This window comes from Flavobacterium artemisiae, from assembly GCF_042678225.1.
Classification (GTDB): Bacteria; Bacteroidota; Bacteroidia; order Flavobacteriales; family Flavobacteriaceae; genus Flavobacterium; species Flavobacterium artemisiae.
On record NZ_JBHUDZ010000002.1, the window covers coordinates 344029 to 401699 of the forward strand.

A 57671-nucleotide genomic window follows, 5' to 3' on the forward strand; every position below is an offset into this window, starting at 1 on the left:
TTCTTAACAGGAGCTATTTCTTTTTCTGTTATTGCACCAATTCAGATGCTTATGATTCGTACGGCGAAAGGAGCAGAGATGATTGCTTCTGCGTCGCTTCAAGGAAGTTTTAATATCGGTAATGCTTTAGGTGCCTTTTTGGGCGGATTACCATTGACGGCAGGTTTTAGTTATTCATCACCAAACTTAATTGGTGTAATAATGTCTGTTATCGGAATGATTATCACTTTTATACTAATGAAATCGCATCGCAAACAAGTTCAGTTGCAGCGTATTTAAATAAAAAACACTCTTTTTTTGAAAGTCCTTAACTTTTGTTGAGGACTTTTTTTTGTTTTTGATGTTTCTCTGATGGCTCTTACACAAGTATAAAAGTTTTGTGACGTCAGAAAATACAGTTTAAATTACTTGCCTTCTTCATCTCAAATTAATTTTTTTTCATTCGAATTCCAATTTATTAAGTGTAAAAATAACACCTAATAATTTCGTAATGTATGTTGATGTAATCGATTGTTTTTTTTGCAAAAATCAAATCAAATGATCGAATAATAAAAATATATTTAATATTTTAAGTAGAGATAAATTATATATGTCATATAAAAAAGGGATATATTTTTTGATATATAATTTTTTTTGTGAATTTTTTATGAATTTTTATTTTTCGTTTAAAAAAAATATCTATGTTTGTGTAATCGATTACAACTTTTTTTTAATCTTCGAAATCGATTAAGTATTAATCTTCTTCTTACAGTATTTTAAACGCTGGGCAAAGAATTAAAACTTTTAAAAAGTGTTAAATAAAAATTAATAACTAGAGCATATATATGATTAAAAAATTACTACAAAAAACCACTTAAACCAACTCAAAAATTCAATTAATAACTTAAACAATCAACCATGAACTTTAAAGAATTATTAAACAAAAGAGCAAATTTCTGCTCTGTACTTGTTTTCTTACTGTGCTTATTGATGACTAACCAAATTCATGCGCAGACCACAACTATAGAGGGAACCGTGAAAGATGCAGCTGGACTTTCTCTGCCTGGCGTAAATGTCTTGGAGAAAGGAACTAAAAACGGAACCTCTACTGATTTTGATGGTCATTATAAAATTAAACTGACCAATCCAAAAGCAGTATTAAGTTTTTCTTTCATAGGATTTAAAACTGTTGAAATCCCTGCTTCTGGAAAAACAAAGGTAGACGCTACTTTAGCTGAAGATTCGAACAGCTTAAATGAAGTTGTTGTAATCGGATACGGAACATCTAAGAAATCTGATTTAACTGGTGCAGTATCTACCATTTCAGGTACTGATTTGAAAAAGGTTCCAGTAGCAAATGTTGCTGAAGCTTTAACAGGTAGAATTGCTGGTGTACAGGTAACTTCATCAGAAGGTTCTCCAGATGCTGATATTAAAATTAGAGTTCGTGGAGGAGGTTCTCTTACTCAGGATGCTTCACCTCTTATTATTGTTGACGGATTTCCGATTAACAGTATGAATGATATTTCTTCATCTGATATCGAAACTATGACCGTTTTAAAAGATGCAGCTTCAACTGCAATATACGGATCACGTGGTGCAAATGGGGTAATTCTTATTACTACTAAAAGCGGAAAAGACGGAAAAATGGCGGTAAGTTTCAATATGTTTTATGGTATGAAAAAAATCGCAAATCAAATCGATGTTTTATCGCCAGAAGATTATACGAAATGGCAGTACGAATATGCTTTGCTTTCACAGACAGGAACAAAAGTAGCTTCTGATCCAGCTTCATATACAAGATATTTTGGAAATTGGCAGGATCACGATATGTACAATGGTTTAAAGGGAGATGATTGGCAGAAACAAATTTTCGGACGTACAGGTGAAGTTCAGAGCCGTGATTTAGGAATTAGAGGTGGAAGTGATAAGCTTAGTTATAACTTTAACTATGCTCATTATGATGAAAAAGCAATTATGATTGGTTCAGATTATAAAAGAAATAACCTTTCATTGGCTTTAAAAAGTAAAATAAGTGACAAGGTTGATGTTGGTTTTACAATGCGTTATTCTGATACACAGATTAATGGTGGAGGGGTAAACGAGCAAAATGAGAAATCTTCTGCAGATTCGCGTATGCGTACAATTGTGGGTTATGCACCGCTTCCGGTATCAGGTTTGACTTCAGAAGATATTGCAGGAGACGGTTCGGATCAATTGATAAATCCTTTTAAATCTGTTTCTGATAACGATCGTCAGCAGTTTCGTAAGAACTTTAATATGTTAGGAAGTTTTGGATGGGAGATTGTAGACAATTTAAAACTAAAAGTAGATTTAGGTCTGGATAATTTTAATACACAAGACTATCGTTTTTACGGTCTAACTACTTATTATGTTGCTAATGCTCCAGCAAGTGCATTACAAAATATGCCGGCAATGATTATGGCAGATACTAAAGACAGACGCTTTAGAAATGCTAACACGTTGAATTATGATTTCAAAAAAATAATGGGCGAAGATCATCATTTGACTGCTCTTGTTGGACAGGAAAGTATTGACTACAATTCAAATACTGTAACAACAACGATTCACGGATACCCTACTTTTTTTGATTTTAACAAAGCAAAAACATTAACAACACAAGGAACGCCGCAATTAGTAGATAATTATTACAGCCCTGATGATAGATTATTATCATTTTTCGGACGTGCTAATTATGACTACAAAAACCGTTATATCCTATCAGCAACATTCCGTGCAGATGGTTCAAGTAAATTCTTAGAACAAAATCGTTGGGGTTATTTCCCTGCATTTGCAGCTGGATGGAAAATCTCTGAAGAAAGTTTCTTAAAAGGCCAGTCTTGGTTAGATCTTTTAAAAGTTAGAGCTAGTTATGGTGAAGCAGGAAACAATAATATCCCGGTTGGACAGCAAGTTCAAATTTTTCAATCTACTGGAACAACATGGATTAATGGAGTTACAAGTGTTTGGGCACCTTCTAAAACAATGCCTAATCCTGATTTGAAATGGGAGACTACGGTAACTCAGAATTTTGGTTTGGATTTTGGTTTTTTCAAAAATCGTTTAAGCGGTAACTTTGATATCTACAAAAATATTACAAGTGATTTGTTGATTAATTTCCCAGTTCCTGGATCTGGATATGATTTTCAATATCGTAACATGGGAGAAACACAAAACACAGGTTTCGAAGCAACTTTAAATGTTGTGGCTATTGAAAAAGAAAAATACGGATTGAATTTTTCATTCAATATGTCGGTAAATAAAAACCGTATTAACTCATTAGGGGTTATGAACAATTTTGGAGCTGCTACTGGTTGGGCTTCTTCACAAATTGGAGATGATTATTTAATTGAAGTTGGTTCTTCTTTAGGAACAATGTATGGTTACAAAAATGACGGAAGATATGAAGTTGCAGACTTTGATTATGTTGGAGGTAAATATGTTTTAAAAAGCGGAGTAACTCCTACGGCTACAACTTTAGTTGGAGACGGAAGTTCTCTTAAACCAGGGGACATGAAATTGAAAGATGTTAATGGAGACGGTGTTGTAGATTTAAAAGACAAAACAATTATTGGAAATGTTAATCCTAAAAGTTCAGGAGGTTTTGTTATCAACGGAAATGCTTATGGATTTGATTTAATGGCAGCTTTTAACTGGAGTATTGGTAATGATGTTTATAACGCTGACAAAATTGAATTTTCGACAGCAACAGCTTCAGGAAAATACAAAAACTTAAATTCTACTATGGCTGATGGAGAAAGATGGACAAATCTTGATCCTGCTACAGGTCAATTAGTAACAGATCCTGCTGCATTAACAGCGCTAAATGCGAATACAACTATGTGGTCTCCTTACATGAGAAGCGCAATATTTACTGATTGGGCAGTTGAAGACGCATCATTTTTAAGATTAAATACTTTAACATTAGGGTACACTGCACCTCAGATGTTTACATCTAAACTAGGAGTTTCTAAATTGAGATTCTATCTAACGGCAACCAACGTTTTTGTTTGGACTAATTACTCAGGTTCTGATCCAGAGGTTTCAACAAGAAGAAAAAACCCGCTTACACCAGGGGTTGATTCAAGTCCTTATCCAAGAAGCAGACAAATGGTTTTTGGGATGAATCTTAATTTCTAATTTTAAATTATCACAAAATGAAACATAAAATAATAATAGCGGGATTGATTATTTCGGGTTTATTTAGTTCTTGCCAGCAATTTGAAGATGACTATTTAGATACAAAAGCAGAATCAACTTTAGATGCTGCTTTGATTTTCTCTACAGCTGGACTTGCAAAAGGAGCTGTTGATGGAATAAAAGTGCCATTTGCTGAAACAAACTCATATAGAGGAAGATTTTTACCATATTATGGATTAAATACAGATGTAGAATGGTATAACACTTCACAAACGGCAGGAGATAAAGCAGATTTGTGTGTTTATGATGCAAAGCCAAGTAATACTGAGATGAATACGACAAATAATGCCTATTCGATGATGTTTTCTGGTATTGAGCGTGCTAATATTTGTATAAAAGGCATACGTCAATACGGAAATCCTCTGCCGGGAACAGAAATGGGGCAGTTGTTAGGAGAAGCTTTAACATTGAGAGCAATTTACTATGCCGATTTACTTAAATCATGGGGTGATGTTCCAGCTCGTTTTGAACCTATTACTTCTGAAACTTTATATTTACCTAAGTCAAGTAGAGATGTTATTTACAAACAATTAATTGCAGATTTAGGAGAAGCATCAACCTTGGTAGCATGGCCTAATGAGACGGCATATACAAATACTGTAGAACATGTAAATAAAGCTTTTGTAAAAGGTTTTAGAGCACGTTTGGCTTTGGCAGCAAGTGGTTATCAGCAATATCCTGACGGAGTAAGAAGAAGTAATGATCCGGAACTTTCGGTTGCGGCAATGTACACATTGGCATTAAGAGAATCTCGTGAAGTAATTCAAAGTGGTTCTGCTCGTTTAGAATCTACTTTTGAAGGATTATGGAGAAAGTATAATGAAGAAAACACTACAGCTGGTGGAGAATCTCTTTGGGAGCTTCCTTTTGCTGATGGTCGTGGTAGAATGTTGTTTACGTTTGCCGTAAAACATACAGCTGCTCAAGATCAATTTCAAGCAAATGGCGCTAACCGTGGAGGAGTAGCTGGTCCGCTACCATTTGTTTTTTACGATTATGACCAAGTGGATACTCGTAGAGATGTTACTTGTGTACCTTATAAATACGGTGCAACAACAAATAATATTGCTAAACAAGAACTGGGTACACTAGATACATGGTATTTTGGTAAATATCGTTACGAATGGATGAAGCGTTATGTGACTTCTACTAATGACGACGGAGTTAATAAAATGTACATGCGTTATGCTGAGGTGCTTTTGATTGCCGCTGAAACGGCAAACGAATTAGAAGGTCCTGCAGCTGCAGCGACTTATTTGAAAGAAGTTCGCAGAAGATCATTTCCTGCAGCGGTTCAAGCTGTAAAAGTAGATGCTTATGTAGATGCTTTAACTAGTAAAGAAGCGATGTTTACTGCTCTTGTTAATGAAAACAAATATGAGTTTACTGGTGAAATGGAACGTAAACAAAATTTAATTCGTTGGAATTTGTTAAAAATAAAATTAGACGAGGCCAAACTAAAAATGGCCAACTTATCAGCACGTTCAGGTGAATATGCTGATGTGCCAACAGCCTTATATTATAAGTTTAAAGCAGATAATGTATCGATTGATATTTACGGATTAAATAGAGGTGAATCTACAAATCCTGGAGCAGCATATACACAAGTTGCTTGGACATGGACTGGAACAACCGCAGATACTAAGATAAACTCATTGTATAAGGCAGGAGTTAATCCAGATAACAGACAATTCTGGCCAATCTGGCAAGTGTTTATTGATGGAAGTAACGGACAATTAAAGAACGATTACGGTTATTAAAATCTTTCAAAAAATTAATAATAAATTATTATGATGAAAACAAAATATATATTTAGAGGATTAATAACCGTATTATTACTTGCAATTGCAATTTCTAGCTGCGAAAGTTATAACGAAGGATTATTAGACGGTATAGGTAATACAAGAGAGTTTTCTCCAATTGGGCTTAAAGCTACAATTAGAAATCAAACTACGGTTGAATTAAATTGGACAGCTAAAACAGATGAAAATGCAGATCATTATGTTGTAGAATTTAGTGCTGATGACCCTGAATTCAAGACTATTTACAAAACAGTAAATGTTACAGCAGCGCAATTGCCTGTGCAAGTTGCATTAGAAGGAGAAACGACTTATTCAATTAGAGTGAAAGCGGTAAATGCTGCAGGTTTAGAGGATTCTAAATGGTCAGTGGTAACGGCAACAACTTTATCAGAGCAATTATTTTTAGCTTCTGTTGATGGTGATATTGAAGCAAAACAAGTAACCTTAAGATGGCCTGCAAATAGTAATGTAACACAAATTGTTGTAAATCCTGGTGCGATAACTCACACTATTACACCAGCAGAAAAAGCTAGCGGAATAGCTATTGTAACTGGACTTACTGGAGAAACATCTTATACCGCAGAATTGCTTAACGGTACTAAGAAAAGAGGATCTAAAGCTTTTACTACCGCAATAGATATTGGTACTGGTATATTAGTAAAAAACACTGATGATTTAATGCAGAAAATTGTAGATGCGGCATCTGGAGCTGTTCTTGTATTAGAGCCGGGAGATTATACGGCCGATAATCAAGTGGGAGCGATCACGTTGAACAAGACACTTACAATAAGAGGTTTAAGAAGTTATAATACACCAAAACTTCATGTTAACTTTGTGCTAACTTCTGGGCCAGCGGCTAATCTAACTTTAATTGATTTAGATTTAAAAGGAGATAAAGGTGCGGCTGCAGCGGCTGTTTCACTTATAAAATACAATGATAACACAGTTAATTATGGAGCGCTTTTAATAAGCGGTTGCAATATACATGATTATGGTGTTTCATTAATCAGTGCAAATTTATCTGCAGCTAGAATTACTTCTGCAATAATAGATAATAGTATTGTTACAAATGTACTAACATCAGGCGGTGATTTTATAGATCTTAGAGGTTCTCACTTAGGACAATTAACGCTTAAAAACAGTACATTTAATAATTGTTCTACAGCAAGAGCATTTATTCGTATGGATGCTGGTCTTACAGGTTTAACAACTAATATATTAATTGACGCATGTACGATTTCTAATCCAAATATGGTAGGAAATGCAACATTTTCATTCTTATATACGCGTTTTGTGACCAATGTAATAACAATTAAAAATTCATTGTTTGCTAATACACCTGCGCCTTACACAAGAGAAACGGTAACTGCAAATCCAACGTTTTCAAATAATAATTATTTCAATTCGCCAAATTTAAATGGTAATCCTATTCCACTTGCTAATAATAGACCAGATACAACTGGATCTGCCTTAAACCCACAGTTTACAAATGCAGCAGCGGGCGATTTTACAGTTGGTAATCAAACTTTAAAAGATAATAAGATAGGAGATCCACGTTGGATTAAATAAAAAAAGATAATTAGTTAGTAATTAAAAAGCGGGGTACAATAATTTGTATCCCGCTTTTTGTTTTTTACTGTTTAGAATTTTTTCAAAGAAAATCCTTCGTTAAAATCATTCAATAGAAAAATCAAATTTTTGCAATAAACCTGCAAGTGCCGTATGCGAAACTTTGGTTCCTTTGATTTTATTTTCGGAAGGATCAAAAGCATAATTTTTAGAAGTTCTAAAATCTGTTTTTTCTAGAATGCAATCCACGAAAGTGGCATTAGAAAGATCACAATTTTTAAAAATAGCCAAAGATAAATCGGTATTGGAGAAATCGACTTCTTTTAAAGAACAGTCTGTAAAAACAGTCTTCTTCAGTTTTTTATAAATAAAAGTCGAATAATCTAAAATACAATCCTGAAAATTCATCGAAAACAAAAAGCTGTTACTCGCACTGAAATCTAATCCCATTAATTTACATCCGATAAATTTGATGTTTTTCAAACCAGTGTTTCTTAAAATTGCCAGTGACAAATTGCAGTTTTTAAAAGTACAATCTAAAAAATCAATTGAAGTAAAATCGCTTTTAGAGAAGTTACAGTTGATGAATTCACAATTTACAAATTCATTATCAGATAATCTTTGTTCAGAATAATCGATAGTGTCAAAAGTTTTGTTTTGATGAAGAGCAGTTTCCATTATGAAAATAAGTTGAGGTTTTTATTCTAATTCGACACAATCAAATAGGTCATTTTGCAGTAGTGATTCAGGAATTTCGAATTCGCTGTCAATTCGCAAAATATTATCACAATCTTCGAGATCAAAATTCCAAGCTACATTGGGCAATAATTTATCCAATAAAGTTTTTGCTGAATCAAATTTGGCGGGAGAATCAACAGAGGTTTTAAAAACATAAATCATAAGTTACTTTTTTAGAGGGAACAAATTTCTAAAAAAGAGCCACTTATTTTATAGGATTTCATAATCAATAATTAGGACTTATCAATCAATTTGCGGTATTGTAAAGGGGTTATTCCTTCGTGTTTTTTGAAGAAGCGGGAAAAGTAAGAATGATCCTCGTGTCCTACCTGAGAAGCAATTTCGCCTACAGAAAGTGTGGTTTGAAAAAGTAAATATTTGGCTTCTAATAATATGTTCTCATCAATCCACTTTACGGCAGATTTTCCTGTCACGGTTTTTACACATTTATTCAAATGATTGGGTGTGACATTCAGCATGGAAGCGTAATAATTCACTTGATGCTGACTCTTAATGTGATCATGAATAAGTTCTTTAAATTTGCCAGTAATCACTTCGGCTGCCGAAATTCCATTTGGAGTCTTTACGGCATTTTTATTCATTTCATAAAACAAAGTTATGAGATAAGACTGCACGATATTCAAATCGGTAAAAGCAGTTTCAGAATATTCCTTTTTTAACCGTTCTAAGATGTTGGTAATAGTGTTAACATCTTCTGGTGCCAGGCCGATTTTAGGATTTCCAGAAATTTTCAAAAAATCAAATTCATTGAGCATTTCACGGCTTCCGTATTTTCGAATTAAAATATCGGGATGAAACTGGCAGATATAACCTTTATGAATATTGTTGACATTATCCAGCGAAAAAATCTGACCCGCGGGAACCATAATCATTTCGTTATCCCTTGTAGTGTATTCTTGATAGCCCAATTTCATTGTATGCTGACCAGAAGAAATAAAAATCAAAGTATGACAAGAGTGTTTCGAAGGCGGAACGGGATGTTGCATCTGCATAATTTCTTCAATCTCAAGACAGAAAAAATGATCTGAATTGGATTTAAAAAGCAAATGAATAGGATTGTCTTCTCCTAAAAATTTCTCACGAAAACCTGTTGGACTATAGGTTTTTATTTTTTCTGCCGACTTGTTTTTCATTCCTAATAATACAACCTAAAATCAAGTAGTTTACACAAATTGTAATGTTTGGTATATAAATCTTCAACCACTTCAATTAGATTGTCATTCTCCTGATATAAGCTGAAAAAGGCTTTATCAATTGTACTGCAGCTGGCAATTTTATTATAAGTCGAACCATAACCAGAAATTGCTCTGGCACCTGTAATATCTAGAAAATATTGTGCCTCTTCTTCTGTTAAATCTAAAACTTTAAGATTAGCAAAATGAATAATCTTACCTTTCATTTTTCCCTCAAAAAGTTCGGCTATTTCTTCAATACTATAAAAATAATCATGAAGGCAGATATTATTCTGCTGGCCTGGCATTGCTAGATAAATGATTTCATAATCTTTAAAATTATGATCTTCATAAAGAAGTATATTTAGACTTTCTTCAAGACCTTCGATAGTATCGCAGGTTTTATGAATGCTCGAAATACCTTGATCAATTGCCAATTCTTCAAGACATTTTACCACATGAGTCGGAGTATGATCGTCTATGTCTTTGACGCCTTCAAGACAGAAAATAAATTTTTCATTATCCATGCATTTTTGTTTTCTGGTTTTTAAAGTTCAGATTTCTGTGTTCAACAAAAGTATTTTTTCTAAAACAAAATCTAGTACAGAAATATGAATTTAACTTTTGTTTTAGGCTTTAATTTTAAGTTGCGCCGTTCTGTTTTTATTTACTTACAAATGAAGCTGTAAAGTGTTAATCAAAAATTGATACAATTTAGAACAGTGATTCTCAGCCGTCTCAAAACATGAATCTTTAATTTTGTAATTACTGAAAAACACTTCCAAAAACAAAAAAAAAGTCAAAATGGTACACGAAAGAGTAATGGAAAAGCTGGCGATTTTAGCTGATGCGGCAAAATATGATGTTTCTTGTTCATCAAGTAACAGCAATCGTAAAAATAAAGATCAAGGTTTGGGCAACGCATCTGCACACGGAATTTGTCATGCGTATACAGAAGACGGACGTTGTGTTTCACTGCTCAAAATTCTGCTTACCAATCACTGTATTTTTGACTGCGCTTATTGTGTCAGCAGAAAAAGCAACGATGTAAAACGTGCCGCTTTTACTGTGCAGGAAGTTGTAGATTTAACGATTGGTTTTTACCGAAGAAATTATATCGAAGGTCTATTTCTGAGTTCGGGCATTTTTGACAATCCAGATTTTACAATGGAACGTTTGGTTCGAATTGCGAAAAAATTACGTTTAGAAGAAAATTTTAATGGTTATATCCATCTAAAAGCGATTCCAGGGGCAAGTGACGAATTATTACAACAGGCCGGAATGTACGCAGATCGTTTGAGTGTGAATGTCGAAATGCCGACCGAGCAAAGTCTTAAACTGCTTGCTCCAGATAAAAATCATAAAGATGTGATTAAACCGATGGTATATCTTAAAAATGGAATTTCGGAATATAAAGAAGAAAAGAAAAAGAATTATAAAACGCCGCTTTTTGCACCCGCGGGTCAGAGCACACAAATGGTAATTGGTGCCACAAAAGAAAATGATATGGAAATTCTAGGAATGGCCAATTATTTTTACGAACAAATGAATATGCGCCGCGTATATTATTCTGGATATGTGCCGATTAGTTATGACGATAGACTTCCGGCAATTGGAACTCCGGTTCCGATGATTCGCGAAAATCGTTTGTATCAGGCAGATTGGCTGGTTCGTTTTTATGGATTTAATGTAAATGAAATAGTCGGTTTTGATCATCCGAATTTGGATTTGGATATTGATCCGAAATTAGGCTGGGCGTTGCGAAATCTGCATCAATTTCCTGTTGATATTAATACAGCAGAATTAGAGCTAATTCAGCGTATTCCTGGAATTGGTTTTTTAAGTGCTAAGAAAATTGTAGCAGCAAGAAAATTTAAAAGGCTTCAGGCTTATGATTTAAAAAAGCTCGGAATAGCCTACAGTCGTGCAAAATACTTTTTAGCGTTTGCTTCGCCTTTTTCGCTGCAGAAAGATTTGAGTTCAATCCAAATTAAAAATCATATTCTAAATTTTCAAAAAAGTAAATACCAAAATAATTTCTCCAATCAGCTGGCTTTGTTTTAATTAAAATGATACAAATAATTTACGATTCGACTTTTGAAGGCTGGCTGACGGCTGTATTTGAAATTTATGATTATAAATTTTCAGATGTCGTCTTTGCAAAAGAAAATGTTCCGAATGCTTTACTTTTTTCAAATTCTCATACTGTTTCCACAGATATTGTAAAGGCGCAACGGGTTTTAGAAGGATTAAAGAAAAGACTTTCCACTTCAGGTTTAGAAATGGTTTATCATGCTTTTTTATCTGAAATAAATAAGATTGATGAAGTTTTGTTTCAATTTGTAAAATATGTCTTTTCGAGTTTAGAAAATATTGAAGGTGATTTGAGTAATAATGAAGTTCTGGCGGTTAGAAAAGCAGCACATTTGACACACAGAGAAAGCCATCGAATGAAAGCTTTTGTTCGATTTCAATTAACAAAAGATCAGTTGTATTATGCCATCATAGAGCCAGATTGTGATGTGCTCCCGATTATAAAAGATCATTTTAGGAAAAGATACGCCGATCAGCGCTGGCTTATTTATGATGTCAAACACAAATACGGTGTTTATTATGATCTTAAAAGTGTATCGACAGTGCAGCTTGAATTTGATTCTAAAACTAATTCTTCTAAATTCTTAGCCGAAATATGTGATGAACAAGAAGCCTTTTTTCAGGATCTCTGGCGCAATTATTTTAAAAGTGTCAATATTGAATCCAGAAAAAATATGAAATTACATATTCAACACATGCCAAAACGATATTGGAAGAATTTGGTTGAAAAAATTCCAGTGATCAAAAACTAAAATCTTTTTGATAAACCTACATAGTATCCATGTATTTTTGTCGAAACAAATTTTAAGATTAATGATAAAAATTAATTCAGAAGCATCATTTGCAATCGAAGATATATTGTTCACTTTTGCGCTGGAATCTGAAGCGGCAGCAGTTTTTACAGATTGTAATACTATCATAACAGGAATTGGTAAAGTCAATGCCGCGTATGAACTTTCGAAAGCCATTCATAAAAATAAACCTTCTTTAATTATAAATCTCGGTTCAGCGGGAAGCACTTGTTTCAAAAAAGGCGATGTGGTTTGTTGCACTAAATTTGTACAAAGAGACATGGATGTTCGAGGTTTGGGTTATGCGCAATACGAAACACCATTGTCTGGACTTCCGCCAATTATCGAATATGGTTTACTTATGGATGGATTGCAGGTAGGTATCTGTGGTACGGGAGATAATTTTGAAATGGGACATTGCGCACCTGCCTATACTGTTGTAGATATGGAAGCATACGCTTTGGCAATGATTGCAATGAAAGAGAATATTCCGTTTTTATGTCTCAAATATATTTCTGACGGAGCAGATGATAATGCAGCTGAAGACTGGCTGGTTCAAGTGCATAAAGCAGCAATTGCGTACGGGAAAATTTTAGAATTAAATAAAGAAAGTATTTTAGACTAAAATAATCCAACTATTATGAAGCAGCGTTTCTATATTCTGCTTCTAATTTGTCTAAAAACTCAAACAGTTTTTGATTCATTTCGCTAAAATCAAAACTTCGAATTTTATCCGGATGCTGTACAAATTGATGTTTGGTGTTGGTCAATAAAAAATCCTCATCAGCAGCAATTAGTAATTCTACCACTTCTGAATTTAATTCCATATGACATTGAAAACCGTATACTAAATTAGAATAAGAAATAATCTGCCTCGGACAGCCTTTGCTCGAGGCAAGAATTTTGCTCTCGGTAGTTAATCCGGGCATATCGTTATGCCAATGACCAACTTCTAACTCTGATCCGAAATGATTTACTTTAGGATCATTTAGACCGTCTTGTGTTAATTGAATAGGAAATACACCAATTTCTTTTTCAGGACTATGTTCAAATGATCCGCCAAAAGCTTCACCAATAAGCTGCGCACCAAGACAGACACCCACAACCGCTTTATTGTTTTTGATGGCATTTTGTATCAAACCGATTTCTGCTTTGGCGTCAAAATGAGAACATTCTTCTATAGTAGTGTCAGGGCTCTGTGGCCCGCCCATAATCAACAGCAAATCGATATTCGAAGCCGTTTCTGGTAAAGATTGATTGAGGTAAACTTTTGAAAATGTAACGTTGTGGTTTCTGGAAACAGCCCATTCCAAATATGCTCCGGGCGCTTCAAAATCTTCATGCTGCACAATATGGATATTCATTTTCTTTCGTTTAAAATTTATTCAGACAAAAATAAAAACAACAAACGTTATGTTAGCGGTACAGTTTATTAAATTAAAAGTAGTCCAGCAAACTCGATTAGAAAATTTTAGAATCCTTCCTTAATTAAAAGATGATAATACATTCATTGCTTTTTCGGCATCTTTTTCATCAATGAAAATATGATCATGAAAATAAGCCGCAACGACATTGCAGCTTATGTTTTCATTGCCCAAAGCAGTAGAAAATGCAGCAGTCATTCCAACAGCTTCTAGAGAAGAATGCACTTTAAAAGTGATCCAAGCGGCAACATAAGAATATTCTAGGTTAAGTTGGTCAGCATCTTCTTTTTTAAGAACAACCGTAATTCCTTCGGTTTCTTTAAATAAGAATGAAATTTTAGAGAAAGGAATATTGTCAATATCGTTTACGCAGCAATACACATAACGGCCTTCATTTAAAATGGGATTTAGGTTTTTTAAGATTGTATTGAGATTTTTTTCTCCAGACATTTTAATGGGTTTTAAATGATAAAATTCAATTATTTCTCCAATTACAAATTATCAGCATCAGAAATCTGATCCAATATATTTGTCTGGTTAGGAGCAATATAGTTTTTGTTTTCGAGTGCGACTTCCTTCTTAAAAAGCAGATCTAGAGCATTGTATAGTTTTAATAAAACATCTCTATCTTCTTTTTTAATTTCTGAAGCCGTATTAAAATTAAAAACATAATTATTCGAATTTCGTACTTCGACTTTTATTGTTTTTATGTGATTTTAAATTTGACTATATCCATATGTCGCTAATTACTGCTGCAAAATACTATTTTAATTGATAGTTATTGTGGTGTTGGAAGGAGATTTTTGCTAAAATCCAACACTTTTAATTATGAATTTTATTTGCTCATTTTTTAATCATTAAGATAATTTAAATTATCAAAAGAGCTCATGCAGCTTCAAATTCTAAAAATAGTAAAATGTAATATTTTTATACTATTGAAATAGGGTTAAAAACAAAAAAAGCGAGTTAATTTTTAATTAACTCGCTTTTGCTTTTATGATGTTTTACAAATCTATTCCAAATTATCGGCCGCAGAAATTTGATCCAATATATTGGTCTGATTAGGAGAAATGTAGTTTTTATTTTCGATAGTAGCTTCTTTCTTAAAAAGAAGATCCAATGCATTGTACAGTTTTAATAAAACATCTCGGTCTGCTTTATCAATCTCCAAAGCAGTATTAAAATTAAAAACATAATTATTCGAATTGCGTACTTCTACTTTTATCGTTTTTGATGTGATTTTAAATTTAACTATGTCCATAATGTTCGTTAAGAGTCGTAAATCTAATAAAATTTCTATTAGTTCAGCATTAAAATTTCCGGCATTATAAAATCAAAAAGTAGTTTAAAGACGTCGCAGTTGTCTGTAAAAGTCAGATTATTTTTAAATAAAAAACCCTTAAACATTTCTGTCTAAGGGTTTTGCCGTTTGTAGCGAGGACGGGAGTTGAACCCGTGACCTCAGGGTTATGAATCCTGCGCTCTAACCAACTGAGCTACCTCGCCAAGACTGCTATCATGAATTCCTGATTGCGGGTGCAAAGATAGAAATAATATTAAAGCTCGCAAGCATAATTTGAAGAAAAAAAAATATTTTTAATTATGCATTGTTTTTGGACATATATTCTTATATTTCCAAAAAAATTAAAAGTAGCACATGGATTCAAAAATACGTTACGAAATCGAGTTTCCCATAAATTCTTCGCCGCAATTATTATATCAATATATATCGACTCCGTCAGGTTTATCAGAATGGTTTGCTGACAATGTTAATTCGAGAGGTGAGTTTTTTACATTCATCTGGAATGACTCGCAGGAAAAAGCACGTTTAGCTTCTAAAAAAACAGGAGAAAAAGTAAAATTCAAATGGGTTGATGACAGCAGTAAAGACACCGAGTATTTTTTTGAACTTCATATTTTAGTAGACGAATTGACAAAAGACGTATCTCTTATGGTAGTAGATTTTGCTGATAAAGAAGAAATAGGAGAGGCTAAACAATTGTGGGAGAATCAAATCTCAGATCTAAAACATCTTATAGGATCTGTTTAGTATAAGTCTATTTTATACCTTATATTTGCCCTGAACAAAATTCAGGGTTTTTTTATGATTAATTTTAACGGAAACATAGTAGAGCAAGATAATATATTAACTCAAAATCGTGCTTTTTTATATGGCGATGGAGTCTTTGAAACGGTAAAAATAATCAACGGAAAAATCTTGTTTCTTGAAGATCATTATTTTAGGCTAATGGCTTCTATGCGTGTTGTGCGCATGCAGATTCCTATGAATTTTACAATGGAATTTTTGGAAGAAGAAATTCTTAAACTGGTAAATGAGCAGGGAATTTCATCATCAGCAAGAGCGCGAATTACCGTTTATAGAAATAATGGCGGTTTATATCTTCCTCAAACTAATGAAATATCCTATTTGATAAATACGACCGTGCTCGAACGCAGGTTATACGCTTTAAATCTGAATGAATATGAGGTTGATTTGTACAAAGACTTCTATGTAACCAAACAATTATTATCGTCTATTAAAACGACTAATAAGATGATTAATATTACGGGAAGTATTTTTGCGCACGAAAATGGTCTTGCCAATTGTATTTTACTGAATGACTCCAAAAATGTAATTGAAGGATTGCAAGGGAATATTTTTATGGTTGTAGGTAATAAACTTATTACGCCTCCAGTTTCTGAAGGATGCCTTAACGGAGTTATGCGTAAGCAAATCCTAGCTTTGGCTAAAAAACTTGAAGGCATAGAAGTATCCGAAGAAATAATTTCGCCCTTTGAACTTCAAAAAGCGGACGAATTATTTCTCACAAATGTAATCATGGGAATACAACCGATAACTAAATATCGAAAAAAAGAGTTTAAAACTAATCTGGCTCATTTGCTGCTGCAGAAACTAAATGAATCCATTTCTGAAAATTAATTCAGATATGGATTTTCAGGTGCGTTAGACCAAATAAGATAATCACCACCAAGCTCAATAATCTGTTCTTTCCAGAAATGAGTGGTTGATTTTCCGATAATTTTGTTTTTGTAATTATTATCAGCAATTATCCAAGAGTTGCCCTGCATTTCATTTTCAAGCTGATTTTCGTCCCAGCCAGTATAACCTAAGAAAAAACGAATGTTATTTTTGCTGATAGATCCGTCGTTTATTAAATCTTTGGTAGACTCGAAATCACCGCCCCAATAAATTCCATTAGAAATCTCGACACTATTCGGGATCAATTCTGGAATATTGTGAATGAAATATAGGTTGTCTTGTTCGACAGGGCCTCCGTTATATATCTTAAAGTTCGCATCAATCTCTGGTATTAAATCATTAATAGTATATTTTAAAGGCTTATTAATGATAAAACCAATTGATCCTTCCTTGTTATGGTCTGCTAATAAAATTACCGATCTGTTAAAAGATAAATCTCCAATTATTGAAGGCTCGGCAATAAGCAGGTGTCCTTTTTTTAATTTTTCTGAAATCATACGGCTACAATTTTTATTAAATTTAATCATAAAAAAATTAAAATCACAAAAAAAATCGTTAAACCGCACAAAAAAACCCTCCACAAGGAGGGTTTTAATTATATTATTAGTTTAGAGAACTTTCTTACTTAGTTCACTGCACCTTCTAATTCAGCTCCAGCTTTAAATTTCACAACGTTTTTAGCTGCAATTTTAATAGTTTTTCCTGTTTGTGGGTTTCTTCCGTCTCTAGCTGCTCTAGATGATACTGACCATGATCCAAAACCTACTAAAGAAACTCTTCCTCCTTTTTTCAAAGTAGCTCCTACGTTCCCTAAAAATGACTCTAAAGCTAATTTTGCCGCAGCTTTTGTAATTCCTGCATCAGCAGCGATAGCATCGATTAATTCTGATTTGTTCATAATAATTAGTTATTAATTGTTGGTTAAAAAAAATTGTTAATACACAAATTTAGTAGGAAATCCGTTGCGTGCAAGCGTTTTGGCTAATTTTAGCAAAAATTGTTAATAACTTGCTTTTTTTGTTCATAACAGCTGTTGTTCATCGATAAAAAACAAGTACAAACCCCTGTTTTACTGATGTTAATGAACTTTTGCAACTTCAGAAAAACTAACTCCATTTAATAATTCAGAAGCAAGCATTCTCTTTTTCCCAGGAAATTGTAGACTTAATAACTGAATATATCCGTCTTTTATTGCAATCTTAATTTCTTTTTTATTACTAAATAATTTTCCCACTTCGTTCGAATGACAATCCGAAATATATTTAGCCTCGTAAATTTTGATATTCAGTTCTTCGTCTTGGTCTTTTAGGTAACACCATGAAGCGGGATAAGGACTCAAACCGCGAATTAGATTATTGATTTCTGCTCCAGATTTTGTCCAGTCAATTTTACAGTTTTCTTTGTTTAGTTTGTATGCCGTTTTAATATCGGCATTGTCTTCTTGAATTGTTGTAACAACATTTCCATTCTCGATTACTTTCAAAGTATCAATAACAGTTGTACTTCCTAAATGCATTAATCGATCATGAAGTTGTCCCGCAGTTTCTTCTGGTTCAATTGCGATTTCAGAATTCAAAATCATTGCGCCAGTATCAATTTTGTCATCAATAAAGAAAGTAGTAACTCCGGTTTTGGTTTCTCCATTAATTATAGCCCAGTTAATAGGAGCGGCACCTCTATATTGAGGAAGTAAAGAAGCGTGAAGATTAAAAGTTCCTAAAGAAGGCATTTCCCAAACTAGTTTTGGTAACATTCTAAAGGCAACCACGATTTGTAAATTGGCATTTAAAGCTTTTAATTCTGCTAAAAAATCTTCATCTTTTAAATTGGTTGGCTGTAATAAGTTTAAGTTGTTTGCTAAAGCATATTCTTTTACAGCCGAATATTTTATTTTTTGCCCGCGTCCAGCTGGTTTGTCTGCAGCTGTGATTACGCCGACAACATCATAGTTGTTTTTAATAATGGTATCCAAAATGCCGACAGCAAATTCTGGCGTTCCCATAAAAATAATTCTCAATTTCTCCATTATGATTTTAAAGTGTATTTATTATTTGCTTGTATGATAATATGATTGTTTTCGAGTAATTCCTGAAGCACTGAAATTATATCTTTTGTATCCATTTTAATTTGGTTCTCAATTTCTCTCGAAGTCAAAGAAGCCGTTTTTAGCAAAGATAAAATCTTATCTGCAATCGAATCGGACTCAGTGATTTTTCCTTTCTGCGTAATGCAGTACGAACAAATACCACAGTTTTCTCTTGTCTCTTCTCCAAAATAATCTAAAACCAATCTGTTTTTGCAGGTTTTGTTTTCCTTTATATAATGTAAAACAGATAAAAGCTGTTCTTTTTTAACCTGATTTTGTTTTTCTAAATATTTTGAAACCCTATTTATGGTAAGATCGTCTTCGCGGACTTCATTAAATAATATAGTAGCGTCGTTATTTTTAGATTTATATTCTATAATGTCTTTTTCTTTGAGTTTTTCGAGAAGTGCTGTAACCTGTTCTTCAGTATGATTGGATTTCTTTGCGATTAATCCCAAATTTAAATTCGATTTAACTTCATAAACCCCAGGATAAGTTCTTAAAATCGCCAGCAGAATTTCCTCGTCATTTGGATTCAAACTTATGTATCGGATAACTTCTTTTGATTCGATAATAAACTGAATGGTGATTTTTTCTGAGAATTCCTGAGACATTGTAATAATTCCCTGTTGATTTAAAAACTGCAGAGCATTGTAGGTTTTTAAAGTCGGAAATTCGTATTTATTGCAAAAATGATTCAATTTGAATGAAAAAGTTTCATCCAGACCTTCTCCGTAAGCAATCTGAAAATAATTGCACAGTTTGATGTACATTGTTTTTAGGAATTTCTTGTCTGGAAGAATATTTAAAAACTGCTGTTCTGTCTGAATCGCGTCTGAATTATTATAAAGCAAAACCGAAAAAGCTTTCGCGCCATTTCGTCCCGCTCTTCCAGATTCCTGATAATAATTTTCTAAATTTTCTGGAAGTTGTGTATGAATAACCGTTTTTACATTGTCTTTGTCAATTCCCATTCCGAACGCATTTGTGGCAACAATAACCTGCGTTTGCTCCGACATCCACAATTGCATGTTTTTGTCTTTTTCTTTCGTCGAAAGGCCTCCATGATAATATGTAGCCGTAAAGCCTAAAGATTGTAATTGAGAAGAAATGTTCAAACACGATTTCCTATTTCGCACGTATATAATAGAAGGCTGTGGATTTTTTTTCAAAATCTGTTCCACGCGATACAATTTGTCTTCTACTTCAAAAACCATATAAGCAATATTTTTTCGCTCAAATGATTGTTGAAAATGATTCGGATTTTTTAGTTCTAGTTGTGTTCTGATGTCTTCAATAACTCTTGGAGTCGCCGTCGCGGTCAAAGCCAGAAAAGGAATTTTTGGGAAATATTTTTTTAATTCTGAAATTTTAAGATAAGCAGGTCTAAAATCGTGTCCCCATTGTGAAACACAATGCGCTTCGTCAACAGCAATTAAATTTATAGGAAGATTTTTGATGCGCTCCAGAATCCAATCTGATTGTAAACGTTCTGGCGAAAGATATAAGAATTTGTAATTTCCGTATTGACAATTATCAAGAAGATCAATAATTTCTTCGGTATGAATGCCACCCGTAAGAGCAATCGCTTTGATTTCTCTTTTTTGAAGATTCATCACCTGATCTTTCATCAAGGCAATAAGAGGAGAAATTACTAAGCAGATTCCGTCCTGCATCATAGCAGGAACCTGAAAACAAATCGATTTTCCGCCTCCCGTCGGAAGTACCGCAAAAGTATCCTGACCTTCGAGAACAGAATCGATAATTTCTTTTTGCAACGGTCTAAAACTGTCGTGTTTCCAGTATTTTAGAAGAATATCCTGCGGTCCTAGCATCGCTTTAGTTTTAAAGTTAAAAATTTAGAAATCAGTTTCTAGTTTTACAACTTTAAACGACTCGCTAAATTTTATCTAAGATATAAAGAATTCTGTTTTCAACCGTATCTTTTGGAACTTCAATAAGCTCGTAACCATATTTTTTATAAGTCTCAATAAGGTGTTCCTGAATTAAGACTGCCTGATCAAAATTTTCGTACCGTTCGGCATCACTTTGGTAAATTTCTTCCCAAGGTGGCAGGATAAAAGTTTTGGTATACTTATAGTCTTCACAGGCTTTAGTAAAATGTTCCGGATATTGGTCACCAATATAATCCATATAAGCAACAACGTCAGGAATTCCTCTGTCAATAAAAACAATAGTATCAGGCTCAGTAAGAGCATTTTTGTATTGATCAATTCGTCCTTCCAACAACATTTCGCTAAACAAAAGAGGCTGTTCCAAAAACAATTGTTCAATACCTTCTTGCTGCGCTTTCATGGTTACCTGTCTAGAAATTTCAGGATAGCAGCAATAACCGCGAGCCACTAGTTCGTTAATAAGAGTCGATTTTCCAGTTCCAGGTCCACCAAGCAGGACTATAATTTCTTTTTGCACTTTCTAAAAATAAAGCGCAAATTTACCTAAACTTATTAATATATAAAAAATAAAATTTGCTTTGAGCGAATGATTTCGCATTTTTTGCAGACATAGTTCCTGCTGTCCGCTTCAATCTTTTGCTTTTTAAAGAAAAAATAAAAGGATTTCCGCTTGCATCAGGGCTAAAAAGCCAACATGGTTTTGTTTTTGAATCTCACATTTCCCGCAAGATTTCAAATTCAAGTGAAGAGAAAAATAAATACCGACAAGGTTTTAAAAACCTTAAAGTATGCTAAAATATAAATTTGAATTTGAATTGCCGTTGGTTTTAACCAACGGATTTTAGAGGTCAAGAATTCGGCTTTAGCCAAATAATGGTAAGCAATAAAAAAGCTATACTAATTTATAAAGTCCCGCTAGGGATGACATATTTATAGAAAAAGGATAGACAATAAATGCTAAAGCTCCAGCGGGAGCGACATATTTTTTAAATAATTTATATGTCGCTCCCGCTGGAGCTTTTATTTGGTTCGAAAATGAATTTTCTATAAATATTTTGCTCCACTGGAGCAGTTTTTAAACGAAAATTTTATTTTCTATAATAATAGATTGAAATTGTTTTATCGGCTAAGTTCTTTTACATCATTAATTGCACCAATTGCTTCAAAAACTTCATCTTGATTTCGTTTTTCAGACCAGCCTTTTTTTGATAATTCAGCTCTAACTTCGTTTTCGGTTTTATCTTTTACAAAGTGATAAAAGGCAAAATCAACTACTTCTCCAGGAATTCTATTTAGTTGATAGGATGCAATGTTTGAAATTAACCTTAGCAAAGCAACATAATAGGTAATTACAAGTTGTAAAATCCAGCTGATTACTAATCCAATCCAGCCGGTGTTTATTTTTTTAATTGTTAATCCTTCTTCTAAAATAAGTTTTAAAAATGAAAGAAAGCCAATTCTCTCATAATTGTATTCTCTCAAGATTATTTCATACTGAAAATATTGATTTAAAGTATAAGTTAGAATTATCATTCCGATTAATAGATATTTCAGTTTTTGAAATTCAGTAAAGTTTGAAACTTGTATTAAATATTTTAATGAAAAGGCGAGTGCCAATCCTGCTAAAAATTCAAATAATCCAATTACATAAATTACGTTTACAGATATCTCAGCGATAATAAAAGCTAATAAAACAGAAGATAAAATGCCTCCAACTATTGGAATTACAAAATTAGGGATTTTTGCTTCCTTTGGTTGAGGCAGATTTTCGGGAATTACGTAATCATCCCAATTATTTTTTCTGTCAATTTCAATTTCTAATTTATTGAGAGCTTCTTTGTCGAAACTTTTTTCGGTTTCTTTAAATGCATGAATAAATAATTTAACCCTTTTTGAGTTTCTTCCATTGTCCCACATTTCATTTCCTAACGAATTACTTTTTACGAGAACTTTTCCGTGGTTGTAAGTAATTGAAATGGCTTCAGTCCATTTTTCAATGCCAAAACTATTTTCTTTTCTTTTTGCTTCAATAGTTTTATCATTTTTATACACTACATCCCAATTCAGGTTTTGAAATGTTTTTTCTGCTAATGATATGAATAATTTATCGTTTAAGTTTGTTCTAAATTCTTCTTCAAATTTTGGTGTCCAGCCAAAGCTGTGCTTTCTTGCAATTGTTTTTTCGTGATTTTTTAGGCTTTCTTCCATTAAATTTTACTGGTTGGTTTTTTGAGGCAGTTCTATATTAGTTTCTCATTGGAACAAAATAATGAAAAAAAATGCTCACAAAAAAAGTTTTCATTTATGCCTCTCCTGCGATATTAAGCTTAGAGTAATTGTGTTTGTTTAGATTTATTCTTACACTGATATTACAATTTCCGCCATCACTCATATCTATTAGTGAATATTTATATTCTGCTTCAATCCAAGAGTCTTTACAATAACAATTTATCAAAACTTCTTTTTCTTGTTTCTCATTTATAATAACAATACATTGTTTTACATATTGATTTATTTTTTTTAATAATAAAGCGTTTTTAGAAAAACATTTTTTTAAAATTTGATCTACTTCAGTTAATTCTTTTTGATTTAAATCGTAAGCTTTTATAATGTTAGGCTTGTAGTCAAAATAGTATCCGTAGAATTTTGGGTCAAAAGTAAAAAATGTATAATCTTTATGTTTTGTAAGATCTAATGCTGCTTTTTTTTGAAATATATTTTTAGTGATTTCAATTTTTAAAGGAGATTTGCCATCTACAAATTCGATAAAATTATTCTTAATTACGGCTTTTTTACTTTCGTTAAAACTAAACTTTATTGGTTTAAAGTAAAGAGTGTCATTTTTTAAGAAACAGGAACCTTCAAATTTTTCTTGTTTGTTATTATTAAGTTGATTTTTAACATGAATAAATGCATAAGTGCTGTCGGAATAGAATTCAAAATTCACGCTTCCTCCAAAATGATAATTATTTGAAGCTGTAATTTGTGATATTTTTTCTGTTTGGATTTTTTTAATATTTTCAGTATTGTGCAGAAAGAATGCAAAAAATGCTATGAATGATATTTTGAATTGTAGTTCCATTTTAAATTAATGTTTTAGAAAAAAATTAATCACAAAAAGAATATTTCGCAGGACCTTTTTTATTAGAAGGAAGAATCAAATGCGATTGAAACTTTTTTCCTTTCAAAACATCATTCACAAAATCCAAAACATATTGTTTTCCATCATGGAAAAGATAACCTGAAAATTCATGTCCGCCTCCGCAGAAAGTAATCAGTTCAATGTCTTTATGTAAATCATTCATTTGATTGTAAACCGCATAAGAGCCAAAAAGAATCAGCCAGCCAGAAGCATTAGTCGGGCAGGAGCGGTGCGAACCCGCCGCATATGGAACGGTATCGTCATTGTTTCCGTGCGCCAACAACATCGGAATCGCTTTTTCTTTTGTAATCAGATTAATGTCCTGAATCGCGCCCGAACCTCCGATAAAACCTTTGTATTTGAAGTTTTCTGGAAGGTTACTTTTGTACAAGTTCATTAATTTATAATCCCAAAAAGATGCGTGAAAACCAATTTCGGCTCCAGCACTAATTCCCGAGATAAAGATTTTAGAAGTATCTAAATTGTATTTGTTGGCATTTTCAATTAAAAATCCTGTTGCCTGCCACGTATCGCTTACGCCAATTTGAATCGCTTTTATTTTTTCGGTCAAAGTTCCTTTACAGCCAAAATCTTTTCCTTTCATATACAAACTGTACGAAATACTGGCAACAGCATAACCATTTTGCGCCATAAATTTCCCGAAATCTTTTTCGCTTGTACGTTCGCCGCCAGAAAATCCTCCTCCGAAGGCAAATACAATCAACGGAATTTTTTCACCAGCTTTTACTTTTGGTAAGTATAAATCTAAATCCAGTTTTAAAGTGTCATTTTGGAAATAAGTAAGTGTTTTAACTTCTTGGGCGTTGCTATTGTAAAAAGTGAAAAAGGTAAAAAGGAAGAAGACGATTTTTTTCATTGTGATTGTGTTTTAATCTCGCAAAGTCGCTGAGGCGCAAAGTTTTTGTTCAATATTGTCATTTCGACGACGAAGAAATCTCCATAAGAAATTCTACAGAAATTAGCTTCTCTTTACGGAGCTACTTGCGAAGATTTCTCCTTCGTCGAAATGACAAACAGTACGTTGTATATCTGCTTCTAGATGAACTTTTCGAAAAATATTTTATGTATTGTTTTTCTCAAATATAAGATGAAATTTCACAATCAAATAATCTTGTAAAGTTTTTTTCTTTGCACCTTTATGCCTTTGCAACTTTGTCCCTTTAAAACAAAGTTTTAAGCTCAAAAAAAATCTAAAATCTAAAATCAAAAGTCTAAAATCAAAACCGTATATTTGCGTTTATTTTTAATTACGAATGGAGAACGATAAAGAAAAAAACACCGCCGAATTTTACGAAAGATTAAAGGTTGAGTTAGATAACGCAAATACTTGGCCAGCAGAATATTTGTACAAGTTTATTGTGCCTTCTGTTGCCGATAATGTTGAGCGTGTCGAAAAAGCTTTTGATCGAATGGGTGCGGTTATTAAAACAACAAAATCTAAAACCGGTAAATTTACCAGCGTTTCTGTAGATGTTACGATGCACAGTTCAGACGATGTGATCAGTAAATACAAAGAAGTGTCTACAATAGAAGGTATAGTTTCATTATAACTTATGATCGAAAAATATAAAAGAGAAGCCGCAAGCGATGTTGTCTACAATTTAGAATACAATTCAGAAAGACAGCGTTTAATTATCCCAGAATATGGTCGTCATTTGCAAAAATTGATTGATCAGGCCACTGCTATTGAAGACGATGAAACGCGTAACAAAGCAGCAAAATATATTATTCAGGTAATGGGAAGTCTGAATCCGCATTTGCGTGATGTTCCAGATTTTCAGCATAAACTTTGGGATCAGCTTTTCATCATGTCTGATTTTAAATTGAATGTAGAATCGCCATATCCGATTCCGTCAAGAGAGGTTTTAGAATTAAAACCAGATGTTTTGCAATACCCGCAGAACTTTCCAAAATACAGATTTTACGGAAACAACATTAAATACATGATTGATGTTGCGAATAAATGGGAAGAAGGCGAAATGAAAAATGCATTGGTATTGGTAATTGCCAACCATATGAAAAAATCATTTTTGAGCTGGAACAAAGACACTGTAAAAGATGATGTTATTTTTGAACATTTATATGAATTGTCTGGAGGCAGAATCAACTTGTTAGAAAGTACAGAAGAGCTTTTAAACACAACAGATTTGATGCGTACGAATAAACGTATGTCTAATAAAACAGCTCCAGCAGGACAGCCAAAAATTCAGAATAACAAAAACAATAACAATAATAAAGGCGGTCAAAAAAAGACATTTCAAAAAAACAATAATCAGAAATAAAATAAGCTACTAAGTCTCTAAGCAACTAAGGTGCTGAGTTTTTTTACTTAGAATCTTAGTATCTCAGAATCTTAGAAACTTTGAAAGAACCTAAAAGAAATCTATGGGAATTTTTAAAATCGAAGGTGGAACACCTTTAAAAGGAGAGATCACTCCACAAGGAGCAAAGAATGAGGCATTACAAATTTTATGTGCCGTGCTGCTAACAGGAGAGAAAGTAAAAATTAATAACATTCCTGATATTATAGACATCAATAAATTAATCACTTTATTGGGGAATTTAGGGGTAAAAATTCAACGTAACGAACCAGGTTCAATCACTTTTCAAGCTGATGAGGTTAATGTTGGATATTTAGAAACAGAAGCTTTCAAAAAAGAAGGTGGAGCGCTTCGTGGTTCTATTATGATTGTTGGTCCGCTTTTGGCTCGTTTCGGGAAAGGATATATTCCAAAACCAGGTGGAGATAAAATCGGCCGTCGTAGATTAGATACTCACTTCGAAGGTTTTATCAATCTTGGAGCAAAATTTAGATACAACAGAGAAGATCATTTTTACGGAGTAGAATCTCCAGAAGAAGGACTTCAAGGAACAGATATGCTTCTTGACGAAGCTTCTGTAACAGGAACTGCAAATATTGTAATGGCTGCTGTTTTAGCAAAAGGAACAACTACAGTTTACAACGCTGCGTGTGAGCCTTATTTACAACAGTTATGTAAAATGTTGAACTCTATGGGAGCAAAAATCACTGGAGTTGGTTCTAACTTATTGACTATCGAAGGTGTTGAAAGTCTTGGCGGATGCGAGCACAGAATTCTTCCAGACATGATCGAAATCGGTTCTTGGATTGGTCTTGCGGCTATGACAAAAAGCGAAATCACGATCAAAAATGTAAGCTGGGAAAATTTAGGTTTGATTCCAAATACATTTAGAAAACTAGGTATTACAATCGAAAAACGTAATGACGATATTTACATTCCGGCTCACACAGACGGATATGAAGTAAAAACAGATATCGACGGTTCTATCTTAACAATTGCAGATGCGCCTTGGCCAGGATTTACACCTGACTTATTAAGTATCGTTTTGGTTGTGGCAACGCAGGCAAAAGGCGATGTTTTAATTCACCAAAAAATGTTCGAAAGCCGTTTATTCTTTGTGGATAAATTGATCGATATGGGAGCAAAAATCATGTTGTGTGATCCGCACAGAGCTGTGGTTATGGGACATAATTTTGAATCTCAATTGAAAGCAACAACAATGTCTTCTCCAGATATTCGTGCGGGAATCTCATTATTAATTGCTGCGCTTTCTGCAAAAGGAACTAGTACAATCCAAAATATCGAACAAATCGACCGTGGATACGAGCGTATCGATGAGCGTTTAAGAGCAATTGGAGCAAAAATCGTACGAGCGTAAAGTTATTAGTCACGAATTCAGGAATTTAAATCTTGAAAGATTATAGAAATAATTCGTGAATTCGTGGCGAAAAAAATAGTCTAAATGACAAACGAACAAAAAGCTATAAAAGCTACTTACTTTAGTATAGCTGGAAACACCTGCTTAGCCCTTGTAAAAGGTTTAGCAGGTTTTTTTGGCAATTCTTATGCCTTGATTGCCGATGCGATCGAATCAACGACGGATATATTTTCGTCTTGTCTCGTGCTTTTCGGAATCAAATATTCTAATAAACCAGCCGACGAAAATCATCCGTATGGTCATGGTCGCGCAGAACCTTTGATTACTTTTTTGGTTGTCGGATTTTTAATTACAACCGCCACAATTATTGGTTATGAAAGTATTGCCAATATTGGCACTTCGCATGAATTGCCTAAATCATGGACGTTATATGTTTTAGGAGCTATCATCATCTGGAAAGAATATTCTTTTAGAGTAGTAATGAACAGAAGCAAACAAACCAACAGTTCTGCTCTTGCTGCAGATGCTTGGCATCATAGAAGTGATGCAATTACTTCGGTTGCTGCGTTTGTCGGAATTTCTGTTGCTTTGATTATGGGTAAAGGTTACGAATCTGCAGATGACTGGGCGGCGCTTTTTGCGGCGTTTTTCATTTTATATAATAGTTATAAAATTTTCCGACCAGCACTTGGCGAAATCATGGATGAAAATCTAAATGATGATTTAGTCGAAGAAATTCGTGTTGTTTCCTCAACCGTTCCCGGAATTCTCGGAACAGAAAAATGTTATATCAGAAAAGCCGGAATGCGTTATCACGTTGATTTGCACGCGATAGTTTCTGCAAAAATTTCTGTAAAAGTAGGACATGATTTGTCACACAAACTTCAAGATACTTTAAAGGAACAAATTCCTCAATTAGGAAATGTTTTGATTCATATCGAGCCAGATGATTATCATTGAGTTTCTAAGTTTCTAAGATGCTAAGCTTCTAAGCTTCTAAGTGTCTGAGTATTGCTTTTATCAATCATAAGAAAGGTCCTTTTAAATAATATTTAAACGGACCTTTTTATACTTTATATTGCCACCAAGTTGAAAACTTAGAACCTTGGCATCTTAAAAGCTTAGTAGCTCAGAAGCTTAGTAACTTAGAACCTTAGTCTAATACATTCAAAATCTTCAAACCAAAAACAACTCCATTTTGTTGTATGCCGCTTTGGTAAGAGTGAACGTAATCTATTCTGAAGAATTTAAATTTTCCGAAACCTAGATTATCTAAACCAACTGTGAATTCGGTGTACGGATTCCTATCTGGTAATGCAAGCGAATGAAAACCAATGTTCATTGTCGATTTCAGAAGGTTTAACAACGGAATTTTATTCATAATAAAGCCGGTGTCATTGTATTCAGAATGAACTTCAAAATAGCTATCGTTAGTACTGTTAGTATAATACGGCATTAAATTAAAAACGTTTAAATATCGATCGCTTGTTCCAATATGAGTTTGGTTTCCGTTAAAATGTCTGTAATCAATAAAGGAGATATTTTCTGCATTAAAGAATTTTCCAGCTCTAAAATGAGTTCCTAAAACACCTTTATTTCCCAGTGCTAAATCGTATTGAATAGCAGCGCCGATTCTTTCGAATTCATATTTTTTTTCGCTTGCTGCAAAAGCTTTTTCGAAAACTAAGAAAACAGTCGGATATTTATCATTTTTAAAATTATATCTTCCGTCTGGTCTTGAAATATACTTATTGCCAAAGTTAATTTTGGCTGTTAAATTTGCTTTAAACAAATGATGCGGATCAAAAGCCGGTGTTTCAAAATCATTTGGCAATAACGGATTGTTTGACGAGTAAATATCATCTCTTTTAAAGAAAGAATAGTCAGTTGTGTTAAAAAGCGGTTTTCGCTGTTCATACGCGACTTTTGCATTCAAATTAACTCCGTTTGCAACATCTTGGGCATAGTTAACCTGAGCAAATTCTAAATTATAAAGCTTCATATAATTGTCTTTAAAAAACAAGGAACTTACAGTATTAACAAATTTACTTATAGGTTCGGCACTATTAAATTGTGCTGTTTTTGTTCCTCCAGAAATACCTATAGTTGCAAAATTAATGGTATTGAAACGATGAGAGAATTGTCCCGTTACGCGAAGTCTTTCATCCGAAAAGCCATAATTAAAAGTCGTGCTTATAGAAGTACTTTTTCCGTTTTCATCATTCCATTTTTTAAACGAAAAACCAGAATCCAAATTAAAGCCTTGCACAGTATTAAAACTTAAAGAAGTGATGTTTAGTAAACCATCATATTTAAAGGAATATTTATTAAAAGTGTTCTTGTAATCGTAACCACGTAGAATATCCCAGATTTTAAATTTATTGTTTTTAGCATCAATAGAATCGGTATATTTTTTAGATTTTCTAATGACTAAAAGACTGTCTTTTTTGGTGTAATCAACACTTTCTTCAATAGTTAACGGAATCGGACGAATTTCATTCCAAAAAGCATCATCTTTTTTGTTGGCATTCAATTCAAAAGCAACAATTTCGTTTCCAAAAGTCTTTTTCGCAAAAGAATCGGGGAATTCATAATTAGAATAGACATAATTAAACTGTCCAGAAAATTTTACACCAAATGCTCCTGCATTAAAAGTAAGTGTCTGTGCATTTTTTGTCCAAATTTTATTCTTCAAATTATAGCTGAAACTTTGTGTAACCGACATTGATTCTGTAAACTCATTTTTCATTCTATAACCCTTTATGTCAAGATCTAAAGCGTAAATGGCATAACTATCATCGACTATATAAATGTAGCCTTCAAAAACAGGTTCTTTATCTCTTTTTGGAATAACTTTTATTTTGTTAATCTGCTGCTTGTTATCGTCAAAAAAAGTCCCTTCAAGTTTGTATTTGTAATAGCTGAAAGCATTATCAGCAATCGGAGAAATCAAATTGATGTTAAACTCAATACTGTTATCGTAAAAATCATAAGTAGATAAGCTGGCGGTATTGTAGCTGTAACCTTTACTGCTGCCAGAAATTTTAGAAGCAATAATTTTTTCCTTTAATTTATTGGGTTTCTCATACGCGATCTGCGAAACGGTTTCAGATAGATATAAAATTCCAGTTCCAGTCGAATCAAGGTTGGAAGCCATATCTTCGCCCAAATCCACTTTTTGGCCCAAGATTTTTTTCGGAAGATCTTTTACTTTTAAAATTCCTTTCGAATAAAAATCGGCCGTAAAGCGAGCTGTTTTTTCAGAATTCTCTTTTTTATGAGCAATGGCTTTTTTTATGATTGCATTAGCAGGATTGCTTTTTGGATCTATAATAACTTCGTTTAGAGAGAAACTTTCTTCTGCCATTTTTACGTCTAAAACTATACTTTTTGAGTCTGTAGAAACCGTTATTTTTTGAGTTTTAAAACCTAAATATTGAAAAACAATTTTATTTTTTCCAACATCTTTTACCTGAAGTTGATATTTTCCTTGTTCATTCGAAGTGGTACCACGATAGGTATTCTCTTCAAAAACAGAAACAAATGGCAGCGGATTTCCTTTTTCATCCGTGATAGTTCCTTTGATTTGGGCGTTGCAGAAAAGAGAAAAAAGTAAAAAGGCAAATAGTATATGGTTTTTCATAAAGTATGTTTTCTCTAACAAAAATAAAGCATGGAAAAACGGAGATTATTAATTATTTGTTAAAAAAAATCTTATAAGAATGATTGTATAGCTAATTCATAGCTTTTTAGTCCAAATCCTAAAATAACACCTTTTGCATTTCCTGATAAATACGATTGGTGTCTAAAACTTTCGCGAGCATATGTATTTGAAATATGAACTTCTATAACTGGAGTCGTTACGGCTTTCATCGCGTCACCTAAACCTATTGAGGTATGAGTGTAAGCGCCGGCATTCAAAATAATTCCGTCAAAAGTAAAACCAACTTCCTGAATTTTTCCGATCAATTCGCCTTCAATGTTACTTTGGTAATAAGAAAGTTCGATATTTGGAAATTTCTCCTGAAGGATTTTGAAATAATCTTCAAAGGTCTGGCTTCCATAAACTTCAGGTTCTCTTTTTCCTAAAAGATTCAAATTCGGACCGTTGATAATGCAGATTTTCATAATGTAATTTAGATTAATTGTGAGGTATGTGAATTCTTTTTACTTTTTTAAAGTATTTCACTAGAATGTAAAAATAAAAAAACCGCTCCAATTAATAGAACGGTTTTTATAAAAGTATGTGATATTCTCTTAGAACATAAATCCTGCAGAGATTTGAAATACAGAGTTTTTAACATCTGCATTTTTAGAAGCTTCTGTTAATCCAATACCGTAACGGCCTTGTAAAAAGATGCTTTCAGTAAGTTTTACTCCTAATCCTGCGTTAAGACCAAACTCAAAAGTTTCTCCGTTCTTAATATCAAAGTCATTTCTTTCGCTAACTAAGAAAGAAGCTTGTGGACCAGCTTCAATGCTGAATGTCTTATTCAAATAAAATTTAGCCATTACTGGAATAGAGATATAACCTAATTCATTTTTAACGTCATCACTTACTTCGTCAAATTTGTAAGATGCTCCTGTTGTAGAATACAAAAGTTCTGGCTGAATAGAAAATTTATCAAGTAATTTTACTTCTGCAACTAGACCAGCGTGATAGCTAGTGATACCTTCTTTATCAATTGAATCTGGAAAATCTCCAGTTTGGTTAGCAAAGTTAACCCCTGCTTTAACTCCAATTTTTAATAACTGAGCTTGGACAGCTGCAGATGTTGCGATGAACAAAATAGCAGCTAAAATTATCTTTTTCATAAAAATGTTTTTTTAAGAGTTTGGTATTTTTTTAATGTCATTTACATTTCAAAACTACTTATTAGCCAATTTATTGTTTTATAGTTTAGATAAAATAGTTACTAAAATTCCCACTTATAAATGGTTAAAAGACTTGCGAATGCCTTATTTTGTTGATTTCTAGTGTATTCTGAAGAAAAATTGATTTGTCTTATTTTAATACTTTTTAATCTTCTCGGGGATTTTTTTTAATAGGCACAATCTTACTTTTGGATTAATTATTTAATCAAATAAATTCATAACAATGAAAAAAATTATTTTAGCTGCTATTGCAGTTATGACATTCGGATTTGCTAATGCACAAACAGGTGGTTACTCTAAAGGTGATGCTTTTATTTCTGGAGCATTTAATGTAGGTTCTCAAAAAACAGGAGATGCTAAAGCTAATGAATTTACTATCGAACCAAAAGTAGGATACTTTGTAAGTGAGAACATTGCTATCGGTGCAAAATTAGGTTTTGGATCTAATAAGATTGGTGAAGATAAAACGAATAGTTTTACTGCTGGAGCATTTGGTAGATATTACTTTACACCTGCTTCGCAATTTTCTGTGTATGGTCAAGCTGGTCTTGATTTTACTAATAGTAAAATTAAACCTGGTGATTATAAAGAAAACGAAGTTGGAGCTAACGTTGGTTTAGGTTTAAGCTATTTCTTGTCTAAGCACTTTGCTATTGAAGCTACTTGGTTAGGTTTAGGGTATAGTGTAAACAATAACGGAGGTCACGGTGCAGAAAAATCTAACAATTTCAATTTCGGTACTGACTTAAGAGCTGTAAATTTTGGAGTAGTTTACAAGTTCTAAAAATTAATTTACAATTAGTTTCTCTAAAGGCCTTTCTCATTTGAGAAAGGCTTTTTTCTTATTTTTTTATTCGGTTTTTTCAGGTGACAAGTAGTTGTCATTCAAATGGATAATCAATTACTTTTTTGACTTTTTATGATAATTTAATGTAGTTTTTTCAAAAATAAAAAGCCTTCTTTTTGACTCTGATTTTTAACGTTGTATTTTGTACATAGCACGTTTTCTTGTATTTACGCCATTATTTGTTAAAAAGCAAATATTTTTTTAATAAGTATAATTTTATATTTGTTGGTAAATTAATTTTAACCCATAAAGCAAATTAGAATGAAAAGAATAATTTTAACTGCCATCGCGGTAATGGCGTTTGCATTTACGAATGCACAGCAAACTCGATTTGGAGTAAAAGGGGGTCTTAACGTAGCATCTTTTGCAGGAGGTAATTATTGGGATGCTAAATCTTTAGTAGGGTTTCATGTTGGAGCTTTTGCAGAGATTAAAGTTATTGAAAGATTGGCAATTCAGCCCGAAGTTTTATTTTCAGCACAAGGAGCAAAACTTGAAGGTCCTTTAGATTCAGATTTTGATGCTAAATTAAACTATATTAATGTTCCTGTCTTAGCAAAGTTTTTTATTACAAAGAAATTTACAGTTGAAGCTGGACCACAAATTGGTTTCTTAGTATCGGCGAAGCATGATGATGATGATGCAAAAGATCTGTATAAATCTACGGATTTCGGATTTAATTTTGGGGCAGGCTATAATTTTACCGATGATCTTTCTGTAGGTCTTCGTTACACTGTAGGTTTCTCTAATGTAGCAGATTATGAAAGTGAGGATTTTGATGAATATCTTGACAGTCCTAAAAATAGCGTATTAGCTTTATCATTAGCATATAAATTCTAAATAATGCCAGCTTAAAATATTAAAAGCCTTCCTCTATCAAGGAAGGTTTTTTTATGCAAAAAAATGATTTACTTTGTGAATATGAATTGGAATCGGTACATAAAAGATTATCAGTCTTATTTGAGAATTGAACGAGGTTTGTCAAAGAATACAATCGAGAATTATGGTTTTGATATCGAGCGCTTGTGCCTTTTTTTAGAAACTAATCAAATAGATGTTTCACCTGTAAAAATTACAGACGAAACAGTTCAAGACTTTATTTATACAGTTTCAAAAGAAGTAAACCCAAGGTCTCAGGCTAGAATAATTTCAGGACTTAAAAGTTTTTTTAATTATCTCGTTTTTGAAGATTATAGAAATGATAATCCGCTTGAGTTGATAGAATCGCCTAAAACTGGGCGTAAACTTCCGGATACATTAGTTGTGGAAGAAATAGATGCATTAATAGAAGCAATTGATTTAAGTACTAATGAAGGCGAAAGAAACCGAGCGATGCTGGAAACCCTGTACGGTTGCGGTTTACGAGTTTCTGAATTGATTTCTTTGAAAATTTCGGACTTATTTTTTGAAGAAGGTTTTATAAAAATCACTGGAAAAGGAAATAAAGAGCGCTTTGTGCCGATAGGAAGACTTACGCAAAAATATATCGAATTGTATCAAAAAGAAATTAGACCGAATGTAAATGTAAAAAAAGGCTGTGAAGATACTTTGTTTTTAAACCGCAGAGGAAATCAGCTTACAAGAGCAATGGTTTTTACGATTATTAAAGATTTGGCTTCTAAAATCGGTCTAAAAAAAAATATCAGTCCACATACGCTTCGACATTCTTTTGCGACACATTTGTTAGAAAATGGAGCAGATTTAAGATCCATCCAATTAATGCTGGGACATGAGTCTATTACAACAACAGAAATTTATGTTCATTTGGATCGTAGGTTTTTGAAAGAAATTATGAACAGTTTTCATCCTAGAAGGTAGATTTTCTCAATAATTCCCATATTTTATTGTGGAAATTGATATATTGTGTTAAATTTTTATTTTAATGAGAATGTAATAAGCAATATAACTTTTGTTTGTTCGTTTTTTAAGAGAAAAAGTTTGAGATTATCTAACTAAAAAAGTACTATATGGTTTTTGACTTATATGGAAATGATGATTGTTTGGAGGTGAATAAGTTTTACCGCAAACTGCTGGCTGAAATGCCTGACTTACTTTTTCAATTTGTTATCGATAAAGACAATAATTATTCTTTTCCTCTAGTAAGTAAATCTGCAGATGATATATTTGAGCTTACTGTTGAGGAATTTACAAACGAAATTAAGTTTATAATCTACGATAGAATTTTACTGCAAGACCGTGAGTTGTTTTTTCAGTCTTTGGTTAAAGCTAGAAAAGAGATTAAACCTTGGGAGGTAGAATTTCGAGCTTTACTGCCTAAAAAAGGAATCAGGTGGTTTAAGGTTTCATCTAAAACAGAATCACTTCCTGAAGGCAATGTTGTTTTTTATGGTCATGTTTCTGATATAACCGAATTAAAAGATAAAGAAGAAAAACTTCGCATCTCCGAAGAACGTTTTCAGTTTGCGTTAGATGCTTCTACAGCTGGTGTTTGGGATTGGGATATGGTAACTAATAGTGTTTTTTACTCGTCGCTATCGCTTAAAATTTTAGAGTTAGAATCTACTGATATTTTTGATGATCCCGAGCGATGGGATAAAATTGTGCATCCAGACGATCTTCCAAAATACTATTCTGATATACAAGAGCATTTTGATAATAAGATTCCGTATTACGAGAATTACCATCGTGTAATGACTTCAAGCGGTAATTACAAATGGATTCTGGATCGTGGCAAAGTAATTAAACGTGATGAAAACGGAAAGCCGCTGCGTGTGATCGGGACGCATACGGATGTTTCTTTGCAAAAGGAAAAAGAACTCGAGCTTATTAAGACAATGAAATTATACAGCGATCAAAATAGCCGCTTGTTGAATTTTTCACATATAGTTTCGCATAATCTGAATACGCAGGCAGGAAATATTAAGTCTATTCTTGATTTTATTGATGCTGACGTAGACAAAGGGACGGTTCCTGAAATGTTAGAACATTTGAGAACCGTTTCAAATGATTTGAATGAGACGATTTCTAATTTAACCCAAATTGTAAAAACGCAGAGTAATATCAATATTGCGGTAGAACAGCTTAAACTATGTGAATATATCGAAAAAACAATTTTGGTCATTAAAGGCTATGATAAACACCAAAATGTGACTATTGTAAACAATGTGCCGAAATATTTGACGATTAATTTTAATCCGGCATATTTAGAAAGTGTTTTGCTCAATTTTACAACCAATGCGATAAAATATGCGCATCCGGATAGAGATCCTGTTATAAGCTTTGATTTTGCAATTGAACCGGAAGGTTATAAATCGCTCAAAATTACAGATAATGGTTTAGGAATTGATTTAAAAATTTACGGCGATCTGCTTTTCGGAATGTATAAAACCTTTCACAGGCACGAAGAAGCGCGAGGTATTGGATTGTACATAACCAGAAATCAGATTGAAGCGATGAAAGGAACTGTTGAAGTAGAAAGTGAGGTTGGAGTAGGGACTAGCTTTAAAATTATTTTTAATGATATGTAAAGCTTTATAAAAGAACATAAAAAAAGGCTGTCAATTGACAGCCTTTTTTTATTCTTATGTTGTGTTAGATTACTTCGCAATATTTACTGCTCTTGTTTCTCTAATTACAGTAACTTTTACCTGTCCAGGATAAGTCATTTCTGTTTGAATTTTTTGTGAAATTTCAAATGATAAGTTTGCAGCATTATCATCAGAAACTTTTTCGCTTTCTACAATTACACGTAATTCTCTACCAGCTTGAATTGCGTAAGCATTTTTTACACCGCTGAAACCGTAAGCGACATCTTCAAGATCTTTTAGACGCTGAATGTAAGAATCTAAAACCTGACGTCTTGCACCTGGTCTAGCTCCAGAAATAGCATCACAAACCTGAATAATTGGAGAAAGCAATGATTTCATTTCGATCTCATCGTGGTGCGCTCCAATTGCGTTGCAAACCTCTTCTTTTTCACCATATTTTTCTGCCCACTGCATTCCTAAAAGTGCGTGAGGTAAATCACTTTCTGTATCTGGCACTTTACCAATATCGTGAAGTAAACCAGCTCTTTTGGCTAATTTTACATTCAATCCTAATTCAGCAGCCATGATACCGCAAAGTTTAGAAACTTCTCTTGAGTGCTGTAATAAGTTTTGTCCGTAAGAAGAACGGTATTTCATTCTTCCAACAACTTTAATTAATTCTGGATGTAAACCGTGAATTCCTAAGTCGATAACAGTACGTTTACCAACTTCGATAATTTCGTCATCAATTTGTTTAGTTGTTTTAGCAACAACTTCTTCAATTCTAGCAGGGTGAATACGTCCGTCAGTTACTAATTTGTGTAAAGACAAACGGGCAATTTCTCTACGAACCGGATCAAAACAAGAAAGGATAATTGCTTCTGGTGTATCGTCAACAATGATTTCAACTCCAGTTGCCGATTCAAGTGCTCTAATGTTACGACCTTCACGACCAATAATACGTCCTTTTACGTCGTCAGATTCGATATTGAAAACAGAAACACAGTTTTCTACCGCTTCTTCAGTTCCAACTCTTTGAATAGTGTTGATGATTACCTTTTTAGCTTCTTGCTGTGCCGTAAGTTTAGCCTCTTCAATAGTTTCTTGAATATGAGACATAGCTTTAGTTTTAGCTTCAGCTTTTAAACCTTCAACCAATTGTTCTTTTGCTTCCTCTGCAGAAAGACCAGAGATTACTTCTAATTGTTGTAATTGGCTTTTGTGAAGTCTGTCAACTTCAGCTTGTTTTTTATCTAGAACCTCAATTTTGTTGTTGTATTCGGCAGTTTTAGCTTCAAAATCATCATTTACTTTTTTAGCTTTAGATAATTCATTAGAAACCTGAGATTCTTTATCGCGTACACGTTTTTCTACTTCGGCTACTTTTTTGTCGCGTGCCAAAATAACTTGTTCGTGTTCGGATTTTAGTTCGATAAAACGCTCTTTAGCTTGAAGGATTTTATCTTTTTTAATATTTTCAGCTTCTAGGTTAGCATCTTTTAAGATAGAAGCAGCTTCCTTTTTAGCGTTTTTAATTAAGTTTGAAATATTACTTTTCTCGATAATTTTAGCTATTGCAAAACCTGCCGCAATACCTACAATACCAATAATGATCGTTATGATGTCCATGTTTGTTAAGGTTTATATATAAAAAAAGCCTACATTAATTGCTTGTATAAACTCGTAAAGACAAGTTTTGAGCTAACTCACTGTTCAAGTTTCCCAGCCAAAAGGAGGGCATACTATAGTAGCGACGATTTGCTCATTCTAAATTGTTAGTGTTGAGTTTACCAATTGTGAACTAATGTAGGCAGTATCTTAGTTTCTTGTAAAGAACGTTTATTTTTCGAGATATTGATCTAAAAGCAGGTTTAATTTTTTAATTCGTTCGATAGTTTCATCTCCATCGATTTCGTTGTCAATTTGTTTTTGTTCTACTTGTGATGCAAATTGCAGTGCACACATAGCCAGTACATCTTGTTTGTCGCGAACAGCATAGCTTTCTTCGAATTGCTTGATCATAGCATCAATTTTTTTTGAAGCACTTCTAAGTCCTTCTTCCTGAGATGGTTCAACCGTTAAAGGGTAAACGCGGTCTGCAATTGATATTTTGATTCTTAGCTTTCCGTCCATGTTGTTAATCTGATAGTTGTGCTATACAGTAATCAATTTCGCGAATTAATGAATTTATTTTAAGCTTTGTCTCTCTCTTGTTATTGTCGCTGCCAAGTAACGAATTGGCTACCTTAAGTGTCTCATATTGCTTCTTCAAAGCCTCCATTTCTTCAGATTGTTTCTGGATAATTTGCACAGCTTTGGCTAATTCTAATCGTAAATCCTGATTGTTTTTTTCTAAAGCTTTTGATTTTTCAAAAAGCTTTTCGATTTTATATTCAAGAGTATCAATTATTTCCGCAATTACACTCATTATAAATCCTATTCATTACTTAATCATACAAAGTTAGTATTCCTTTTTATTAATGCAATTTTTTCTCGATTTTTTTGCGTTAAAAATAATCAAATTGATGAATTTCAGTTAATTGTGTTTTTAGTCCTATTATGGTAGTTTTTGGCCTGTTAATTTTTTATCTTAGCAAAAATGTTGTTTATGAGATTTTCTGTACTTACCCTTTTGATTACTAATTTTATTTTTGCTCAGACGCAGTATCCCAAAGATTATTTTCGACCGCCACTAGATATTCCGATGCAGCTTTCGGGCAATTTTGGAGAGTTAAGACCCAATCATTTTCATGCTGGTTTCGATTTAAAAACCAATCAAAGAGAAGGATTGAATGTATATGCGGTTGCCGATGGATATGTTTCGCGAATTAAAATTTCGACTTTTGGAAACGGAAAATGTATTTACATCACGCATCCTAATGGGTATACATCTGTGTATGGACATTTGCAGACTCCCACGGGATCAATTTTAGAATATGTTAAAAAAGAACATTATAAAGCCCAAGCTTATGAAATCGAATTGTTTCCTAAACCAGAAGAACTTCCAGTAACAAAAGGGCAGATTATTGGACTTTCGGGAAATACAGGTTCATCAGAAGGACCTCATTTGCATTTTGAATTTCGTGATACAAAAACCGAATTTGTAATCAACCCGATTTTCTTTGGCTTTGACCAAAATATTAAAGATACCAAAAAGCCGACTTTATCTAGTTTGTATGTTTATCCTTTGGATAATGCAACTGTGAATCAATCAAAACAGCCTTTGTTGTTAAGTATGGCGCTTCAAAAAGACGGAACTTATCTGGCTTCTAAAGTAAAAGCCAATGGAAAAATTGGTTTCGGAATCAACGCTGTAGATACAGATGATGTTTCGCATAATAAAAATGGAGTATTTAATGTCTCTGCATTTTTAAATGGAAATCCGAATTATAATTATCAATTCAATACGTATTCTTTTGATGAGATGCGCTACATCAATGCTTTTATTGATTATCAGCGTTATAAAAAAACGGGACAGCGTGTTCAGAAATTGTTTATGAAGACACCTTTCGCGTTAAGCATCATTCATACTGACGCTTTGAGAGGAATAATTACCGCAGAACCCAATCTAGCTTCGTCTTACAGGATCGAGGTTTCGGATTATTTTGGGAATTTAAATTCAGTTACGATTCCCATAGAATATGATACTGCAACACCTCTTGTGGAATCAGAACCTGTAACGGGAAAGTATTTTGTAAAATACGACAGAGATACCAATTTTGAAAAAGATAATATGTCTGTATTCTTTCCTGCAGGTACTTTTTACGAAGATTTTAATATGAACTTTGACGTAAAAAACAACAAAGTTTATATTCACGACGATACTGTTCCGGTACATTCTAATTTTACGATCACGATAAAAGATTCGCTTTATCCAGAATCTTTGCGAGATAAACTTTACATCGCAAAAGGAACAAGTCATAACGGAACTTTAAGAAATGGAAATGTTTTTACTGCAAAAGCAAAAATATTGGGTACGTATGGTTTGGTCTTAGATACTATTGCTCCAGTAATAAAAATTGCGAAGCCTATTGAAGGAAAGTGGATAAGCGATCAAAAGAAAATTGATTTTACAATCGGCGATTCACTATCTGGAATAAAATCTTATAACGGATATATTAACGGAAACTGGGTTTTATTTGAATATGAAAATAAAGCCAGAAGAATAACACATACTTTTGATGATGCTCTTTTAAATGAAGGTGCGAATGATTTAAAAATAGAAGTTGTTGATAATGTAGGAAATACTACTATCTTTGAAACTCATTTTTTTAGAAGTCAACAAAAATAAATCCCAAATCCTTGAATCATAGTAGCGCTTTTCTATTTTTATTTTTCAGCTGTATTGCAGTAGCACAGAATGCCCATGTTAAAGGGATAATTGTCGATTCTGAAAAACATACTGTATCCTATGTAAATGTTTCTTCGCAGGGAAAAACAATTCAATCGGATTCTAATGGTTATTTTGAAATAGAAGTACCAGCTAATAAAAAGATTTCGCTGATTTTTACACACGTTTCTCTAAAAATGATGAGTTTAACCGTGAGTTTAAAACCAGACGAGATTTTTGTTTTTAATCCCGTAATGAATAATTCTGAGGAACAAATGGGAGAAGTTTTTGTTTCATCCAGCAATAAAAAACGAATTCAGGGAATTACAACTATTGATCCGTCAACAATAAAAAAGATTCCTGGTGCCAACGCAGGAATCGAAAATATCTTAAAAACACTTCCCGGAGTAAATTCTAATAATGAATTCAGTACACAATACATGGTGCGCGGCGGGAATTATGACGAAAATTTAGTTTATGTAAATGAAGTCGAAGTTTATCGTCCGTTCTTAATTCGTTCTGGTCAGCAGGAAGGTTTGAGTTTTACGAATACCGATTTAGTTCAAAACGTAGATTTTTCTGCGGGCGGTTTTCAAGCAAAATTTGGCGATAAATTATCATCTGTTTTAGATATTACTTATCGAAAACCAACAGAATTTGGAGCTTCTCTAGAAGCTAGTTTTTTAGGAGCAAGTGCTTCTGTAGATTTGGTTTCAAAAAATAAAAAATGGTCAGCCGTTACTGGAGTTCGTTATAGAAACAATAGTTTGTTAGTAAACAGTCAAGATACTGAAACCAATTACACGCCGACTTTTGTCGATGTGCAGACGAATATCAATTATGATATTTCGGAGAAGTGGCAGATGAGTTTTCTCGGAAATATTTCGCAGAATAAATATTTGTATCAGCCTTTAACTCGCGAAACAAAATTCGGAACTATAGATCAGCCGATGGCTCTTGCGGTTTATTATGAAGGACAGGAAAAAGATCAATATGATACTTATTTTGGTGCTCTTAAAACAACTTATAAAGTCGCACCAGATTTTACTCTGAAATTAATTGGTTCTTTATTTCATACCACAGAAAAAGAACATTTTGATATTTTAGCACAATACAGACTAGGAAATGCGAATGCAGACGAAGCAACAAGTATAGAAGATGTAGAATTTACCCGCGGTATTGGTTCTCAGTTAAATCACGCGCGAAATGATTTGGATGCTTTAATTGCTAATATCAAATTGAAAGGTTTTAAAGATTGGAAAGAAAGTCAGTTAGAATTTGGTTTAAAATATACTAGAGAATCTATTCGCGATCGCGTTGTAGAATGGGAGGTAATCGATTCGGCAGGATTCTCAATTAATCCCCCAATTGTTATTTTGCCTAAAAATAATCAGCCGTACGAGCCTTATACTGGCCCGCTTTCGCCTTACCAAAATGTTCGTGCTACAAATTTCAATACTATAAATCGTTTTTCGGGCTACGCACAATGGAACAAACAATCAGATTTAGGATCGAGTCAGATTTGGTATACTTTGGGAGCGCGTTTTCAGAGTTGGAATGTTTCTGGAGCGTCCGAAGAAGGAAAAATGCAAACTGTAGTGAGTCCTAGAGGACAATTTGCTATTAAACCAGATTGGGATAAAGATATGGTTTTCAGGCTTTCTGGCGGATTGTATTATCAGCCTCCGTTTTATAGAGAACTTCGCGATTTGGATGGAGAAGTAAACCCAAATGTAAAAGCGCAGCAATCTATAAATGTAGTTTTAGGAAATGATTATAATTTCAAAATGTGGAATCGCCCGTTTAAGTGGGTAACAGAAATCTATTATAAATCACTTTCTGATGTAAATGTTTATTCCATAGATAATGTCCGCATTCGTTACATGGCCAATAATAATGCAAAAGCATACGCACAAGGTTTAGATTTTAGGTTAAATGGAGAATTTGTGCCAGGAACTGAATCTTGGATAAGTTTTGGGTATTTGAAAACCGAAGAAAATTACGAAGACAAAGGTTATATTGCCAGACCAACAGATCAACGTTTGAAGTTCGGAATGTTATTTCAAGATTATATGCCGAATATTCCAAGCGTAAAAGTATATCTAAATTTAGTTTATAATACAGGACTTCCGGGCGGATCTCCAGCTTACTCAGATCCTTATTTGTATCAAAATCGACTAAAAGATTATCGTCGTGCTGATATTGGTTTTTCAAAAGTCTTTATCGATACAAGTACCAGAACAGCAAAAAAAGCAAATTGGCTTAAAAATTTTAAAGAATTGGCTTTAGGTGTTGAAATTTTCAATTTGTTTAATAATCAAAACGCGATTACTAATACTTGGGTACGCGATGTTTACAGCAAAAGCCAATATGCGATTCCGAATTACATGACTTCGAGAGTTTTTAATATCAAGCTGAACGCTAGATTATGATCCAAAAACAAAGAAAAAGAAAGCGAATTTTTTATGTACCTGGAATGATTTCTTTGGTTCTGATTCCTTTGTTTTGTTTTTATCATTTTTATAAAGTCGATGCTTTTAAGGTTTATGGAGGTATCGATCTTGGTTTACCTTATGAAAAAGATTATTTTGTAAAGTATAAAATTGCGTCTCTAAGAGAATATAAAGTTTTTGATTTTAATGAGAATGAATTGAAAACAAAAGAGCAGTTTAATGATGTAAGGCTGTACTTGCGGAATTTAGTAAAGACTAAAGATACCCTTAGAGGAATTAAATTACGCTATAATCCCAAAACGCATTATGATGTATTTATTAAAACAATAGATATTATTGACGAAGAAGGAGCTTCAACTTGGATAATAAATGGTAATGATATTTATATTCTTGGAAGCAGTAATACTTATAAAGAGGTTAAAAGTGATATTGGTAATGTTTCAATGAATTGTGGGACACAAGAATTAATTGCAAGACAAGCCTATTTTGCTGCTAAACAGAAGAAAGAAGAAGAAGCCTATCAATTTCAGGCTGCTTTTGTTAAAGGAAAATGGAAGTTTATTTCCTTAGGATTTATTGGACTTGTACTTCTTAATGTGTTTGTTTTGATAAAACTTAATAAACAGCGCCATTTATGATTAAAGAAAAAACAAAAAGAAAGCGAATTTTTTATGTGCCAGGAATGATTTCTTTGCTTCTGATTCCTTTGTTTTGTTTCTATCATTTTTATAAAGTAGATGCCTTTACAGTTTATGGAAGTATAAATGCTTATTTTCCTGCGGATTCAAAAATGATCAAAAAATTTTTAGCCGTAAAAAGAAATTATAAAGTTTTTGACTTGAATAATTCTTTAGATTTAGAAAATAAAAAAATAAATGACCTTCAATTTGCGTTAAGAAAGTTAAATCGAGTAAATGATACTGTAAACGGCATTCAGATTCATTTGGGTAAAAAAATGAAATATGAAGTTTATGTCAAGGTTTTAGAAGTTCTTGAACTTGAAAAAATGCCGTATTATATGCAGTACAAGGATGATTTTTTTGTTTTAATGATGCCTAAACCTAAAAATAAGCCAAAGCTTATGACTATTGTATGCGGTTCTGGGTTTTTAGCTGGTGATGTAGATCAAGAGTATTTTTTGGAACAAGAACGAAAAGCAAAGTTAGAACAGATTATCGCTTTATTTAAAAAGAATTGGATTTTGTTTGCAGGCTATCTTGGTTTGGCTATTTTAAACATTCTCGTTTTAGTAAAATTCAATAAAAAACAAAATTACAACCAAAAAGACTATATTTGATAATCGAATAGAATTAATGTAAATGAAAAAGTATTTTAAATATATCGCTTTTGCTTCAATCGTTGCGGCGGTAAGCTGCCGTGAAGAAGTTCAGAAACCAAAAGTAATTTATGATGCCAGTAACAAAACCAATGTTTCGGTAAAAGCAGATTCTTCACAGATAGAAATTGCAGATCTTCCTATTCAAATGGAAGGAACAAATTACTTGATTCATCCTGTTGGAGATTTAAGAGTTTACGAAAGAGGATCCAAAGCACGTTTTGGTTCATCTAGTGTAAACGATGTGAGTTTTAATATTTCGAATTTAGGCGAATATGAAATCACGGGTTATCTTCAGAATTTAAAATTTCAACAAATAGATTCCGATTCTATAAAACCGCTTTCAGACAAACCAGTTTTAATCTTAACGGCTACTTACTTAAAAACCGTTGCAGATAAAACCCAAAACAAAGTAATGGTGTACACGCTGACGGATTCTGATACTAATAAAGACGGAAAAGTAGATACAGGAGATATTAAAACGTTGTATTTGAGTGATATCAGCGGTCAAAATTTCACGAAAATTTCTGCTGATCTAGAAGAATTGGTAGACTGGAGTTTGCTAGAATCTAAAAACCGTTTGTATTTTAGAACCATCGAAGATACCAATCAAAATGGGCAATTCGATAAAAATGATGTCCTGCATTATAACTACATAGATTTGGCTTCTAAGAAATGGGAGGTGAAGTCGTATAAGCCGATTTAAAGTTGCTAAGGTTCTGAGATGCTGAGCTTCTAAGTTTTTTAAACTTTATAAATAAAAAGTCTGCTGCGGATTATAAATTAATTCGCAGCAGACTTTTTTATGAACTATTATCAAAATCCTTTTAATCTCTGGTGAAAAACCTTAGAAGCTTAGCATCTCACCAACTCAGAACCTTAGATCAATATATCACTTTCCAAATCTGATTTTTCGATTTCAAAATCAAAACCCAAACGTTCTACCAATTCGATTACGAGTTTTTTATACCAGTTTTCTGATTTAGGATGAATGTAAATCTTCTCGATAAGCTGATTAATATCTACATTAATTTTTATACCGTCGTTTAATTTGATATTGCTTTTTGAAGTATCTGTCAGAATGCGGACTTCACGTTCGTACTGAAAGCTTTTTCGCTTGAATAAAAACGGAAAGAATAAATCGTCAAACGGAATATATTCTTTTTTATAATCGATGTAGTTGACTTCGCCAATATATTGATCAAAATTGTTTTCGGGTTTTACCGCTTTTTGTAATCTGCTTATGGTAGATTGAATAGCAATTCCTTCACTGTTTTGGGTGAAAATCTGCCACATGGCAAAAGATTCGTATTCATTAATATGCCAGCTGCTAACGGCTACTTGTTCCCGTTGTGTTTTGTAATATTGTAAAAATTCTGGATTGTCAATCGCGAGTTTTTTGATCTCTTCGTAAGTAGGTTCGCTGAAAGTGCCTTCGTACTGATCTTCAAATTTATCAGAACGTGACATAAAAAGCTTTTTAGAAAGCAGTAAATCAAGAAATTTTGATAGGTCTAAATACTTCCAAACGATAGTGTCTGGATTGTCAGGAAGTTTGATGTTGGGATTGTTAAGATACATTTTTAATACATTAAATGATTTCATCTTTAACTATCCTAAAGTTAAAAAAATAAACACAGATTAAAGAAAATTAAACTGAGTTTTAATAGTTCCTTAATCTGTGCCGCTATAATTTAATTGATTATAAAGTGTCTCTTAAGATTCGAAAGACTGCATAGTAACCAATTTGTTATAAGTTCCGTTTTGTGCAATTAATTGTTCGTGAGTGCCTTGTTCAACGATTTTTCCTTTCTGCATTACCACAATAACATCTGCTTTTTGAATTGTAGAAAGTCGGTGTGCAATTACAATAGAAGTTCTATTCTGCATCATATTTTCAAGAGCAACCTGAACAAATTTTTCACTTTCAGTATCTAATGCTGATGTTGCTTCATCAAGAATCATAATTGGCGGGTTTTTCAATACCGCACGAGCAATAGATAAACGTTGTTTTTGCCCGCCCGAAAGTTTGTTTCCGCTGTCGCCGATGTTGGTGTAAATTCCTTTTGGAAGATCTTTTACGAATTCGTAAGCATTTGCAATTTTCAAGGCTTCGATAATTTCATCGTCTGTAGCATCTAATTTTCCTAAAGCAATGTTCGCTTTAATAGTGTCATTAAATAAAATGCTGTCTTGAGTAACCAATCCCATTAAACCGCGAAGAGAGTGAAGTGTCATCTCCTTGATGTTGATTCCGTCAATAGAAATTGTTCCTTCATTTACATCATAAAAACGAGTCAATAAATTTGCAATTGTACTTTTTCCACTTCCAGACTGACCAACCAAAGCAACAGTTTGTCCTTTTTTAATTTGAAGAGAAAAATCTTTTAAAACATTTTCTTCTTCGTATTTAAAGTTGATGTTTTGAATGTCTATTTCGCTGTCAAAAGAAGTTTTTTCAAGTGCTTTTTCTTTATTAGTAATTGGATTTTCCTGATCTAAAATTTCCAATACACGTTCTGCAGCTGCATTTCCTCTTTTTACACCGTAAGAAGCCTTAGAGATAGCTTTTGCAGGCGTAAGAATATTGTAAGCCAATCCCATGTATGCAATAAAAGAAGCGCCGTCAAGAGTTTTGTCAATCAAGACCATTTGACCACCGTACCAAAGCAAAATTGCAATAACAGTGATTCCCATAAATTCACTTGCGGGAGATGCTAAGTTCTGACGATTACCGATACTATTTGATAATTTGAAAAAACGATCTGTTGAACTTTGAAAAACATTGTTAAAATAGTTTTCAGAGTTATAACCTTTTACAACTTTTAATCCACCGATAGTTTCTTCAATCGTAGATAAAAAGTGCCCTTGTTCCTGTTGTGCTTTACTAGATTGTTTTTTAAGCTGTTTCCCGATCAAAGAAATAATATAACCCGAAACAGGAATGAAAATAAATACAAATAAAGTCAGTTTTGGACTGATGAAAAGCATAGCCGCAATCGTAAAAACAATCGTTAAAGGTTCTTTTACGATAAGTTCCAGAATAGCAAGAAAAGAAGTTTGTACCTCGTTTACATCCGCAGAAATTCTCGAGATTACGTCACCTTTTCTTTTTTCAGAATAAAAAGATAAAGGCAGTTCTAATGTTTTTTTATACATCGCATTACGCATATCTCTCAAAACTCCATTTCGCAAGAAATTGATAAAAAACATAGCCAGATAATCTACCAGGTTTTTCAATAAAAAGATACTAATAATCCCTGCTACCATTATAGACAAGGTGCGTCCTACGCCATATTGATCTGTAGTGTGTGTTACAAAATAGCTTAAATAATTTTCGGCGTAAGTTTTAATGTGCAATATTCCTTCGTAAACCGGCTTAACGGTATTTCTTTTGGTTTGATCAAATAAAACCTGAATCATAGGGATTAATGACATAAAAGAAAGTGTGCTGAAAAGTGCATATAAGACATTAAAAAAGATGTTTAAATACGCATATCTTTTATAGGGATATATAAAAGGAACTATTTTTTTGAAATTACTCATTTATTTTTTTTGATGTTATTTTATTTTTGGGTGGAATGGCTTTGTTAATATTAATTAATCAAGCAATTTTCACTGCACAAAATTAATCCAATTGAGGAGTTTTCAATTTCTTTTTGGTTTTTTTTATAAAAAAAACTCTGACTTGCATTTCAAAAATGTAAATCAGAGTTTCGTATAATCGAATTTTCAATTGTGCACCAACTATGTGCGCAATTCGAAAAATATTGAAATTTAATTCAACTGCATATCTGCAATGATGTTTTGAATTTTTCCGTCTAAGAAACTTTCAGCTTCATTAAAATCCAAAACCGATTCTAATTCGGCATTTACGCTGATGTAGAATTTAATTTTAGGTTCAGTTCCACTTGGTCTTGCACAGATTTTAGATCCGTCAGCAGTATAATAAATTAATACGTTTGATTTTGGAATATCCATTGTTGATTCTTCGTTTGTCAACAAATTTAAAGCAGTAGACGATTGGTAATCCTCAACCATAATTACTCTTTCTCCATTAATCTCCTTCAAAGGATTTTGACGTAAATTAATCATCATCTGATTGATTTCTTCCAGACCTTCCATTCCTTTTTTAGTCAAAGAAACCAAGAATTCTTTGTAAAAACCATTTTCAACGTATAATTGTAAAAGTTCTTTGTAAACAGAACTTCCTTCTGCTTTTGCCTGAGCCGCAATTTCGCAGATTAATAAAGTAGCTGCAACAGCATCTTTATCTCTTACGGCATCGCCAACCATAAATCCGAAACTTTCTTCGCCGCCGCCAATAAACTCAAGTTCAGGGAAGTCTTTGATCATTTTCGCAATCCATTTAAAGCCAGTCAATCCAACTTTGCATTCAACGCCGTAACTTGTTGCTAATTCCATAATCATTGGAGTAGAAACGATCGTTGAGCCTACAAATTGTTTTCCGTTTAGTTTACCAGCTTTTTGCCATTGTTTCAATAAGAACGAAGTCATCAAAACCATTGTTTGATTTCCATTCAAAAGAATCATTTTTCCGTCATTGTTTCTCACAGCAACACCTAAACGATCACAATCAGGATCGGTTCCAACAACAATATCAGAATTTGTTTTGTCAGCCAAAGCCAAAGCCATTGTCAAAGCTTCCGGCTCTTCTGGATTTGGAGATTTTACTGTTGGGAAATTTCCGTCCGGAACAGCTTGTTCAGGAACAATATGTACATTTTTATAACCAGCCTGAGATAAAGTATCAGGAATAGATTTTATAGAAGTTCCGTGCAATGACGTAAAAACAATATGCAGATTATCTTTGGCTGCAGCCGGAGTATTAAAGCTGGCATTATCAATAGACGATTGAACAAAAGCTTTGTCAATTTCAGTGTCGATATATTTAATCAGACTTTCGTTAGCATTAAATTTGATTTTATCGTAGCTTAAGCTTTCAATAACATTAATAATTGCAGCATCCTGTGGAGGAACAATTTGTCCGCCGTCTTCCCAATATACTTTATAACCATTATATTCTGGCGGATTATGAGAAGCGGTTAAAACGATACCGCATTGGCAGCCTAAATGTTTAAGAGCAAAAGACAATTCCGGAGTCGGACGTAAATCTGAAAACAAATAAACCTGAATTCCGTTTGCTGAAAAAACATCAGCCACAACCTTTGCTAAAGTATTACTGTTATGACGACAATCATAAGCAATTACCACTTTTATAGTTTGATTTGGAAAAACTTCGTGTAAGTAATCAGATAATCCCTGAGTGTTTTTACCAAGTGTGTATTTGTTGATTCTGTTGTTTCCAACACCCATGACACCGCGCATACCGCCGGTTCCGAATTCTAGGTTTTTGTAAAAGCTTTCTTCTAGTTCTTTTGGAGACGTTGTCATTAAATCTTTAACAGACGCCTGTGTTTCTTGGTCAAATGTCGGCGTTAGCCATTCATTGACAGCATCTAAAATATTAGGAGCAATATTCATGTAAATTTCTTTTAATGTTTTAATAAAGTTAGTTTTTCTCTGGAAGTTTAATTAACTCAAAAAAGTCTTTTTTTTGCTGATTTGTGTTAAAAATTTACTTCTCTTGCTACTTTATAACGTTCTTCGTTGTTTTTTGTTCTTAAGATAATTTCGCCTAAAAATCCAGCCAAGAACAACTGTGTTCCTAAAATCATAGTGGTTAAAGCAATGTAAAACCACGGATTGTTTGTAACCAAAGAATATCGCATACCATTATACATATGGTATAGTTTTGAAACGCCGATATATCCAGCAGATAAAAATCCGATGATAAACATTATAGAACCCATTGCACCAAATAAGTGCATTGGTCTTTTTCCAAAACGAGATAGAAACCAAATCGTAATTAGGTCAAGAAAGCCGTTTATAAAACGCTCCATTCCAAATTTTGTTTCACCATATTTTCTAGCTTGGTGAATAACTACTTTTTCGCCAATTTTTCCGAATCCGGCATTTTTTGCCAAAACAGGAATATAGCGGTGCATTTCGCCAGAAACTTCAATGTTTTTGACTACAACATTTTTGTAAGCTTTTAATCCGCAGTTAAAATCATTTAGTTCAACACCAGAAGTTTTTCTAGCTGCCCAGTTAAATAATTTTGATGGAAGATTTTTAGCCACAACAGAATCGTAACGTTTTTTCTTCCAGCCTGAAACCAAGTCGAATTTCTGAGCCGTAATCATCTCATATAATTCTGGAATTTCGTCTGGACTGTCCTGTAGATCCGCATCCATAGTAATAATTACATCGCCTTTTGCTTTTGCAAAACCAGCGTGTAAAGCCTGAGATTTTCCGAAATTCTTCATAAAACGAATTCCTTTTACATTCGGATCCGCATTAGAAAAACCTTCAATAATTGACCACGAATTATCTGTACTTCCATCATCCACAAAAATGATTTCATAAGAATAATTATTAGATTGCATCACTTTAATAATCCAAGTATAGAGTTCTTGCAGTGATTCCTCCTCATTTAGAAGCGGTATAAGTATGGATAAATTCATTTATGTTTTTATTATAGACTTTTTAGGGTTTGTCATTCTTAATTATTCCTCCAATAATTAAGGAGTATATTAATCCAATTAATGAGTACATAACAAGCGTTACTGGAAAAACAATAAATGGATTCATGAATTTTTTAACCATTCCAAGACCCATTTCTAGTTCCTTTGCTGTTATATTTGGATTTTGAGTAAGCATTTGTTCTTTAGTGATGTCCAGCATTTCATTAATGAAGTCAGGGAATATGAAATTAAAAATTACACTGAAAACAGCATATGTTAGGCCAGCAATAACTGTAATAGAAACTCCTGTTTTTAGACATTCAGAAAAAGATATAAATCCATTATTAATATTCTTTTTGTAATTGTTGCATCCTAAATATATAAACAAAAGAGGCAGAACTAAATAATTAGCAATGTTTACAATTGTTCCAACACTTGTATTTACTAGTGATTTCATGCCAATTATATACATGATCACAAACTCTAAAATCATAATCACACCAAATAAAACGCCGTAATGTGTGCCTGAATTTGCAGGAGATATTTTTACATCCATAAAGTTATATTTAATTAATCCACAAATATAGCAATTCCGACTATCAAACACAGATAAAAATGCTTTTTGAATTTGACTTAAAAAAAAGTGTGCTAAAGATTTGATTATTAAAAAAGAATTGTAAATTTGCACACTCAAAAATAATTAAATTTTTAAACAAAAAAGAGTATTGGTTGTTTACACCTTTTTCTAACCATGAAAAAGCTTCAAAATAAAAATACTCCAAACAATAAATAAAAAACAAGATGAAAAAAGGAATTCACCCAGAAAATTACAGATTAGTTGCATTTAAAGACATGTCTAATGATGACGTTTTTATCACTAAATCTACTGCAGATACAAAAGAAACAATTGAAGTTGACGGAGTTGAGTATCCAGTTGTAAAAATGGAGATTTCTAGAACATCTCACCCTTTTTATACTGGTAAATCTAAACTTATCGATACTGCAGGACGTATTGATAAATTCAAAACTAAATATGCTAAACACGCTAAAAAATAATAGCTGTTTTAAATTATACAAAAGCCTTCCAGATTTGGAAGGCTTTTTTTATGGTTCAAGTTTTTAAATTGAAAAAAAAAATAAGAAATCCAATTTTGAAATATAGCCCGTGGTTTCAATCACGGGGTTAGTGTTCTAAATATATTGCGTCCAGCGGTTTAAACCGCTGGTTATGTTTTTTTGGGTTGCCAAATTTCCTTCGTCTAAATAAATTAAGATTAAGAGCAATATGAAAAAAATGTGAATTCGTGGCTATTTCCTCATAAACATGCCTGATGTAAAACATAAATATTTGTAACTTTGGAGTCAGGTAACCAAATCAAATTTTAACAAACACTCAATTATTTATGAACTACATTCTTTTCGACGGTCCCGTTCGGAATGCTTTATTACCATTTACTTTTACAAGACCTGTAGCTGATATCTTAGTCGGAATTATGACCATTCGCCAGAAATGGGAAAGACGATTAGGCTCAACCATAACTACAATAACCGAAGAATATTTGTCAGATAAATATCCTATGGTTGAAATGGAAGAAAATGTAATGATCAATGCAGCGTATTTGCCAAATGATACACTTGCAGAGATGGTTTCTAATTTGACCGAAAATCAGGCTATTTTTAAAGGTGAAGATGTAATTGCTTTTTTTACGAACGAAAACCAAGAAGATGTCGATTTTGATACTTATGAAATCATTCAGTATAAGGAAGATTGCATAACAATAGAACATACTTGGGATATCTTCTCAAAAAATGATGCAGCAATTCGTGAGGATTTTAATTATTTAACAGAAGAAAGAATTTCGCAGCCAATTCCAAAAAGCGTAAATGTTATTTCGCCAGAAAATATATTTATAGAAGAAGGAGCAAAATTAGAGTTTGTTACTTTAAACGCATCAAGCGGACCTATATATATAGGTAAAGATTCTGAAATAATGGAAGGTACCGTAATCCGCGGGCCATTTGCATTATGTGAAAATGCCATAGTGAAAATGTCGGCTAAAGTATATGGAGCAACAACCGTTGGGCCAGGATCTAGAATTGGAGGTGAGGTTAAAAACTCAGTTCTTTTTGCGAATTCAAATAAAGGACATGAAGGCTTTTTAGGTGATTCTGTTCTAGGCGAATGGTGCAATATCGGTGCTGATTCTAATAATTCTAACCTAAAAAACAACTACGAAGAAGTAAAACTTTGGAGTTACGAAACAGAAGGTTTTGCAAAAACAGGACTTCAATTCTGTGGGCTTATGATGGGAGATCACAGTAAATGTGGTATCAATACGATGTTTAATACTGGAACTGTAGTCGGCGTAAGTGCAAATATTTTCGGAAGCGGTTTTCCACGCAACTTTGTACCAAGTTTTTCTTGGGGAGGCGCAGCTGGATTTACAACTTATGTAACCAAAAAAGCATTTGAAACGGCACGTCTAGTTTTGTCAAGAAGAAATATAGATTTTGACGAAACAGAACAAGCTATCTTAGAACACGTTTTTGAAGAAACCAAAAAGTGGAGGAAGGACTAATTTAATTAGATAATGAGAAAATTAGTCAATTAGATAATTTTTTGCAAACCCGATAGGTTTTTAAGACCTGTCGGGTTTTGTGTTATATCTAATTATTGAATTTTCCAATTATCTAATTATCACATTTTCTCATTATCTAATTAACAAATTACCGCATTATCCAATTATCTCATTCTCTAATTAGGCAATTAGCAAATTATCTAATTAACTAATTGCCTAATTATCTAATTAATCTATCTTTGCAGCTTCAAAAAATAAATGCATTCTAAAAATCTAAAATCTAAATGATTACAGTTAACGATATTTCAGTTCAGTTTGGCGGAACTACACTTTTCAGCGATGTTTCTTTTGCTATAAACGAAAATGACAAAATTGCCTTAATGGGTAAAAATGGTGCAGGAAAATCTACGCTTTTAAAGATTATTGCCGGAGCAAACAAACCGTCAACGGGAAGTATTTCAGCTCCAAAAGAAGCTGTAATTGCTTACTTGCCACAACATTTGCTTACAGAAGATGGAGCGACTGTGATGGAAGAAGCATCAAAAGCATTTAGCGAGATTTTTACAATGAAAGCAGAAATCGACGAAATCAATGAGCAATTAACGGTTCGTACCGATTACGAAAGTGATGCTTACATGAAATTAATCGAAAGAGTTTCTGACTTAAGTGAAAAATTCTACGCAATCGAAGAAGTGAATTACGAAGCTGAAGTAGAGAAAATCTTAATTGGTTTGGGTTTTGAGCGCGAAGATTTTACACGTCAGACTTCTGAGTTTTCTGGAGGATGGAGAATGCGTATCGAATTGGCTAAAATTCTTTTAAGAAAACCAGATTTGATTTTGCTGGATGAGCCGACCAACCACATGGATATCGAAAGTATTCAATGGTTAGAAGATTTCTTGTTGAATCAGGCAAAAGCAGTTGTAGTTATCTCGCACGATAGAGCTTTCGTAGATAATATTACAAATCGTACGATCGAAGTTACAATGGGAAGAATTTACGATTATAAAGCAAAATACTCTCATTATTTAGAATTAAGAAAAGATCGTCGTATTCACCAACAGAAAGCTTATGACGAACAGCAAAAAATGATTGCTGATAACAGAGCTTTTATCGATCGTTTTAAAGGAACTTTCTCTAAAACAGATGCTGTTCAATCTCGTGTGAAAATGTTGGAGAAATTAGAAATCGTTCAGGTTGATGAAGTTGATACTTCTGCTTTACGATTAAAATTCCCGCCGGCAGCCCGTTCAGGACAATATCCGGTCGTTGTAAAAGAAATGTCGAAATCGTATGGAGATCATGTGGTTTTTAAAGATGCAAATATTGTAATCGAACGTGGACAAAAAGTTGCCTTTGTTGGAAAAAATGGTGAAGGAAAATCAACAATGATCAAGGCGATTATGAAAGAAATCGGTGTTGATTCTGGAAGTGTTGAAATTGGACATAATTCTCAAATTGGATATTTTGCACAAAATCAAGCCGCTTTATTAGATGAAAATGCTACAATTTTTGAAACTATCGACGGAATTGCAGTTGGAGATATTAGAACTCAAATCAAAAATATATTAGGTGCTTTTATGTTTCAAGGTGATGATATCACTAAAAAAGTAAAAGTGCTTTCTGGTGGAGAAAAAACGCGTTTGGCAATGATTAAATTATTGTTGGAGCCTGTTAACTTGTTGATTCTAGATGAGCCTTCGAATCACTTAGATATGAAGACAAAAGACATTATCAAAGATGCATTACGTGATTTCGACGGAACTTTAATCTTGGTTTCTCACGATCGTGATTTCCTTGACGGATTAGCGACTAAAGTTTTTGAATTCGGAAACAAAAGAGTTAAAGAACATTTTGAAGATGTCGCTGGTTTCTTAGCGCACAAAAAAATGGATTCGATGAGAGAAATCGAAAAATAAATCTCACTTTATTGAGTATAAAAAAGCACAAGTTCATTCTTGTGCTTTTTTTGTTTCGGTACTTTGCTAACAAAATTTTAATGCGGATTTTTTTATATTGTAAAACTATTTTTGCTACTTTAGAGTGTGTTTTAGATTGAATGTAAGGTAGTTATCTTTTTGTGAGAACCAAAAACTGATTTGATCAGGTAATAAAAATTTAATTTTTTATTTATGGAGTTTGTAAACAAGCCACTAATAAGAATTGTTTTTATTCTTTTATTTTTTCCTTTTTTTATGAATGCTCAAGGCGACGTAAATCAAGGCGAAGATAAAGTCGAGGCCGAAGTGAAATATCCACAATACCAGTTAAAAGGGCTTTTGCAGGCGCGTTATCTAGAAAGTTTTGGAGATAATGTTGATGTTTTAGGAATGCATCATTCAACTGGCGACGTTACGCAGAGTTCTTTTGATATCAAAAGAATGCGTGTCGGTTTAAATACAAAATTAAGTGAAGCAACCGAAGTTGTAATCTTGGTCAATTTAGCGGATTTTAAATCAGATACCAAAGGTAAAGTTCTCGAAAATGCCTACGGAAAATATACTTTTAATAAATATATTGCTTTAACTGGAGGGCAATTTCGTCCCGCATTCGGTATTGAAGAGCTTGTTCCTGTCGATATCATAAAATCTTTTGACTTCTCTAATCAATATTATGAATTTGGAAAAAACGGCTGGACCAGTTTTCAAATTGGAGCTTCGGCAACAGGGTCTTTTGATGTAGGGAAAATTCCAATAAGTTACGCAGTTTCAGTTTTAAACGGAAATGGTAAAAACGTGGAAATGGATAAAGACAACGGAAAGCAGTATTCGACTCGCTGGGTTTTTGGCCTTTCAAAAGAACATAAAATCAATTTAGGTCTAAACGGAGGTTTCGGAAAAGTGTTTAAAGAAAATGTTTTTGCAATTGGAGCCGATATTACGAGCGATTTTAAACTGACAGACAAATTTACTTTCGATTTGCAGATAGAATACAAACAAGGAACCAATCATAATTTGTATTTCTCGCTTCCTGCAGATCAAAGAGTAGGTGAGGTTTCTAATTATCAAATGCGCGGAGTTTATTTTCTTCCCAATTTGCGTTACGTAGTCAATTATAAAAAACTAACGGCACTAGAAGTTTCCTGTCGTTATGAAACTTTTGATCCGAGTTATAAAATCAATTCAAACGTGCGTCAGACTTATACGCCAATGGTTAGTTTAGAATTCGGAAAAGCTTATACAGGCCGAATAGAAATGGGATTTGAAATTGACCGTTTTGATAGAAGTATTCCTGATACATCAACTTATAATGATGAATTGTTTTTAATTCAATTACAGCTTCGACTTTAATTTACTTAAAATTTATTTTTATGAAAGAAGTAAAAATTCCTCAGACGATAATCACATTAATAATCGGAATTGCAATTTGGTTTATTCCTGCGCCAAATGGAGTAAAAGTAGAAGCGTGGCATTTGTTTGCCATTTTTGTAGCAACCATTTTAGGAATTATCCTGAAAGCAGCACCAATGGGAACTATGTGTATGATTGCAATTGCTTTGACGGCCATGTCACAAGTTTTAGCGCCTGGCGATCCAGGAA

General features: G+C 33.1%; 53 protein-coding genes and 1 tRNA gene (2 of these 54 only partly in view). 27 read left to right on the forward strand and 27 right to left on the reverse strand.

Translation table 11 applies throughout. The annotated features are described in order from the left end of the window. The 4 genes from ACFSC2_RS03440 to ACFSC2_RS03455 form a co-directional block, all read left to right on the forward strand. On the forward strand, positions 1-279 hold the final stretch of the coding sequence (locus ACFSC2_RS03440; RefSeq protein WP_379816220.1) for an MFS transporter. Its footprint begins 888 nt before the window's first position; only the last 279 of its 1167 coding nucleotides appear in the window; its start codon lies beyond the left edge, outside the window; it ends in the stop codon at positions 277-279. A gap of 618 nt (positions 280-897) precedes the next feature. Then, on the forward strand, positions 898-4140 hold the full coding sequence (locus tag ACFSC2_RS03445; RefSeq protein ID WP_379816221.1) for a SusC/RagA family TonB-linked outer membrane protein: 3243 nt from the start codon (positions 898-900) through the stop codon (positions 4138-4140). Positions 4141-4157: 17 nt separating this feature from the next. Further along, complete coding sequence (locus ACFSC2_RS03450) at positions 4158-5960, forward strand: RagB/SusD family nutrient uptake outer membrane protein (protein ID WP_379816222.1); 1803 nt, start codon at positions 4158-4160, stop codon at positions 5958-5960. Positions 5961-5990: 30 nt separating this feature from the next. Further along, positions 5991-7571 (forward strand): DUF4957 domain-containing protein, encoded by a 1581-nt coding sequence (locus ACFSC2_RS03455; protein ID WP_379816223.1) that lies wholly within the window; start codon positions 5991-5993, stop codon positions 7569-7571. Positions 7572-7676: 105 nt separating this feature from the next. Here the strand turns inward: ACFSC2_RS03455 and ACFSC2_RS03460 are convergent, their stop codons facing one another. From ACFSC2_RS03460 to ACFSC2_RS03475, 4 genes are all read right to left on the reverse strand, one after another. Beyond that, positions 7677-8249 (reverse strand): pentapeptide repeat-containing protein, encoded by a 573-nt coding sequence (locus ACFSC2_RS03460; protein WP_379816224.1) that lies wholly within the window; start codon positions 8247-8249, stop codon positions 7677-7679. 21 nt (positions 8250-8270) lie between these two features. Further along, complete coding sequence (locus ACFSC2_RS03465) at positions 8271-8471, reverse strand: hypothetical protein (protein ID WP_379816225.1); 201 nt, start codon at positions 8469-8471, stop codon at positions 8271-8273. A 71-nt stretch (positions 8472-8542) separates the two neighbouring features. Beyond that, complete coding sequence (locus ACFSC2_RS03470; protein WP_379816226.1) at positions 8543-9463, reverse strand: helix-turn-helix domain-containing protein; 921 nt, start codon at positions 9461-9463, stop codon at positions 8543-8545. Positions 9464-9465: 2 nt separating this feature from the next. Next, a complete protein-coding gene (locus ACFSC2_RS03475; RefSeq protein ID WP_379816227.1) occupies positions 9466-10029 on the reverse strand; it encodes a DUF6642 family protein in 564 nt (187 codons plus the stop codon). 277 nt (positions 10030-10306) lie between these two features. On the opposite strand from ACFSC2_RS03475, the gene ACFSC2_RS03480 reads away from it, so the two are divergent. The 3 genes from ACFSC2_RS03480 (at position 10307) to ACFSC2_RS03490 (ending at position 13012) form a co-directional block, all read left to right on the forward strand. Further along, positions 10307-11566, forward strand: coding sequence for a putative DNA modification/repair radical SAM protein (locus ACFSC2_RS03480; RefSeq protein WP_379816228.1), 1260 nt, complete (start codon positions 10307-10309; stop codon positions 11564-11566). A gap of 5 nt (positions 11567-11571) precedes the next feature. Next, on the forward strand, positions 11572-12348 hold the full coding sequence (locus ACFSC2_RS03485; RefSeq protein WP_379816229.1) for a TIGR03915 family putative DNA repair protein: 777 nt from the start codon (positions 11572-11574) through the stop codon (positions 12346-12348). A 61-nt stretch (positions 12349-12409) separates the two neighbouring features. After that, positions 12410-13012 (forward strand): 5'-methylthioadenosine/S-adenosylhomocysteine nucleosidase family protein, encoded by a 603-nt coding sequence (locus tag ACFSC2_RS03490; RefSeq protein WP_379816230.1) that lies wholly within the window; start codon positions 12410-12412, stop codon positions 13010-13012. Positions 13013-13025: 13 nt separating this feature from the next. Here the strand turns inward: ACFSC2_RS03490 and ACFSC2_RS03495 are convergent, their stop codons facing one another. The 4 genes from ACFSC2_RS03495 to ACFSC2_RS03510 form a co-directional block, all read right to left on the reverse strand. Then, positions 13026-13751: a type 1 glutamine amidotransferase gene (locus tag ACFSC2_RS03495; protein ID WP_379816231.1), complete on the reverse strand. Its 726-nt coding sequence runs from the start codon at positions 13749-13751 to the stop codon at positions 13026-13028. Between the two features lie 120 nt (positions 13752-13871). Next, complete coding sequence (locus tag ACFSC2_RS03500) at positions 13872-14261, reverse strand: ACT domain-containing protein (protein WP_379816232.1); 390 nt, start codon at positions 14259-14261, stop codon at positions 13872-13874. A gap of 562 nt (positions 14262-14823) precedes the next feature. Continuing rightward, positions 14824-15072 (reverse strand): hypothetical protein, encoded by a 249-nt coding sequence (locus tag ACFSC2_RS03505; RefSeq protein ID WP_379816233.1) that lies wholly within the window; start codon positions 15070-15072, stop codon positions 14824-14826. Between the two features lie 171 nt (positions 15073-15243). Continuing rightward, positions 15244-15317: transfer RNA gene (locus ACFSC2_RS03510), tRNA-Met, on the reverse strand. 151 nt (positions 15318-15468) lie between these two features. On the opposite strand from ACFSC2_RS03510, the gene ACFSC2_RS03515 reads away from it, so the two are divergent. Both ACFSC2_RS03515 and ACFSC2_RS03520 read left to right on the forward strand, forming a co-directional pair. Continuing rightward, positions 15469-15861: an START-like domain-containing protein gene (locus ACFSC2_RS03515; protein ID WP_095952184.1), complete on the forward strand. Its 393-nt coding sequence runs from the start codon at positions 15469-15471 to the stop codon at positions 15859-15861. 54 nt (positions 15862-15915) lie between these two features. Continuing rightward, a complete protein-coding gene (locus ACFSC2_RS03520; RefSeq protein WP_379816234.1) occupies positions 15916-16752 on the forward strand; it encodes an aminotransferase class IV in 837 nt (278 codons plus the stop codon). Here the strand turns inward: ACFSC2_RS03520 and ACFSC2_RS03525 are convergent. The 8 genes from ACFSC2_RS03525 to ACFSC2_RS03560 all read right to left on the reverse strand — a co-directional run bounded on the left by ACFSC2_RS03525 (position 16749) and on the right by ACFSC2_RS03560 (position 24833). Then, positions 16749-17309, reverse strand: a complete 561-nt coding sequence (locus tag ACFSC2_RS03525; protein ID WP_026727618.1) for a YqgE/AlgH family protein — start codon at positions 17307-17309, stop codon at positions 16749-16751. The genes ACFSC2_RS03520 and ACFSC2_RS03525 overlap by 4 nt on opposite strands. Positions 17310-17437: 128 nt before the next feature. After that, positions 17438-17710, reverse strand: a complete 273-nt coding sequence (locus tag ACFSC2_RS03530; RefSeq protein WP_194141116.1) for an HU family DNA-binding protein — start codon at positions 17708-17710, stop codon at positions 17438-17440. A 180-nt stretch (positions 17711-17890) separates the two neighbouring features. Further along, positions 17891-18838, reverse strand: a complete 948-nt coding sequence (gene fmt / locus ACFSC2_RS03535) for a methionyl-tRNA formyltransferase (RefSeq protein ID WP_379816235.1) — start codon at positions 18836-18838, stop codon at positions 17891-17893. Continuing rightward, a complete protein-coding gene (locus ACFSC2_RS03540) occupies positions 18838-20733 on the reverse strand; it encodes a RecQ family ATP-dependent DNA helicase (protein WP_379816236.1) in 1896 nt (631 codons plus the stop codon). The genes fmt and ACFSC2_RS03540 overlap by 1 nt, the downstream gene beginning before the upstream one ends. 64 nt (positions 20734-20797) lie before the next feature. Beyond that, positions 20798-21331: an AAA family ATPase gene (locus tag ACFSC2_RS03545; RefSeq protein ID WP_379816237.1), complete on the reverse strand. Its 534-nt coding sequence runs from the start codon at positions 21329-21331 to the stop codon at positions 20798-20800. A 602-nt stretch (positions 21332-21933) separates the two neighbouring features. Then, positions 21934-23022: a hypothetical protein gene (locus ACFSC2_RS03550; protein WP_379816238.1), complete on the reverse strand. Its 1089-nt coding sequence runs from the start codon at positions 23020-23022 to the stop codon at positions 21934-21936. Positions 23023-23116: 94 nt separating this feature from the next. After that, complete coding sequence (locus ACFSC2_RS03555) at positions 23117-23896, reverse strand: hypothetical protein (protein ID WP_379816239.1); 780 nt, start codon at positions 23894-23896, stop codon at positions 23117-23119. 25 nt (positions 23897-23921) lie between these two features. Beyond that, complete coding sequence (locus ACFSC2_RS03560; protein WP_379816240.1) at positions 23922-24833, reverse strand: alpha/beta hydrolase family protein; 912 nt, start codon at positions 24831-24833, stop codon at positions 23922-23924. A 397-nt stretch (positions 24834-25230) separates the two neighbouring features. Between ACFSC2_RS03560 and ACFSC2_RS03565 the strand changes: the two genes are divergently transcribed. The 4 genes from ACFSC2_RS03565 to ACFSC2_RS03580 all read left to right on the forward strand — a co-directional run bounded on the left by ACFSC2_RS03565 (position 25231) and on the right by ACFSC2_RS03580 (position 28636). Next, positions 25231-25527 (forward strand): DUF493 family protein, encoded by a 297-nt coding sequence (locus ACFSC2_RS03565; RefSeq protein ID WP_066033683.1) that lies wholly within the window; start codon positions 25231-25233, stop codon positions 25525-25527. Between the two features lie 3 nt (positions 25528-25530). Beyond that, complete coding sequence (locus ACFSC2_RS03570; protein ID WP_379816241.1) at positions 25531-26259, forward strand: DUF4290 domain-containing protein; 729 nt, start codon at positions 25531-25533, stop codon at positions 26257-26259. Positions 26260-26362: 103 nt separating this feature from the next. Continuing rightward, positions 26363-27676 (forward strand): UDP-N-acetylglucosamine 1-carboxyvinyltransferase, encoded by a 1314-nt coding sequence (gene murA / locus ACFSC2_RS03575; RefSeq protein ID WP_379816242.1) that lies wholly within the window; start codon positions 26363-26365, stop codon positions 27674-27676. Between the two features lie 84 nt (positions 27677-27760). Next, complete coding sequence (locus ACFSC2_RS03580) at positions 27761-28636, forward strand: cation diffusion facilitator family transporter (RefSeq protein WP_379816243.1); 876 nt, start codon at positions 27761-27763, stop codon at positions 28634-28636. Positions 28637-28829: 193 nt separating this feature from the next. On the opposite strand, the gene ACFSC2_RS03585 is transcribed toward ACFSC2_RS03580, so the two are convergent. From ACFSC2_RS03585 to ACFSC2_RS03595, 3 genes are all read right to left on the reverse strand, one after another. After that, positions 28830-31319, reverse strand: coding sequence for a DUF5686 and carboxypeptidase regulatory-like domain-containing protein (locus ACFSC2_RS03585; RefSeq protein ID WP_379816244.1), 2490 nt, complete (start codon positions 31317-31319; stop codon positions 28830-28832). A gap of 71 nt (positions 31320-31390) precedes the next feature. Continuing rightward, on the reverse strand, positions 31391-31804 hold the full coding sequence (aroQ, locus tag ACFSC2_RS03590; RefSeq protein WP_379816245.1) for a type II 3-dehydroquinate dehydratase: 414 nt from the start codon (positions 31802-31804) through the stop codon (positions 31391-31393). 129 nt (positions 31805-31933) lie between these two features. Next, on the reverse strand, positions 31934-32491 hold the full coding sequence (locus tag ACFSC2_RS03595) for a porin family protein (protein WP_379816246.1): 558 nt from the start codon (positions 32489-32491) through the stop codon (positions 31934-31936). 283 nt (positions 32492-32774) lie between these two features. On the opposite strand from ACFSC2_RS03595, the gene ACFSC2_RS03600 reads away from it, so the two are divergent. From ACFSC2_RS03600 to ACFSC2_RS03615, 4 genes are all read left to right on the forward strand, one after another. After that, entirely contained in the window at positions 32775-33335 is a 561-nt protein-coding gene (locus ACFSC2_RS03600; protein WP_379816247.1) for an outer membrane beta-barrel protein, read from the forward strand. 324 nt (positions 33336-33659) lie between these two features. Beyond that, a complete protein-coding gene (locus tag ACFSC2_RS03605) occupies positions 33660-34238 on the forward strand; it encodes a porin family protein (RefSeq protein ID WP_379816248.1) in 579 nt (192 codons plus the stop codon). Between the two features lie 81 nt (positions 34239-34319). Continuing rightward, a complete protein-coding gene (xerD, locus tag ACFSC2_RS03610) occupies positions 34320-35216 on the forward strand; it encodes a site-specific tyrosine recombinase XerD (protein WP_379816365.1) in 897 nt (298 codons plus the stop codon). A gap of 149 nt (positions 35217-35365) precedes the next feature. Then, the gene (locus tag ACFSC2_RS03615; RefSeq protein ID WP_379816250.1) at positions 35366-36886 is read left to right on the forward strand and encodes a PAS domain-containing sensor histidine kinase; all 1521 of its coding nucleotides are present in this window, start codon (positions 35366-35368) and stop codon (positions 36884-36886) included. Positions 36887-36955: 69 nt separating this feature from the next. Here the strand turns inward: ACFSC2_RS03615 and rny are convergent, their stop codons facing one another. From rny to ACFSC2_RS03630, 3 genes are all read right to left on the reverse strand, one after another. Beyond that, positions 36956-38515 carry a ribonuclease Y gene (gene rny / locus ACFSC2_RS03620; RefSeq protein WP_379816251.1) on the reverse strand — a complete coding sequence of 520 codons (1560 nt, stop codon included), beginning with the start codon at positions 38513-38515 and terminating at the stop codon, positions 36956-36958. A 210-nt stretch (positions 38516-38725) separates the two neighbouring features. Continuing rightward, a complete protein-coding gene (locus ACFSC2_RS03625; RefSeq protein ID WP_379816252.1) occupies positions 38726-39019 on the reverse strand; it encodes a cell division protein ZapA in 294 nt (97 codons plus the stop codon). A 4-nt stretch (positions 39020-39023) separates the two neighbouring features. Then, on the reverse strand, positions 39024-39314 hold the full coding sequence (locus ACFSC2_RS03630; protein WP_379816253.1) for a hypothetical protein: 291 nt from the start codon (positions 39312-39314) through the stop codon (positions 39024-39026). 180 nt (positions 39315-39494) lie between these two features. On the opposite strand from ACFSC2_RS03630, the gene ACFSC2_RS03635 reads away from it, so the two are divergent. From ACFSC2_RS03635 to ACFSC2_RS03655, 5 genes are all read left to right on the forward strand, one after another. Beyond that, positions 39495-41177, forward strand: coding sequence for a M23 family metallopeptidase (locus tag ACFSC2_RS03635; protein WP_379816254.1), 1683 nt, complete (start codon positions 39495-39497; stop codon positions 41175-41177). An 11-nt stretch (positions 41178-41188) separates the two neighbouring features. After that, a complete protein-coding gene (locus ACFSC2_RS03640; protein ID WP_379816255.1) occupies positions 41189-43648 on the forward strand; it encodes a TonB-dependent receptor in 2460 nt (819 codons plus the stop codon). Further along, on the forward strand, positions 43645-44307 hold the full coding sequence (locus ACFSC2_RS03645; RefSeq protein WP_379816256.1) for a hypothetical protein: 663 nt from the start codon (positions 43645-43647) through the stop codon (positions 44305-44307). The genes ACFSC2_RS03640 and ACFSC2_RS03645 overlap by 4 nt, the downstream gene beginning before the upstream one ends. Before the next feature lie 200 nt (positions 44308-44507). Continuing rightward, positions 44508-44966, forward strand: a complete 459-nt coding sequence (locus ACFSC2_RS03650; RefSeq protein WP_379818561.1) for a hypothetical protein — start codon at positions 44508-44510, stop codon at positions 44964-44966. Positions 44967-44988: 22 nt separating this feature from the next. Further along, complete coding sequence (locus ACFSC2_RS03655) at positions 44989-45711, forward strand: CREC-EF hand family protein (RefSeq protein WP_379816258.1); 723 nt, start codon at positions 44989-44991, stop codon at positions 45709-45711. A 173-nt stretch (positions 45712-45884) separates the two neighbouring features. On the opposite strand, the gene ACFSC2_RS03660 is transcribed toward ACFSC2_RS03655, so the two are convergent. The 5 genes from ACFSC2_RS03660 to ACFSC2_RS03680 all read right to left on the reverse strand — a co-directional run bounded on the left by ACFSC2_RS03660 (position 45885) and on the right by ACFSC2_RS03680 (position 52109). Next, positions 45885-46586: a DUF2971 domain-containing protein gene (locus ACFSC2_RS03660; protein ID WP_379816366.1), complete on the reverse strand. Its 702-nt coding sequence runs from the start codon at positions 46584-46586 to the stop codon at positions 45885-45887. A gap of 135 nt (positions 46587-46721) precedes the next feature. Then, positions 46722-48551 carry an ABC transporter ATP-binding protein gene (locus ACFSC2_RS03665; RefSeq protein WP_379816259.1) on the reverse strand — a complete coding sequence of 610 codons (1830 nt, stop codon included), beginning with the start codon at positions 48549-48551 and terminating at the stop codon, positions 46722-46724. Between the two features lie 231 nt (positions 48552-48782). Further along, a complete protein-coding gene (locus ACFSC2_RS03670; RefSeq protein WP_379816261.1) occupies positions 48783-50510 on the reverse strand; it encodes a phospho-sugar mutase in 1728 nt (575 codons plus the stop codon). Between the two features lie 86 nt (positions 50511-50596). After that, positions 50597-51553: a glycosyltransferase family 2 protein gene (locus tag ACFSC2_RS03675; RefSeq protein WP_379816263.1), complete on the reverse strand. Its 957-nt coding sequence runs from the start codon at positions 51551-51553 to the stop codon at positions 50597-50599. Between the two features lie 22 nt (positions 51554-51575). Continuing rightward, positions 51576-52109, reverse strand: coding sequence for a DUF4199 domain-containing protein (locus ACFSC2_RS03680; RefSeq protein WP_379816264.1), 534 nt, complete (start codon positions 52107-52109; stop codon positions 51576-51578). Between the two features lie 245 nt (positions 52110-52354). On the opposite strand from ACFSC2_RS03680, the gene ACFSC2_RS03685 reads away from it, so the two are divergent. The 5 genes from ACFSC2_RS03685 to ACFSC2_RS03705 all read left to right on the forward strand — a co-directional run. Beyond that, positions 52355-52609, forward strand: a complete 255-nt coding sequence (locus tag ACFSC2_RS03685; RefSeq protein ID WP_011921626.1) for a type B 50S ribosomal protein L31 — start codon at positions 52355-52357, stop codon at positions 52607-52609. 347 nt (positions 52610-52956) lie between these two features. Beyond that, on the forward strand, positions 52957-54132 hold the full coding sequence (locus ACFSC2_RS03690) for a GlmU family protein (RefSeq protein ID WP_379816265.1): 1176 nt from the start codon (positions 52957-52959) through the stop codon (positions 54130-54132). A 284-nt stretch (positions 54133-54416) separates the two neighbouring features. Then, complete coding sequence (locus ACFSC2_RS03695) at positions 54417-56051, forward strand: ABC-F family ATP-binding cassette domain-containing protein (RefSeq protein ID WP_379816266.1); 1635 nt, start codon at positions 54417-54419, stop codon at positions 56049-56051. 276 nt (positions 56052-56327) lie between these two features. Next, positions 56328-57422 carry a porin gene (locus tag ACFSC2_RS03700; protein WP_379816267.1) on the forward strand — a complete coding sequence of 365 codons (1095 nt, stop codon included), beginning with the start codon at positions 56328-56330 and terminating at the stop codon, positions 57420-57422. A gap of 20 nt (positions 57423-57442) precedes the next feature. Further along, positions 57443-57671, forward strand: partial view of an anion permease gene (locus ACFSC2_RS03705; RefSeq protein WP_379816268.1) — the beginning only. The gene runs 1202 nt beyond the window's last position; 229 of the gene's 1431 nt are visible here — the first part of the coding sequence; the start codon lies at positions 57443-57445; its stop codon lies beyond the right edge, outside the window.

Bases quoted from the DNA above. Each gene is read 5' to 3' on its own strand.
- ACFSC2_RS03460 (WP_379816224.1), bottom strand. From the start codon at position 8,249: ATGGAAACTGCTCTTCATCAAAACAAAACTTTTGACACTATCGATTAT.
- ACFSC2_RS03450 (WP_379816222.1), top strand. From the start codon at position 4,158: ATGAAACATAAAATAATAATAGCGGGATTGATTATTTCGGGTTTATTT.
- ACFSC2_RS03680 (WP_379816264.1), bottom strand. From the start codon at position 52,109: ATGGATGTAAAAATATCTCCTGCAAATTCAGGCACACATTACGGCGTT.
- ACFSC2_RS03615 (WP_379816250.1), top strand. From the start codon at position 35,366: ATGGTTTTTGACTTATATGGAAATGATGATTGTTTGGAGGTGAATAAG.
- ACFSC2_RS03515 (WP_095952184.1), top strand. From the start codon at position 15,469: ATGGATTCAAAAATACGTTACGAAATCGAGTTTCCCATAAATTCTTCG.
- ACFSC2_RS03470 (WP_379816226.1), bottom strand. From the start codon at position 9,463: ATGAAAAACAAGTCGGCAGAAAAAATAAAAACCTATAGTCCAACAGGT.
- ACFSC2_RS03700 (WP_379816267.1), top strand. From the start codon at position 56,328: ATGAATGCTCAAGGCGACGTAAATCAAGGCGAAGATAAAGTCGAGGCC.
- ACFSC2_RS03605 (WP_379816248.1), top strand. From the start codon at position 33,660: ATGAAAAGAATAATTTTAACTGCCATCGCGGTAATGGCGTTTGCATTT.
- ACFSC2_RS03520 (WP_379816234.1), top strand. From the start codon at position 15,916: ATGATTAATTTTAACGGAAACATAGTAGAGCAAGATAATATATTAACT.
- ACFSC2_RS03630 (WP_379816253.1), bottom strand. From the start codon at position 39,314: ATGAGTGTAATTGCGGAAATAATTGATACTCTTGAATATAAAATCGAA.
- ACFSC2_RS03685 (WP_011921626.1), top strand. From the start codon at position 52,355: ATGAAAAAAGGAATTCACCCAGAAAATTACAGATTAGTTGCATTTAAA.
- ACFSC2_RS03565 (WP_066033683.1), top strand. From the start codon at position 25,231: ATGGAGAACGATAAAGAAAAAAACACCGCCGAATTTTACGAAAGATTA.
- ACFSC2_RS03495 (WP_379816231.1), bottom strand. From the start codon at position 13,751: ATGAATATCCATATTGTGCAGCATGAAGATTTTGAAGCGCCCGGAGCA.
- ACFSC2_RS03485 (WP_379816229.1), top strand. From the start codon at position 11,572: ATGATACAAATAATTTACGATTCGACTTTTGAAGGCTGGCTGACGGCT.
- ACFSC2_RS03530 (WP_194141116.1), bottom strand. From the start codon at position 17,710: ATGAACAAATCAGAATTAATCGATGCTATCGCTGCTGATGCAGGAATT.
- ACFSC2_RS03695 (WP_379816266.1), top strand. From the start codon at position 54,417: ATGATTACAGTTAACGATATTTCAGTTCAGTTTGGCGGAACTACACTT.
- aroQ (WP_379816245.1), bottom strand. From the start codon at position 31,804: ATGAAAATCTGCATTATCAACGGTCCGAATTTGAATCTTTTAGGAAAA.
- ACFSC2_RS03525 (WP_026727618.1), bottom strand. From the start codon at position 17,309: ATGATTTCAGAAAAATTAAAAAAAGGACACCTGCTTATTGCCGAGCCT.
- murA (WP_379816242.1), top strand. From the start codon at position 26,363: ATGGGAATTTTTAAAATCGAAGGTGGAACACCTTTAAAAGGAGAGATC.
- ACFSC2_RS03595 (WP_379816246.1), bottom strand. From the start codon at position 32,491: ATGAAAAAGATAATTTTAGCTGCTATTTTGTTCATCGCAACATCTGCA.
- ACFSC2_RS03585 (WP_379816244.1), bottom strand. From the start codon at position 31,319: ATGAAAAACCATATACTATTTGCCTTTTTACTTTTTTCTCTTTTCTGC.
- ACFSC2_RS03500 (WP_379816232.1), bottom strand. From the start codon at position 14,261: ATGTCTGGAGAAAAAAATCTCAATACAATCTTAAAAAACCTAAATCCC.
- ACFSC2_RS03550 (WP_379816238.1), bottom strand. From the start codon at position 23,022: ATGGAAGAAAGCCTAAAAAATCACGAAAAAACAATTGCAAGAAAGCAC.
- ACFSC2_RS03600 (WP_379816247.1), top strand. From the start codon at position 32,775: ATGAAAAAAATTATTTTAGCTGCTATTGCAGTTATGACATTCGGATTT.
- ACFSC2_RS03570 (WP_379816241.1), top strand. From the start codon at position 25,531: ATGATCGAAAAATATAAAAGAGAAGCCGCAAGCGATGTTGTCTACAAT.
- ACFSC2_RS03675 (WP_379816263.1), bottom strand. From the start codon at position 51,553: ATGAATTTATCCATACTTATACCGCTTCTAAATGAGGAGGAATCACTG.
- ACFSC2_RS03465 (WP_379816225.1), bottom strand. From the start codon at position 8,471: ATGATTTATGTTTTTAAAACCTCTGTTGATTCTCCCGCCAAATTTGAT.
- ACFSC2_RS03555 (WP_379816239.1), bottom strand. From the start codon at position 23,896: ATGGAACTACAATTCAAAATATCATTCATAGCATTTTTTGCATTCTTT.
- ACFSC2_RS03480 (WP_379816228.1), top strand. From the start codon at position 10,307: ATGGTACACGAAAGAGTAATGGAAAAGCTGGCGATTTTAGCTGATGCG.
- ACFSC2_RS03660 (WP_379816366.1), bottom strand. From the start codon at position 46,586: ATGTATCTTAACAATCCCAACATCAAACTTCCTGACAATCCAGACACT.
- ACFSC2_RS03580 (WP_379816243.1), top strand. From the start codon at position 27,761: ATGACAAACGAACAAAAAGCTATAAAAGCTACTTACTTTAGTATAGCT.
- ACFSC2_RS03670 (WP_379816261.1), bottom strand. From the start codon at position 50,510: ATGAATATTGCTCCTAATATTTTAGATGCTGTCAATGAATGGCTAACG.
- ACFSC2_RS03635 (WP_379816254.1), top strand. From the start codon at position 39,495: ATGAGATTTTCTGTACTTACCCTTTTGATTACTAATTTTATTTTTGCT.
- ACFSC2_RS03490 (WP_379816230.1), top strand. From the start codon at position 12,410: ATGATAAAAATTAATTCAGAAGCATCATTTGCAATCGAAGATATATTG.
- rny (WP_379816251.1), bottom strand. From the start codon at position 38,515: ATGGACATCATAACGATCATTATTGGTATTGTAGGTATTGCGGCAGGT.
- xerD (WP_379816365.1), top strand. From the start codon at position 34,320: ATGAATTGGAATCGGTACATAAAAGATTATCAGTCTTATTTGAGAATT.
- ACFSC2_RS03645 (WP_379816256.1), top strand. From the start codon at position 43,645: ATGATCCAAAAACAAAGAAAAAGAAAGCGAATTTTTTATGTACCTGGA.
- fmt (WP_379816235.1), bottom strand. From the start codon at position 18,838: ATGGAGAAATTGAGAATTATTTTTATGGGAACGCCAGAATTTGCTGTC.
- ACFSC2_RS03445 (WP_379816221.1), top strand. From the start codon at position 898: ATGAACTTTAAAGAATTATTAAACAAAAGAGCAAATTTCTGCTCTGTA.
- ACFSC2_RS03625 (WP_379816252.1), bottom strand. From the start codon at position 39,019: ATGGACGGAAAGCTAAGAATCAAAATATCAATTGCAGACCGCGTTTAC.
- ACFSC2_RS03540 (WP_379816236.1), bottom strand. From the start codon at position 20,733: ATGCTAGGACCGCAGGATATTCTTCTAAAATACTGGAAACACGACAGT.
- ACFSC2_RS03505 (WP_379816233.1), bottom strand. From the start codon at position 15,072: ATGGACATAGTTAAATTTAAAATCACATCAAAAACGATAAAAGTAGAA.
- ACFSC2_RS03665 (WP_379816259.1), bottom strand. From the start codon at position 48,551: ATGAGTAATTTCAAAAAAATAGTTCCTTTTATATATCCCTATAAAAGA.
- ACFSC2_RS03690 (WP_379816265.1), top strand. From the start codon at position 52,957: ATGAACTACATTCTTTTCGACGGTCCCGTTCGGAATGCTTTATTACCA.
- ACFSC2_RS03455 (WP_379816223.1), top strand. From the start codon at position 5,991: ATGATGAAAACAAAATATATATTTAGAGGATTAATAACCGTATTATTA.
- ACFSC2_RS03655 (WP_379816258.1), top strand. From the start codon at position 44,989: ATGAAAAAGTATTTTAAATATATCGCTTTTGCTTCAATCGTTGCGGCG.
- ACFSC2_RS03560 (WP_379816240.1), bottom strand. From the start codon at position 24,833: ATGAAAAAAATCGTCTTCTTCCTTTTTACCTTTTTCACTTTTTACAAT.
- ACFSC2_RS03475 (WP_379816227.1), bottom strand. From the start codon at position 10,029: ATGGATAATGAAAAATTTATTTTCTGTCTTGAAGGCGTCAAAGACATA.